Origin of the sequence: Paracidovorax konjaci (genome assembly GCF_900112675.1) — a bacterium.
In the GTDB taxonomy this organism is placed as follows: domain Bacteria; phylum Pseudomonadota; class Gammaproteobacteria; order Burkholderiales; family Burkholderiaceae_C; genus Paracidovorax; species Paracidovorax konjaci.
In genome coordinates this window covers 112,308-169,542 of record NZ_FOMQ01000003.1, presented here as the reverse complement: position 1 = coordinate 169,542, position 57,235 = coordinate 112,308, and the positions used below count along the sequence as shown (strand labels likewise).

49 protein-coding genes, 1 tRNA gene and 1 other RNA gene (2 of these 51 only partly in view) are annotated in these 57,235 nt (G+C 63.3%); 33 read left to right on the top strand and 18 right to left on the bottom strand.

What is annotated here, in order from left to right; translation table 11 throughout:
• The 8 genes from pheT to BM144_RS05240 all read left to right on the top strand — a co-directional run.
• A protein-coding gene (pheT, locus tag BM144_RS05275) for a phenylalanine--tRNA ligase subunit beta (protein WP_092950257.1) crosses the window boundary here: on the top strand, positions 1–1,613 show its 3' portion. 829 nt of this gene lie to the left of the window's left edge; only the last 1,613 of its 2,442 coding nucleotides appear in the window; its start codon lies beyond the left edge, outside the window; the stop codon is at positions 1,611–1,613.
• Complete coding sequence (locus BM144_RS05270; RefSeq protein WP_245783546.1) at positions 1,613–1,984, top strand: integration host factor subunit alpha; 372 nt, start codon at positions 1,613–1,615, stop codon at positions 1,982–1,984. Before pheT ends, BM144_RS05270 begins: the two co-directional genes overlap by 1 nt.
• A gap of 91 nt (positions 1,985–2,075) precedes the next feature.
• Entirely contained in the window at positions 2,076–2,462 is a 387-nt protein-coding gene (locus tag BM144_RS05265; protein WP_092950256.1) for a MerR family transcriptional regulator, read from the top strand.
• Between the two features lie 27 nt (positions 2,463–2,489).
• Positions 2,490–2,566, top strand: a tRNA-Pro gene (locus BM144_RS05260).
• Positions 2,567–2,799: 233 nt separating this feature from the next.
• Positions 2,800–3,963 carry a glutamine-hydrolyzing carbamoyl-phosphate synthase small subunit gene (carA, locus tag BM144_RS05255; protein ID WP_092950255.1) on the top strand — a complete coding sequence of 388 codons (1,164 nt, stop codon included), beginning with the start codon at positions 2,800–2,802 and terminating at the stop codon, positions 3,961–3,963.
• Positions 3,963–7,223 (top strand): carbamoyl-phosphate synthase large subunit, encoded by a 3,261-nt coding sequence (gene carB / locus BM144_RS05250; protein WP_092950254.1) that lies wholly within the window; start codon positions 3,963–3,965, stop codon positions 7,221–7,223. Before carA ends, carB begins: the two co-directional genes overlap by 1 nt.
• A gap of 215 nt (positions 7,224–7,438) precedes the next feature.
• Positions 7,439–7,915, top strand: a complete 477-nt coding sequence (greA, locus tag BM144_RS05245) for a transcription elongation factor GreA (RefSeq protein WP_092950253.1) — start codon at positions 7,439–7,441, stop codon at positions 7,913–7,915.
• A 25-nt stretch (positions 7,916–7,940) separates the two neighbouring features.
• On the top strand, positions 7,941–8,348 hold the full coding sequence (locus BM144_RS05240) for a DUF4149 domain-containing protein (RefSeq protein ID WP_092950252.1): 408 nt from the start codon (positions 7,941–7,943) through the stop codon (positions 8,346–8,348).
• Between the two features lie 37 nt (positions 8,349–8,385).
• On the opposite strand, the gene BM144_RS05235 is transcribed toward BM144_RS05240, so the two are convergent.
• Together BM144_RS05235 and BM144_RS05230 are read right to left on the bottom strand one after the other, a co-directional pair.
• Positions 8,386–9,135 carry a glycosyltransferase gene (locus BM144_RS05235; RefSeq protein WP_092950251.1) on the bottom strand — a complete coding sequence of 250 codons (750 nt, stop codon included), beginning with the start codon at positions 9,133–9,135 and terminating at the stop codon, positions 8,386–8,388.
• A 2-nt stretch (positions 9,136–9,137) separates the two neighbouring features.
• On the bottom strand, positions 9,138–9,611 hold the full coding sequence (locus BM144_RS05230) for a YhbY family RNA-binding protein (protein ID WP_092950250.1): 474 nt from the start codon (positions 9,609–9,611) through the stop codon (positions 9,138–9,140).
• A 20-nt stretch (positions 9,612–9,631) separates the two neighbouring features.
• Between BM144_RS05230 and BM144_RS05225 the strand changes: the two genes are divergently transcribed.
• The 4 genes from BM144_RS05225 (at position 9,632) to glmM (ending at position 14,812) form a co-directional block, all read left to right on the top strand.
• The gene (locus tag BM144_RS05225; protein ID WP_092950249.1) at positions 9,632–10,288 is read left to right on the top strand and encodes an RlmE family RNA methyltransferase; all 657 of its coding nucleotides are present in this window, start codon (positions 9,632–9,634) and stop codon (positions 10,286–10,288) included.
• 199 nt (positions 10,289–10,487) lie between these two features.
• Positions 10,488–12,410, top strand: a complete 1,923-nt coding sequence (gene ftsH / locus BM144_RS05220; RefSeq protein ID WP_092950248.1) for an ATP-dependent zinc metalloprotease FtsH — start codon at positions 10,488–10,490, stop codon at positions 12,408–12,410.
• Positions 12,411–12,593: 183 nt separating this feature from the next.
• Positions 12,594–13,430 (top strand): dihydropteroate synthase, encoded by an 837-nt coding sequence (folP, locus tag BM144_RS05215; protein WP_092950247.1) that lies wholly within the window; start codon positions 12,594–12,596, stop codon positions 13,428–13,430.
• Positions 13,431–13,477: 47 nt separating this feature from the next.
• Positions 13,478–14,812, top strand: a complete 1,335-nt coding sequence (glmM, locus tag BM144_RS05210; RefSeq protein WP_092950246.1) for a phosphoglucosamine mutase — start codon at positions 13,478–13,480, stop codon at positions 14,810–14,812.
• Between the two features lie 24 nt (positions 14,813–14,836).
• On the opposite strand, the gene BM144_RS05205 is transcribed toward glmM, so the two are convergent.
• Entirely contained in the window at positions 14,837–17,083 is a 2,247-nt protein-coding gene (locus tag BM144_RS05205) for a sensor domain-containing protein (protein ID WP_092950245.1), read from the bottom strand.
• A 259-nt stretch (positions 17,084–17,342) separates the two neighbouring features.
• On the opposite strand from BM144_RS05205, the gene BM144_RS05200 reads away from it, so the two are divergent.
• From BM144_RS05200 to BM144_RS05190, 3 genes are all read left to right on the top strand, one after another.
• Positions 17,343–18,191 carry a GNAT family N-acetyltransferase gene (locus tag BM144_RS05200; RefSeq protein WP_092950481.1) on the top strand — a complete coding sequence of 283 codons (849 nt, stop codon included), beginning with the start codon at positions 17,343–17,345 and terminating at the stop codon, positions 18,189–18,191.
• Between the two features lie 111 nt (positions 18,192–18,302).
• Entirely contained in the window at positions 18,303–20,468 is a 2,166-nt protein-coding gene (gene ppk1, locus BM144_RS05195; protein ID WP_092950244.1) for a polyphosphate kinase 1, read from the top strand.
• The gene (locus BM144_RS05190; protein ID WP_092950243.1) at positions 20,465–20,929 is read left to right on the top strand and encodes a SixA phosphatase family protein; all 465 of its coding nucleotides are present in this window, start codon (positions 20,465–20,467) and stop codon (positions 20,927–20,929) included. The genes ppk1 and BM144_RS05190 overlap by 4 nt, the downstream gene beginning before the upstream one ends.
• 30 nt (positions 20,930–20,959) lie before the next feature.
• Here BM144_RS05190 and BM144_RS05185 read toward each other — a convergent pair whose 3' ends face one another.
• Both BM144_RS05185 and BM144_RS05180 read right to left on the bottom strand, forming a co-directional pair.
• On the bottom strand, positions 20,960–21,469 hold the full coding sequence (locus BM144_RS05185; RefSeq protein ID WP_092950242.1) for a hypothetical protein: 510 nt from the start codon (positions 21,467–21,469) through the stop codon (positions 20,960–20,962).
• A 78-nt stretch (positions 21,470–21,547) separates the two neighbouring features.
• Positions 21,548–23,026, bottom strand: a complete 1,479-nt coding sequence (locus BM144_RS05180; protein WP_092950480.1) for a Ppx/GppA phosphatase family protein — start codon at positions 23,024–23,026, stop codon at positions 21,548–21,550.
• A gap of 325 nt (positions 23,027–23,351) precedes the next feature.
• On the opposite strand from BM144_RS05180, the gene pstS reads away from it, so the two are divergent.
• The 7 genes from pstS (at position 23,352) to phoR (ending at position 30,240) form a co-directional block, all read left to right on the top strand.
• A complete protein-coding gene (gene pstS / locus BM144_RS05175; RefSeq protein WP_092950241.1) occupies positions 23,352–24,392 on the top strand; it encodes a phosphate ABC transporter substrate-binding protein PstS in 1,041 nt (346 codons plus the stop codon).
• Between the two features lie 79 nt (positions 24,393–24,471).
• Positions 24,472–25,485 (top strand): phosphate ABC transporter permease PstC, encoded by a 1,014-nt coding sequence (gene pstC / locus BM144_RS05170; protein ID WP_245783560.1) that lies wholly within the window; start codon positions 24,472–24,474, stop codon positions 25,483–25,485.
• Positions 25,482–26,366, top strand: coding sequence for a phosphate ABC transporter permease PstA (gene pstA, locus BM144_RS05165; RefSeq protein ID WP_092950239.1), 885 nt, complete (start codon positions 25,482–25,484; stop codon positions 26,364–26,366). Before pstC ends, pstA begins: the two co-directional genes overlap by 4 nt.
• Before the next feature lie 33 nt (positions 26,367–26,399).
• Entirely contained in the window at positions 26,400–27,182 is a 783-nt protein-coding gene (pstB, locus tag BM144_RS05160; protein WP_092950238.1) for a phosphate ABC transporter ATP-binding protein PstB, read from the top strand.
• Between the two features lie 17 nt (positions 27,183–27,199).
• Complete coding sequence (gene phoU, locus BM144_RS05155) at positions 27,200–27,901, top strand: phosphate signaling complex protein PhoU (RefSeq protein WP_092950237.1); 702 nt, start codon at positions 27,200–27,202, stop codon at positions 27,899–27,901.
• Positions 27,902–27,915: 14 nt separating this feature from the next.
• The gene (gene phoB / locus BM144_RS05150; protein ID WP_092950236.1) at positions 27,916–28,623 is read left to right on the top strand and encodes a phosphate regulon transcriptional regulator PhoB; all 708 of its coding nucleotides are present in this window, start codon (positions 27,916–27,918) and stop codon (positions 28,621–28,623) included.
• Between the two features lie 192 nt (positions 28,624–28,815).
• The gene (phoR, locus tag BM144_RS05145; protein WP_092950235.1) at positions 28,816–30,240 is read left to right on the top strand and encodes a phosphate regulon sensor histidine kinase PhoR; all 1,425 of its coding nucleotides are present in this window, start codon (positions 28,816–28,818) and stop codon (positions 30,238–30,240) included.
• On the opposite strand, the gene BM144_RS05140 is transcribed toward phoR, so the two are convergent.
• From BM144_RS05140 to trxA, 5 genes are all read right to left on the bottom strand, one after another.
• Positions 30,179–31,540 carry an MATE family efflux transporter gene (locus tag BM144_RS05140; protein WP_092950234.1) on the bottom strand — a complete coding sequence of 454 codons (1,362 nt, stop codon included), beginning with the start codon at positions 31,538–31,540 and terminating at the stop codon, positions 30,179–30,181. The genes phoR and BM144_RS05140 overlap by 62 nt on opposite strands.
• A complete protein-coding gene (locus BM144_RS05135) occupies positions 31,540–33,291 on the bottom strand; it encodes a hypothetical protein (protein WP_092950233.1) in 1,752 nt (583 codons plus the stop codon). The genes BM144_RS05140 and BM144_RS05135 overlap by 1 nt, the downstream gene beginning before the upstream one ends.
• 174 nt (positions 33,292–33,465) lie before the next feature.
• The gene (locus BM144_RS05130; RefSeq protein ID WP_092950232.1) at positions 33,466–33,732 is read right to left on the bottom strand and encodes a type B 50S ribosomal protein L31; all 267 of its coding nucleotides are present in this window, start codon (positions 33,730–33,732) and stop codon (positions 33,466–33,468) included.
• A gap of 270 nt (positions 33,733–34,002) precedes the next feature.
• Complete coding sequence (gene rho, locus BM144_RS05125) at positions 34,003–35,265, bottom strand: transcription termination factor Rho (protein WP_092950231.1); 1,263 nt, start codon at positions 35,263–35,265, stop codon at positions 34,003–34,005.
• A gap of 267 nt (positions 35,266–35,532) precedes the next feature.
• A complete protein-coding gene (gene trxA / locus BM144_RS05120; RefSeq protein ID WP_092950230.1) occupies positions 35,533–35,865 on the bottom strand; it encodes a thioredoxin TrxA in 333 nt (110 codons plus the stop codon).
• Positions 35,866–35,980: 115 nt separating this feature from the next.
• On the opposite strand from trxA, the gene BM144_RS05115 reads away from it, so the two are divergent.
• From BM144_RS05115 to BM144_RS05105, 3 genes are read left to right on the top strand one after another with little or no spacing between them, the layout of a single operon-like run.
• On the top strand, positions 35,981–38,608 hold the full coding sequence (locus tag BM144_RS05115) for a PD-(D/E)XK nuclease family protein (protein WP_092950229.1): 2,628 nt from the start codon (positions 35,981–35,983) through the stop codon (positions 38,606–38,608).
• Positions 38,601–42,113 (top strand): UvrD-helicase domain-containing protein, encoded by a 3,513-nt coding sequence (locus BM144_RS05110; protein WP_092950228.1) that lies wholly within the window; start codon positions 38,601–38,603, stop codon positions 42,111–42,113. Before BM144_RS05115 ends, BM144_RS05110 begins: the two co-directional genes overlap by 8 nt.
• 56 nt (positions 42,114–42,169) lie before the next feature.
• Positions 42,170–43,558, top strand: a complete 1,389-nt coding sequence (locus BM144_RS05105; protein WP_092950227.1) for a TIGR03862 family flavoprotein — start codon at positions 42,170–42,172, stop codon at positions 43,556–43,558.
• A gap of 135 nt (positions 43,559–43,693) precedes the next feature.
• Here BM144_RS05105 and ffs read toward each other — a convergent pair.
• Together ffs and BM144_RS05095 are read right to left on the bottom strand one after the other, a co-directional pair.
• Positions 43,694–43,790: signal recognition particle sRNA small type (gene ffs, locus BM144_RS05100), an RNA gene on the bottom strand.
• Positions 43,789–45,408: a methyl-accepting chemotaxis protein gene (locus BM144_RS05095; protein WP_245783544.1), complete on the bottom strand. Its 1,620-nt coding sequence runs from the start codon at positions 45,406–45,408 to the stop codon at positions 43,789–43,791. The genes ffs and BM144_RS05095 overlap by 2 nt, the downstream gene beginning before the upstream one ends.
• A gap of 129 nt (positions 45,409–45,537) precedes the next feature.
• Here BM144_RS05095 and dnaX point away from each other — a divergent pair, with 129 nt between their 5' ends.
• The 6 genes from dnaX (at position 45,538) to BM144_RS05065 (ending at position 50,720) form a co-directional block, all read left to right on the top strand.
• Positions 45,538–47,502, top strand: coding sequence for a DNA polymerase III subunit gamma/tau (dnaX, locus tag BM144_RS05090; RefSeq protein WP_092950225.1), 1,965 nt, complete (start codon positions 45,538–45,540; stop codon positions 47,500–47,502).
• Positions 47,503–47,608: 106 nt separating this feature from the next.
• A complete protein-coding gene (locus tag BM144_RS05085) occupies positions 47,609–47,941 on the top strand; it encodes a YbaB/EbfC family nucleoid-associated protein (protein WP_092950224.1) in 333 nt (110 codons plus the stop codon).
• Positions 47,942–48,034: 93 nt separating this feature from the next.
• On the top strand, positions 48,035–48,634 hold the full coding sequence (recR, locus tag BM144_RS05080; RefSeq protein WP_175525957.1) for a recombination mediator RecR: 600 nt from the start codon (positions 48,035–48,037) through the stop codon (positions 48,632–48,634).
• A gap of 65 nt (positions 48,635–48,699) precedes the next feature.
• Complete coding sequence (locus BM144_RS05075) at positions 48,700–49,104, top strand: MAPEG family protein (RefSeq protein WP_092950222.1); 405 nt, start codon at positions 48,700–48,702, stop codon at positions 49,102–49,104.
• Between the two features lie 181 nt (positions 49,105–49,285).
• On the top strand, positions 49,286–50,347 hold the full coding sequence (locus BM144_RS05070) for an ABC transporter substrate-binding protein (RefSeq protein ID WP_092950221.1): 1,062 nt from the start codon (positions 49,286–49,288) through the stop codon (positions 50,345–50,347).
• A 220-nt stretch (positions 50,348–50,567) separates the two neighbouring features.
• The gene (locus BM144_RS05065) at positions 50,568–50,720 is read left to right on the top strand and encodes a DUF3096 domain-containing protein (protein WP_092950220.1); all 153 of its coding nucleotides are present in this window, start codon (positions 50,568–50,570) and stop codon (positions 50,718–50,720) included.
• 100 nt (positions 50,721–50,820) lie between these two features.
• Here BM144_RS05065 and BM144_RS05060 read toward each other — a convergent pair whose 3' ends face one another.
• Positions 50,821–52,350: a transglycosylase SLT domain-containing protein gene (locus BM144_RS05060; protein WP_092950219.1), complete on the bottom strand. Its 1,530-nt coding sequence runs from the start codon at positions 52,348–52,350 to the stop codon at positions 50,821–50,823.
• A 4-nt stretch (positions 52,351–52,354) separates the two neighbouring features.
• On the bottom strand, positions 52,355–53,137 hold the full coding sequence (gene gloB / locus BM144_RS05055) for a hydroxyacylglutathione hydrolase (RefSeq protein ID WP_175525956.1): 783 nt from the start codon (positions 53,135–53,137) through the stop codon (positions 52,355–52,357).
• Here gloB and BM144_RS05050 point away from each other — a divergent pair.
• Both BM144_RS05050 and rnhA read left to right on the top strand, forming a co-directional pair.
• The gene (locus BM144_RS05050; RefSeq protein WP_245783543.1) at positions 53,136–54,044 is read left to right on the top strand and encodes a class I SAM-dependent methyltransferase; all 909 of its coding nucleotides are present in this window, start codon (positions 53,136–53,138) and stop codon (positions 54,042–54,044) included. The two genes, gloB and BM144_RS05050, sit on opposite strands and share 2 nt — an antisense overlap.
• Positions 54,041–54,490 carry a ribonuclease HI gene (gene rnhA / locus BM144_RS05045; RefSeq protein WP_092950218.1) on the top strand — a complete coding sequence of 150 codons (450 nt, stop codon included), beginning with the start codon at positions 54,041–54,043 and terminating at the stop codon, positions 54,488–54,490. Before BM144_RS05050 ends, rnhA begins: the two co-directional genes overlap by 4 nt.
• 57 nt (positions 54,491–54,547) lie before the next feature.
• Here the strand turns inward: rnhA and BM144_RS05040 are convergent, their stop codons facing one another.
• From BM144_RS05040 to mobA, 4 genes are all read right to left on the bottom strand, one after another.
• Positions 54,548–54,901: a thioredoxin family protein gene (locus BM144_RS05040; RefSeq protein ID WP_092950217.1), complete on the bottom strand. Its 354-nt coding sequence runs from the start codon at positions 54,899–54,901 to the stop codon at positions 54,548–54,550.
• A 67-nt stretch (positions 54,902–54,968) separates the two neighbouring features.
• Positions 54,969–56,321, bottom strand: a complete 1,353-nt coding sequence (moeA, locus tag BM144_RS05035; RefSeq protein ID WP_092950216.1) for a molybdopterin molybdotransferase MoeA — start codon at positions 56,319–56,321, stop codon at positions 54,969–54,971.
• 18 nt (positions 56,322–56,339) lie between these two features.
• Positions 56,340–56,927 carry a GNAT family N-acetyltransferase gene (locus tag BM144_RS05030; protein WP_092950215.1) on the bottom strand — a complete coding sequence of 196 codons (588 nt, stop codon included), beginning with the start codon at positions 56,925–56,927 and terminating at the stop codon, positions 56,340–56,342.
• Positions 56,924–57,235, bottom strand: the end of a protein-coding gene (gene mobA / locus BM144_RS05025) for a molybdenum cofactor guanylyltransferase MobA (RefSeq protein ID WP_092950214.1). Its footprint extends 324 nt past the window's final position; only the last 312 of its 636 coding nucleotides appear in the window; its start codon lies beyond the right edge, outside the window; the stop codon is at positions 56,924–56,926. Before mobA ends, BM144_RS05030 begins: the two co-directional genes overlap by 4 nt.

Genomic DNA, 57,235 nt, shown 5'->3' with positions numbered 1-57,235 from the left:
TCCACGGTTCTTTGGATGTCCGCTGGGGTCGCAAAGGTGAATCGCTCAAACTGCTCAATGGATCGACGGTCGAGTTGGATGAGCGTGTCGGGGTAATCGCGGATGAGCTTCAGGTCGAGTCGCTCGCCGGCATTATGGGGGGCGATGCAACGGCCGTGTCGGACGCTACCCGTGATGTGTACATCGAAGCTGCTTTTTGGTGGCCGAAAGCGGTAGCCGGAAGGTCCCGGCGTTTCAATTTCTCGACCGATGCTGGGCATCGATTTGAGCGCGGAGTAGATCCTCAAGCCACGGTGGAGCACATTGAGCGCATTACGCAGTTGGTGCTGCAGATTTGCGGCACTGAAGCGACGGTGTGCGGCCCTATCAGTGATGTTCAAGTGAATATGCCAGTGCGACAGCCGGTAACCCTTCGGATATCGCGAGCATCCAAGGTCATCGGCATGCCGCTCACTCGGACGCAATGTGCAGAAGCATTGCACAAACTGGGCTTACCGTTGCAAGAGGGCGAAGACATCATTACGGTGATACCTCCCTCATATCGATTCGATATTGCGATCGAAGAAGACCTGATAGAGGAAGTGATTCGCGTAATAGGCTACAGCCAATTGCCAGAAACCCCACCACTGGGTCCAATCACACCAAAGCTTCATGCGGAGGACCGACGCAGCACCTTTGCCGTGCGCAGAGAGCTCGCGGCATTGGGTTATCAGGAGACGATCAATTACAGCTTTGTCGAGGAGCGCTGGGAGCGCGATTTAGGGGCAAATCTGGAACCCATCCGCCTTCTGAATCCTATTGCCAGCCAGATGAGCGTGATGCGCTCTTCATTGCTGGGTTCGCTGTTGCATGTGCTGAAGTTCAACCTTGATCGCAAGGCTTCCCGCGTTCGATTGTTCGAATTGGGAAGAGTTTTCTTGCGTGATGCCAGTGTTTCCGACTCTGACACCAGCGTGGGTGGATTCCATCAGCCAATGCACATTGCAGGACTTGCATACGGAGACCTGGACTCGTTGCAGTGGGGGCGCAAGGATGACAGGGTGGATTTCTTCGATGTGAAGGGTGATGTGGAGGCATTGCTTGCACCACTGGGTGCCGAATTCGAACCTGCCACGCATCCGGCTATGCATCCGGGGCGCTGTGCTCGGGTGATGCTTTCTGGTGGAAGCATTGGATTCGTCGGGGAGTTGCATCCGAAATGGCGCCAACAATGGGAATTGCCGCATGCACCAATACTGTTCGAACTGGAGCTTGATGCCGTGCTGGGGCGCAAAGTGCCTCATTTCACTCCTGTCGATAAGCAGCAAACTGTGGATCGCGACATAGCTATCGTCGTTTCCGAACAGATTAATCACGCTGATGTGATGCGGGTAGTTGAAGAAACGATGCAAACTGGACCGCTGCGATCTACGGTGCTTTTTGATGTATTCCGGGCAAAACGTGGCAAGGATGGTGAAGTCGTGACAGCAGGCCTGGCTCCGCAAGAAAAGAGCTTTGCTCTGCGGCTGACATTGGGAGGCGGCGCTGCCGCGCTGACAGAGATGGAAATTGATGAATGTGTGCAGACTGTCCTTCAGCAACTGGCCCATCGATTGGGAGCGAGACTGCGCTGATGATGCCAATCAATGATAGGAAGGCGGATTTGATGCAGTTGGCGGTAGAAAGTCTTGAGACGCCTGCTTTGACCAAGGCGCAACTCTCCGAATTGCTGTTCGATCAGATCGGGCTTAACAAGCGAGAGTCCAAGGACATGATCGATGCATTTTTCGACTTGATTGCTCAGCGGCTGGTAGATGGCCAGGATGTGAAAATTTCTGGCTTTGGAAATTTCCAAATACGCACCAAGGCACCTCGACCTGGGCGAAATCCTCGCACCGGGGAAGCCATTCCTATCCACGCACGACGTGTTGTCACATTCCACGCGAGTGTCAAATTGAAAGAGCAGATCCAGAGCGGCAGCGTAGTGCCTCATCTCGACACGTAAATGCCACTAGCTTGCTGCAGCACCTGTTTTGCTAGCGCGTTCTGAAGCCCTGAAGTACGCTTCGCGCGTCAATCTTTCCTCGAGCGCTTCCATGGGCACGTCGCTACCTTCCATCCCCGCGAAGAGATATTTCACGATCGGTGAGGTTGCTGAGCTGTGTGGCGTCAAGTCCCACGTGCTGAGGTACTGGGAGCAGGAATTTACCCAGCTGCGGCCGATGAAGCGCCGGGGAAACCGTCGGTACTATCAGCATCATGAAGTGTTGATGATCCGGCGGATCAGAGAGCTACTGTATGAGCAGGGTTTTACGATCAGTGGCGCAAGGAATCGGTTGCAAGAACCCGAAGGGCTGGAAGGTACAGGCCAAGAAGTGAGGGCCGTGCCGGAGGGGGTAGTCAAGGTCATTGACGACGTCGCTGGGCGACGCGGCTTGCGCAGAGATTTATTAGAAATTCGTGCGCTTCTGGCTGAATGGTGATTTTTCGATATACAATCTAAGTCTTGTCGGCGTGTAGCGCAGCCTGGTAGCGCACTTGCATGGGGTGCAAGGGGTCGCGAGTTCGAATCCCGCCACGCCGACCATTATTGAAAGGCCGCAGCCAAAAGCTGCGGCCTTTGTTTTTTGCCGCACGCCTGCTGTGCTGGATGCTCCGTTGAGAGGCTTTTCGGGCTGCCGCAATGTGCGGCTAAGGGTACAATTGGAGGCTTTCCCGCAAAAACGTCGCCCGGCCGCAACCAAAGCAATCCTTCCATAAGCAGCAGCTCTCAGGTTTTCTCGAGGGCTCCGGGCGACCCGTAACCATTCGGAGAACCCAGTGCTTTTGTCTCTCAAGGGAACTTTCCCGCCCGCCATCTTGGCGCTCGCAGACGGCACGGTCTTTATTGGTCACTCGATCGGTGCCGCCGGCACCACGGTAGGTGAAGTGGTGTTCAACACCGCTCTCACTGGCTACCAGGAAATCCTCACAGACCCCAGCTATTGCCAGCAGATCGTTACTCTGACGTATCCGCATATCGGTAACTATGGTGTCAATACCGAGGATGTCGAGGCCGACAAGATCCATGCCGCAGGTCTCATCATCAAGGACTTGCCTCTACTCGCCAGTAATTTCCGGAGCACTGAGACGCTGTCGCAGTATCTGGTGCGTGAGAAAACGGTGGCCATTGCTGACATCGATACCCGCAAGCTGACACGCTTGTTGCGTGATCGGGGAGCACAAAATGGCGCGATCCTGGGGCTCGGTGCTGACGAACAGGTGACGCAGTCACGCATTGATGAAGCCCTGGCTGCAGCAAAACGCGCTCCCAGCATGAAGGGTCTTGATCTCGCCAAGGTCGTGAGTACCCCAGTGCAGTACGCCTGGGATCAGACCGAATGGAAACTTGGAGCCGGCTATGGCCGCCAATCAGCTCCGCGCTTCCATGTCGTAGCGTACGACTACGGGGTGAAAAAGAACATTTTGCGAATGTTGGCTGAGCGTGGATGCAAGCTTACTGTGGTACCTGCGACGACCTCGGCAGCAGAAGTTCTCGCGATGGATCCCGACGGTGTGTTCCTGTCCAACGGACCGGGTGATCCCGCGCCTTGTGATTACGCCATTGAAGCCACGCGCCATATCATCGAGGCCGGCATTCCGCTGTTCGGCATTTGCCTGGGTCACCAGATCATGGCCCTGGCCTGCGGTGCGAAAACTTTCAAGATGAATAACAGCCACCATGGTGCCAATCATCCGGTCAAAGACCTCGATGATGGACGGGTGAGCATCACCAGCCAAAACCATGGTTTTGCGGTTGAAGCGGATTCTCTGCCTAAGCACTTGCGCGCAACCCACATCAGCCTTTTTGATGGCACGCTGCAAGGGCTGGCACACACCGAGAAGCCAGCATTCTGCTTCCAGGGGCATCCTGAGGCATCGCCCGGACCCCACGATATCGCATACCTGTTTGATCGCTTCACCGCGCTGATGGAGAAGAACTAATGCCTAAGCGCACAGATCTCAAATCGATCCTCATCATCGGAGCCGGACCGATCATCATCGGTCAGGCCTGTGAATTCGACTATTCCGGCGTACAGGCCTGCAAGGCCTTGCGCGAAGAGGGATACAAGGTCATTTTGATCAACAGCAATCCTGCAACGATCATGACTGACCCGGCAACCGCCGACGTTACCTACATCGAGCCGATCACATGGCAGATGGTTGAAAAGATCATCGCAAAAGAGCGACCGGATGCCATCCTTCCGACCATGGGGGGACAGACCGCATTGAATTGCGCACTCGATCTTTGGCGCAACGGTGTGTTGCACAAGTACAAAGTCGAGCTGATCGGTGCAACGCCCGAGGCTATCGACAAGGCGGAGGATCGACTCAAGTTCAAGGACGCGATGACCCGTATTGGGCTGGGTTCGGCGCGTTCGGGCATTGCCCATTCCATGGACGAGGCGTGGGGCGTTCAAAAGAGCGTTGGTTTTCCTACCGTCATCCGCCCCAGCTTCACACTGGGTGGCACGGGCGGCGGAATTGCGTACAACCCGGAGGAGTTCGAGACCATCTGCAAACGTGGTCTCGAAGCTTCTCCTACCAACGAACTGCTCATTGAGGAATCTTTGCTCGGCTGGAAAGAGTATGAGATGGAGGTTGTCCGGGATAAAAAGGACAATTGCATCATCGTCTGTTCCATCGAAAACCTGGATCCGATGGGCGTGCACACTGGCGACTCGATCACCGTTGCACCAGCGCAAACGCTCACGGACAAGGAATATCAGATCATGCGCAACGCCAGTTTGGCCGTGCTGCGCGAGATCGGGGTGGATACCGGTGGCTCCAACGTGCAGTTCTCCGTGAATCCAAAAGACGGCCGAATGATCGTCATCGAAATGAACCCGCGCGTGTCTCGCTCTTCGGCGCTGGCATCCAAGGCAACTGGTTTCCCAATTGCCAAGGTGGCAGCCAAGCTCGCGGTTGGCTACACGTTGGATGAATTGCGAAACGACATTACGGGGGGGGCAACTCCTGCGTCTTTTGAGCCTTCCATCGATTACGTGGTCACCAAGATTCCACGTTTCGCCTTCGAAAAATTCCCCGCTGCTGACAGCCGCCTGACCACGCAAATGAAGTCCGTGGGTGAGGTGATGGCCATGGGGCGCACATTCCAGGAGTCTTTCCAGAAAGCGCTGCGGGGTCTGGAGGTGGGCGTCGATGGAATGAATGAGAAGACCCAGGACCGGGAATTGCTCGAAAAGGAACTCGGCGAACCCGGGCCTGAGCGCATCTGGTATGTGGGTGATGCCTTCGCCATGGGGCTTTCGGTAGACGAAGTTCATGACCTCACCAAGATCGACAGATGGTTCTTGGTGCAGATCGAGGAAATCGTGAAGATTGAGTTGGAGCTCGATAAGCTCTACGCCGACAAGGGCCAGGGCGCGCTCGCTGCGCTGGATGCCGCCACATTGCGCGCGCTCAAGAAAAAGGGCTTCTCTGACCGGCGGTTGGCCAAGCTGCTCAAGACGAACGAAAAGGCCGTGCGGGAGGCCCGTCGTGCTTTGAACGTGCGCCCTGTGTACAAGCGTGTGGATACCTGCGCCGCGGAGTTCCCCACAAATACCGCGTACATGTACTCGACCTATGAGGAAGAGTGCGAGGCAGAGCCTTCCTCGAAAAAGAAGATCATGGTCTTGGGGGGGGGCCCTAACCGTATCGGGCAAGGGATCGAATTCGACTACTGCTGCGTACACGCGGCGCTGGCAATGCGCGAGGATGGCTATGAGACCATCATGGTCAACTGCAATCCTGAAACGGTGTCTACCGACTACGACACATCGGATCGTCTGTACTTTGAGCCGCTCACGCTGGAAGACGTGCTGGAGATCGTCGACAAGGAAAAGCCGACAGGTGTCATCGTGCAATACGGCGGGCAGACACCGCTCAAACTGGCGTTGGGCTTGGAGGCCGAGGGTGTGCCGATCATCGGTACGAGCCCTGACATGATCGATGCTGCCGAGGACCGGGAACGTTTCCAAAAGCTGCTGGGCACTTTGGGGCTTCGTCAACCGCCCAATGCCACGGCACGCACCGAGACGGACGCGCTGGAAAAAGCGGGTGCGCTGGGCTACCCGTTGGTCGTCCGACCCAGCTACGTGCTGGGCGGCCGTGCAATGGAAATCGTGCACGAGCAGCGTGATCTGGAGCGTTACATGCGTGAGGCCGTCAAGGTCAGCAACGACTCGCCGGTGCTGCTCGACCGTTTTCTGAGCGATGCCATCGAGTGCGATGTGGACTGCCTGCGTGATCCCGAAGGCGAGGTTTTCATCGGCGGGGTGATGGAGCACATCGAACAAGCCGGGGTCCATTCGGGTGATTCTGCTTGCTCCTTGCCGCCTTACTATCTGTCCAAGGTGACGGTAGACGAGATCAAGCGCCAAACCGCTGCCATGGCTGAAGGACTGAGCGTAGTGGGCTTGATGAACGTGCAGTTCGCGATCCAGGAAGTCGAAGAAAACGGATCCAAGAAGGACGTCATCTACGTTCTTGAAGTGAATCCGCGAGCATCACGCACCGTGCCCTTCGTGTCCAAGGCGACGGGCATTCAACTGGCCAAAGTGGCTGCGCGCTGCATGGCCGGTCAGTCGCTGGCTTCCCAGGGAATCACCCATGAGGTGACTCCGCCCTATTTCAGCGTCAAGGAAGCCGTCTTCCCCTTCGTGAAATTCCCTGGCGTAGACACCATCCTCGGGCCGGAGATGAAGTCCACAGGAGAAGTCATGGGTGTAGGCAAAACCTTTGGCGAAGCTTTCGTCAAAAGCCAGCTTGGCGCCGGCACCAGGCTGCCAACCTCTGGCAAGGTGTTTCTCACGGTGAAGAATAGCGACAAGCCCCGTGCTGTCGCAATTGCTCGCGAGTTGGTCGCGAAAGGGTTTGAATTGGTAGCCACCAAGGGAACCGCTGCTGCAATCGCTGAAGCTGGCGTGCCGGTGCAGGTGGTCAACAAGGTGACGGAAGGACGTCCCCACATCGTCGACATGATCAAGAACGATGAGATCGTCATGGTGATAAATACGGTGGAAGAGCGCCGTAATGCGATCGCCGATTCGCGTGCCATTCGAACGAGTTCGTTGCTGGCCCGGGTGACAACCTTCACTACGATCTTCGGCGCAGAGGCTGCTGTAGAAGGAATGAAGCACTTGCAGAACTTGGATGTCTATTCGGTGCAGGAACTGCATGCGCAACTGGCTTCTGTGTGATGCGCATCTTCTTGCAGCAGTTTGACCGTCTACCCCTTGAAGGCAGTGATGGACGACTCTGAAAAAACGGCATAATTTGGCGTTGACATGAACGAAACCGCCGCGCGGCAACGCGCGGCGGTTTGCTTTTGGGGCGCTTGCAGGGACTTTCTGAGGAACTCGGCGCTGTAGGCCGTGCATATGCACGGTATGAGTTGAACGTGGAGACTGATTCGATGGCCACCATTCCCATTACCAAACGCGGGGCGGAGAAGCTCAAGGAGGAACTGCACCGCCTCAAGACCGTTGAGCGTCCTTCTGTCATCAATGCCATCGCCGAAGCACGGGCGCAGGGCGACCTGAGTGAAAACGCCGAATACGAGGCTGCCAAAGACCGCCAGGGATTCATAGAAGGACGGATCCAGGAAGTCGAGGGCAAACTCTCTGCGGCGCAGGTCATCGATCCCTCGCAGCTGGATGCGGATGGCAAGGTGGTTTTTGGGGCCACGGTGGATGTGGAAGACGAGGATTCCGGCGATCTCGTGACCTATCAGATCGTGGGCGAAGACGAGGCGGATCTCAAGCTGGGGCTGATCAATGTGTCCAGCCCGATTGCCCGCGCGCTCATCGGAAAAGAAGAGGGCGATACTGCCGAGGTGCAGGCGCCCGGTGGGCTGCGGCGCTATGAAGTGGTGGGAGTGCGTTACTTGTGACTGAGCAAGCGTATTTGAGGCCGTGATGCGTTACCGTTTGGCGCTGTTGGCCGCAGCTCTGTGGTGGGGTAGCCTGACCGCGATCGGATTCATGGCTGTGCCAATGCTGTTTGCGCATCTGCAGACGCCCGTGATGGCTGGAAACATGGCTGCGCGCCTGTTCGAGGCGCAGACCTTCGTGTCTGCTGGATGCGCTCTGCTTCTGCTGGTGCTCTCTTCGAGAAAAGACCACGTAGAGGTCGCTTGGGCGAAGGCATCCATGCTCTACATCATCGGAGGCCTGCTGCTTGCCCTGCTGGTGCAGTACGGAGTGGCGCCGAGGATCGTAGCGCGCATGAATCTGCAGCTTTGGCACAGCGTCGGAACGGCCATGTACGCCTTGCAATGGATCTGTGCCTTGGTGGTTCTGCTGCGGGTTGCTCCCGCTCGATAGGACAGCTCCGCTGCTCCTGCCGAGCGGGGGAATCCATTCATTCCCGCCAGTGTTCTGCCACCCACAGCGTGGGCTCAATATGGCGAAATCGCCTGTTGCGCTTTCCCGCAAGGGCATCGGGAGGATTGCACTCTCCGTGAAAGATCACGATCCTGGCTTCTTGCGGAATCGACGGGCTCCGCCAATAGTTGCGAGGCCATGGTGGGATGCTGTGGTATTTGAAACTGGGGCACCACGGCTTGGGCCAGTAGCTTAGTTTTCCCTGCCCATGCAGGAAGTCCGACAAGTAAGCCTGCTCGTTTCGAAATTTCGAGCGTATGGCTTCGAAGTTGTCACGGAAATAAGCCAGCACATCCGGATGCCTGCCAATTTCGAACCGGTAAACCGATGAGTTGCCGGTGATTCTCCATGGCCTTTTGTAGTCATGGATGATGACGAACTCGCCTGGGTGCGTGAAAAATTCGTCGAGTCCACCGACTACGACAACATCTACGTCGAGGAACAGTGCGGGGCCCTGCAATCCATACAGGTCTCCGCTGAAAGTGGCCAGCTTCGTCCATCCCCGTTCCGGAATCCCCGGTGGCAAGTCGAGGGGCGGTATCGGAAAACACTCCACCTCTTCGCGGATACCCTGAGGATCATCCGTGAGGCAGATGAAGCGAAATGCCCCCTGCAAATGGCGTCGCACCATTGCGTAGAGCCGGTTCACATATTCGGGCCCGTATTTGCTTCCCCACTTCATGCAGATGACATGGCGCTGCGACGGAACTGAGACTCCGGCGCTCATGGTCAATCTGCTTGTCTTTTCTTGATGGACTTCTGCTTGGGCTTCGCCCGCTTGATCTGGCCGCTCGAAGTGAGCCGCTGGTTGCCCAGGACACGCAATTGCTTCACTTCAGGACGTTGCCCACCCCGTTTGCTGAACTTCAGCACTTTCACATCTCGAGGACCTGGCATCCGGTCCTCGTCAACCGTTTTCGCCTTGGGAGGTTGCGGCCGCCACAGAACGATCAGCTTGCCGATATGCTGAATGGGCGCTGCGTTCAATTGCTCGGAGAGCTGTTGGTAGATCTGCTCGCGTGCGGCGCGGTCATCGTTGAAGATGCGAACTTTGATGAGGCCGTGGGCCACCAGGGCGGCATCCACTTCTTTCTGAACGGCAGCGGTGAGGCCGTCTCCGCCGATCATTACCACGGGATCCAGGTGGTGGGCGCTGGCGCGGTATTCCCTGCGCTCTGCAGGAGTCAATTGAATTTGGGGCATGGCCGTATTATCGAGGCAGGATGAAAGTCAACACAAAAAGCAAGAAGGTGAACAAGGCATGGCTCCATGACCATGTGAACGACACCTACGTCAAGCTGGCGCAGAAAGAGGGCTATCGAGCTCGCGCTGCATACAAGCTCAAGGAAATAGACGATAGCCTCGGCCTCATCAAGCCTGGGCATGTGGTGGTGGATCTGGGGTCCGCACCCGGCGCCTGGAGCCAATACCTGAGACGGCGCATGGCGCCGGAGGGTGCTGCGGCAGGCAAGCTCAACGGCACGATCATCGCGCTGGACATTCTGCCGATGGAAGCCATCGACGGCGTCACTTTTCTGCAGGGAGACTTTCGCGAGGACGATGTGCTCGAGCGTCTGCAGCAGGCCGTACAGGGGCGACCGGTCGATGTGGTGGTTTCGGACATGGCGCCGAATCTGTCCGGGGTCGAGTCAGTGGACAGCGTAAGGATTGCGCACCTGATCGAACTCGCAGTGGACTTTGCCCAGGAGCATCTGAAACCCGAGGGGGCATTGGTGGTGAAGTTGTTTCACGGGAGTGGATACACCCAGTTGGTGCAGCTCTTCAAGGAATGCTTTCACACGGTGAAGCCTTTCAAGCCCAAGGCCTCGAGGGATAAATCCTCGGAGACATTCCTCGTCGGCATGGGGCTCAGAAAGTAAGAAAACCCATCCTCGGTCTGAATGCCCGTCCGTTTTTCGTGGCTCGGATACCCCGGCTATGGTGACCATAGGCGCGGTTGGGGTAAGTGACGGCCTTGCTCACCTTGAAAGGCCTAAAATGCGCCCTCAAATGCGCTGGGACATGCCATTCATGGGCCTGTGACCCTGCCGTTCTATCCCTCGATTCTGGAGCTCCGCTTTGAACAATCAATGGTTTTCGAAAATTGCCGTATGGCTGGTGATCGCCATGGTGCTGTTTACGGTGTTCAAGCAATTTGACACCCGCGCAGGCGCAGGCGCCGGCACCATCGGATATTCGGAGTTCCTGGAAGAAGTGCGCAGCAACCGGATCAAGAGCGCGACCATTCAGGAAGGGCAGGGCGGCACGGAAATCGTAGCCACCACCTCCGACGACCGCAAGCTCCGGACGACTGCCACCTACCTGGACCGAGGCCTGGTGGGAGACCTTATCAACAACAACGTCAAGTTCGATGTGAAGCCACGCGAGGAAGGCTCCCTGCTCATGACGTTGTTGGTCAGCTGGGGCCCGATGCTTCTGCTGATCGGTGTGTGGGTTTATTTCATGCGGCAGATGCAGGGCGGCGGCAAGGGTGGTGCGTTCAGCTTCGGCAAGAGCAAGGCGCGGATGCTCGATGAGAACAACAACACCGTCACCTTCGCCGACGTAGCGGGATGCGACGAGGCCAAGGAAGAAGTCAAGGAAGTGGTGGACTTCCTGAAGGACCCCCAGAAATTCCAGAAGCTCGGCGGACGCATTCCCCGCGGCCTTCTGCTGGTCGGCCCCCCGGGAACGGGCAAGACCCTTTTGGCCAAATCCATCGCGGGCGAAGCCAAGGTTCCTTTCTTCAGCATCTCCGGTTCGGACTTCGTTGAAATGTTCGTGGGCGTGGGTGCTGCCCGTGTTCGCGACATGTTCGAGAACGCCAAGAAAAACGCCCCCTGCATCATCTTCATCGATGAAATCGATGCCGTGGGCCGCCAGCGCGGAGCGGGATTGGGCGGGGGCAATGACGAGCGTGAACAGACCCTGAACCAGATGCTGGTCGAGATGGACGGTTTTGAAACCAACCTGGGTGTGATCGTGGTGGCGGCGACCAACCGGCCCGACATCCTTGACGCTGCTTTGCTGCGCCCCGGCCGTTTCGACCGGCAGGTCTATGTCACGCTGCCGGACATCCGTGGCCGCGAGCAGATCCTCAATGTGCACATGCGCAAGGTTCCGGTGGGGCAGGATGTGAATCCTGGCGTGATCGCCCGCGGCACGCCCGGCATGTCGGGCGCCGATCTGGCGAACCTCTGCAACGAAGCGGCCCTGATGGCTGCACGCCGCAATGCGCGAACGGTCGAGATGCAGGACTTCGAGAAGGCCAAGGACAAGATCATCATGGGCCCCGAGCGCAAGAGCATGGTGATGCCTGAAGAAGAGCGCCGCAACACTGCCTACCATGAAGCGGGACACGCGCTGATCGGCAAGTTGCTGCCCAAGTGCGACCCGGTGCACAAGGTCACCATCATTCCTCGTGGCCGTGCCCTGGGGGTGACCATGAGCCTGCCGGAAAAGGACCGCTACAGCTACGACCGGGAATACATGCTCAATCAGATCAGCATGCTGTTCGGTGGACGCATTGCTGAAGAAGTCTTCATGAATCAGATGACCACGGGCGCGAGCAACGACTTCGAGCGCGCGACATCGATCGCCCGCGATATGGTCACCCGCTACGGCATGACCGAGGCGTTGGGTCCCATGGTGTATGCCGAAAACGAAGGAGAGGTTTTCCTCGGGCGTTCGGTCACCAAGACCAACAACATGAGCGAGCAGACGATGGAGAAGGTCGATGGCGAGGTCCGTCGCATCATTGATGAGCAATATGCGCAGGCCCGTCAACTGATCGAAGACAACCAGGACAAGATGCACGCCATGGCGAACGCATTGCTGGAATGGGAAACCATCGACACCGAGCAGCTGGATGACATCATGGCCGGCAAGCCTCCACGCCCTCCCAAGGATTGGACTCCCCGCACCCCATCGTCTGGCGGGGACAACTCGGGCGGTGGAACGCCAGCCCCGGTGACCAGCGATCCTGCGCCGACCGCGGCATAAGTTGCAGAGCAGACTTGGCAGATCTGCAGTGGGCCTCTTCAGCCGGTGCTGGGGAGGCTTCCGCAAGAATCCACTCGAACGGGGCATTGGCCCCGTTTTCGCTTTTCAGCCGGTACATCAACCGGTATTACGCCAAGCCCATCCATCGCGGCAAGCCGCCGCCGCTGCAGAGGTTGAATTTCCATGTATTGGCAGACTTCAAGATTTCGAATCGATCTGACACGTCCTCGCGTCATGGGCATCCTGAACGCGACACCCGATTCGTTTTCCGATGGGGGGCGCCATGCTTCATCGAGCGCGGCGTTGCGCCATGGTGAGGAGCTTTTGCGGCAGGGTGCCCATATTCTGGACATCGGGGGTGAGTCCACCCGGCCCGGAAGCCCTGCGGTCTCTCTGGACGAGGAACTGGCGCGGGTTCTGCCGGTCGTGAGAGAGGCGGTGCGCTGGGGGGTGCCGATCTCGGTGGATACCTACAAGCCGGCAGTGATGGAGGCGGTGCTTGAACTGGGAGCCGATGTCATCAACGACATTTGGGCGCTTCGGCAACCAGGAGCGATCGATGCCGTGGTTCGCCATGGACAATGCGGGGTTTGCCTGATGCACATGCACCGCGATCCCCAGACCATGCAGATCACCCCCATGTGTGGAGACGTGGTGGGGCAGGTGCTATCATTTTTAGAGCAAACTTTGCAATGTTTACGGCGGCATGGAGTCGAAAAGTCCCGAATTGTGCTGGACAGTGGGATTGGATTCGGAAAGACCGTGGAACAGAATTTCGCGCTGCTGGCCCAGCAGCGTTTGCTGGCTGCGAATGGTTACCCCTGGCTGGCGGGTTGGTCGCGCAAGTCATCACTGGGCGCAGTGACGCAAGCCGCGGTGGATGAGCGGATGGTGCCCAGCGTGGCGGCAGCGTTGCTTTCGGTGGAGCGGGGGGCCCGGATCGTTCGCGTGCACGATGTGCGGGAAACCGTCGCTGCATTGCAGGTCTGGGAAGCGGCACAGGTACCATCGGCACCTTGATCGAAGGGCAACGCGGGCTCTTCGGACGGGCCAACAGGAGAACAACAATGGCAAGGAAATATTTCGGGACGGATGGCATTCGAGGGACCGTGGGGCAGGCGCCGATCACTCCCGACTTCGTGTTGCGGCTCGCGCACGCCGTTGGGCGGGTGCTGCGGCGCACCGAGGAGCGACCCACCGTATTGATTGGCAAGGACACGCGCATTTCAGGCTACATGCTGGAAAGCGCCCTGGAGTCGGGGTTCAACTCTGCAGGCGTCGATGTCGTGCTGCTGGGGCCTCTGCCCACGCCGGGCGTTGCCTACCTGACCCGCGCCCAGCGGGCCAGCCTGGGCGTGGTGATCAGCGCGAGCCACAATGCATACCCCGACAACGGGATCAAATTCTTCAGTGCGCAGGGCACCAAGCTGCCGGACGAATGGGAGTTGGCTGTCGAAGCCGCCCTGGATGAAGCGCCTGCCTGGGCCGACTCTGCGTCCCTGGGCAAAGCCCGGCGGCTGGAAGATGCGGCCGGGCGGTATATCGAATTCTGCAAAAGCACTTTTCCTCAGGACCTCACCCTCAAAGGCGTCAAGATCGTGGTGGATGCGGCCCACGGAGCGGCCTATCACATTGCACCCAAGGTCTTCCATGAGTTGGGCGCAGAAGTGCTGGCGATCGGGTGCTCTCCGGATGGACTCAATATCAACCACCAGGTCGGGGCGACCCATCCCGATGCCCTTGTCCGGGCCGTGCGTGCCAACAGGGCCGATTTCGGCGTGGCTCTCGACGGCGATGCCGACCGTCTGCAGATGGTGGACGCTGCCGGCAGGCTCTACAACGGAGACGAACTGCTGTACCTCATGGCCGCCGACCGGCTCTCGCGGGGCGAACAACTCCCTGGCGTGGTGGGCACGCTGATGACCAACATGGCGGTGGAGTTGGCACTCAAGGCCGATGGCGTGGAACTGGTGCGGGCCAAGGTCGGCGACCGCTATGTGCTCGAAGAACTGGCCCGCCGCCGTTGGCTCCTGGGCGGCGAAGGGTCCGGTCATCTGTTGGCGCTGGACCGGCATACGACGGGAGACGGACTGGTGAGTGCGCTGCAGATTCTGCAGGCATGCGTGCGCAGTGGACGCGGCCTCGCTAAGATGCTGGAGAAGCTCCGGCTTTTTCCCCAGGTCTTGGTCAACGTTCGATTGGCGCCGGGCCAGGACTGGAAGGCCAATCCGGTGCTCGACCAGACCTTGCGTTCCGTGGAATCCGAACTGGGTGGAGAAGGGCGTGTTCTGGTTCGTGCCAGCGGTACCGAGCCGCTGTTGCGTGTGATGGTGGAAACCAGCGATGCAGACCGGGCCAGCCATTTCGCGCAGCAACTGGCGGATGCCGCACGCGCGGGCTGAAAGCGGCCTGCGGGAGGCAGAACATCATCCGGGCTGGCGAGCGAGCCGGATCTCGCGGTTCAGGATCAGTGCGGTAATGTCTTTGGAAGGCAGGGGCCTGCTGAAATAGTAGCCCTGCGCCTCATCGCATCCTTGCTCCTGCAGGTATTCCAGTTGTTCAGCGGTTTCCACGCCTTCTGCGGTGGTGCGGATGCCGAGGGCCTGCGCCATGCGGATGATCGCGCTGACGATGGCCCGGTCGTTGCTGTCGGCCCCCAGATCGCGCACGAAAGACTGATCGATCTTCAGTTTGTAGATCTGGAACCTCTTCAGCTGGCTCAATGACGAGTAGCCGGTGCCGAAGTCGTCCATGGACATGCGGACGCCGCGGGCATGGAGTTGATCCATGGTGGCAATGGCCGATCGCGGATCGTCCACGGCCACACCTTCGGTCAATTCGAGTTCGAGCCGGTTGGGACGTAGCTGGGTGTCGTCGAGGATCCGGCTGACGAGTTCGGGCAGTTGAGGCTGCCGGAACTGCAGGGCCGACAGATTGACGGCCATGGAAAGCCAATCCAGGCCCATTCCATGCCACGCCTGCAATTGCGCCAGTGCCGTGCGCATGACCCATTCTCCGATCTGCAGTATCTGGCCGCTGTCTTCGGCGATGGGGATGAATTCTGCGGGAGAGATGGTGCCCAGCTCGGGATGCTCCCACCGCAGCAAGGCTTCCACGCTGCGCACCTCTCCGGTGGCGATGGTGATCTGGGGTTGGTAGTGCAGGTGGAGCTGGTTGCGCTCCAAAGCGCGGCGCAAAGCGTTTTCCAGCAACAGCGCGCGTGCAGACTGTGCCTGCATCTCCGGCGTGAAAAATCGATAGGTGTTGCGGCCGTCCAGCTTGGCGCGGTACATCGCCACGTCTGCCGACTGGGTCAGGGTATCGAAATCGGTCCCATCGCTCGGGAAGAGGGCAATGCCCATGGATGGCGCCATGGTGAGTTCATGGTGGCCGATCTGGTATGGATGGCGTGACGCTTCCTGGAGCTTTGTGGCGACGCGGGTGGCACCGTGTGCGTTGGCGCCGGGCAGGAGAAGAATGAATTCATCGCCTCCGAGGCGAGAGACCGTATCGCGGTCGCGCACGACGGCGCGCAGTCGTTTCGCAATCTCGACCAGCAAGGCATCTCCGACCCTGTGGCCGAGAGAGTCGTTGACATGCTTGAAGTGGTCGAGGTCGAGGAAAACGACGGCCAGCGGTGTATTGTTCTCCTGGGCTATGCGGATCGCGTGCTGGGCCCGTTCCGCCAGCAGAGTGCGGTTGGGGAGCCCGGTCAACGGGTCGTAATGGGCCAGCCAGTAGATCCGTTCCTGGTCGTGCTTGCGGTCATTGATCTCGCGGTGGAGGCTCTCGACGGTTTCGCTGAGCTGGCGGGTTCGCTCCTTGACCTGGTGCTCGAGTTCCGCGTGCATGCGGGCCAGTTCGGACTGCGCCTTCCTCTGCGCGCTCACGTCCATGGCGATGCAGACGGAGCCTTGCTCCGGATACATCGGGTCCAGTGCGCGGCGGCGGACTTCGCATACGACCGGCCGGCCATCCTTGGCACGCAGCACCATTTCGCCGGTGAATCCGGGAGACCTCTCCGGGTCCAGGCGGGAGCGCCGTTCGGCTTCCTCCCACTCGTCGTCATTGAAATGCCATTGCCGGGGGGACCCTTCGGCCAATTCACCCGGCAGGTAGCCCAGCATGTGCTCGAAATGCCGATTGCACCGCGTGAGCCGGCGGTTGCGAATGAAGGCGATGCCGACCATCGCGTGGTCGAACAGCGCCTGCTTTTCGCGGATCGCTGCGTGCAGGCGGACCTCGGCGTGCCGTTGTTCATCGATGTCGTCGATGATCCAGATGGACCCTTCGGACGTGTCGTCCGCATTGATGAGCCGGCCCGTCAGGCTCCCCCAGAACAGCCGGCCATTCTTCCTGCGCATCTGGCATTCGCAGCGATAGGCCAAGCCTTTGGAAAGGGTGGGGTAGGCGTTCCTGCCCAATTCGCGAAATGCCCCTGGGCTGGGGTAGAGGCTTTGGCTGCTTTGTCCGATGGCCTCCGAAGTGGATGCATATCCGAATATCTCGGCATATCGCGGATTGCAGCGAACCACCTGCCGCTGGCGGATGAAAACGATGCCTACGCCGGCACTGTCCAGCAGCGTCTGTTGCTCGCGAAGGAGTCGCTCCACAGCAGTCCCCGTGGGTGTTCCTGGCACTGGCGATTGCCGTACGTCGATCGTGGAGGGCATGTAGAAAGCTGGGCGGGCGTCTGCGGCCGGCGAGGGCAACAAAGTGTAGCAGCCGGCCGCTTCCCGGAGGGCAGGGCAATCCACGAGATGAAGGGGCGGCTCTGCAGCCCGACCTGCTTGCGCACCGGGCAGCCATCTGCAGGTGTCATGAACGCGCCATCGTGACGACATGGAGATGTCACCAGGGACTGCGACATTGCATCGGCGGCACCGGCGACGGCTGCCGGTCGATGACTCAACGGTCCAATGGGAGTACTTCGTGAGCGACCTTCCTGTTCCTACCATGCCCCTCTCTCCCGATGCGTTTTTTCGGGGGTCTCTTCATCGCCCCGGTGCGCTGGATATTGCGGTGGCGCCACCATGCAAGGGTTCGCCTCCTCGCATCGAAGTGTCCTGGGCACGCGAAGCCGCTGAAGTGCGGGAAGCCCAGCGACTGAGGTTCCTCGTTTTCGCCGGCGAGATGGGCGCGCGTTTGAGCACGGAAGTCGAGGGGCACGATGTAGATGCTTTCGATGACTATTGCGAGCATCTTCTGGTCCGCGATGCCGATACCGGTGCCGTCATCGGAACCTATCGCGTTCTGACACCTGCCCAGGCATTGCGCGCTGGCGGGCTGTACAGCGATACGGAGTTCGACCTCTCCCGGCTCGACCATCTGCGCGGCCGCATGGTTGAATTGGGGCGCAGTTGCGTGCACCCCGAGCATCGCCACGGCGGCGTCATCATGACCTTGTGGGGCGCGCTGGCTGACTTCATGGTCCGGAATCGGCTGGACACCATGATTGGCTGCGCGAGCATTCCCATGCTGCACAACGGCCTGATGGGCGGGGATGCTGCAGCCAGTATCTGGCGCCAATTGAAATCGACGCATCTCGCCGCCCCGGAATATGAAGTGAGCCCACGTCTGCCGTTGCCCGTGGACCAGTTGGATGGCTCCCTGGTGGTAGAGCCGCCTGCGCTGATCAAAGGCTATCTGCGCCTGGGAGCCCGGGTGCTGGGCGCTCCGGCCTGGGATCCGGATTTCAACACGGCCGATCTGCCCATGCTCATGCGTATCGAGGATCTTCCGCTCCGCTATCGAAAGCACTTTCTCGGGCAATCTGCCTAGAGCGCAAGAATGACAACCCGGCATTCTTGTGTGACAGCACCGGTGGCATGTCATGAAAATGTCATGGTTGAGCCCAATACTGAAACGCAATCCAGTACCCTTCCTTTGCCCATGCCTTCCTTGCCTTCATTCTCTGCAGAGCCTGTGCTGCCTGCAGATGCCCAGGATGTTCTGACATCCCCCGCTCCATCGGCTGAAGGCTCAGATACGACATTTCTCAATCGGGACCACAGCATCCTGGCGTTCAACGAACGCGTGTTCGATTGGGCTGCCCGCACCGATGTGCCGCTCCTGGAGCGCCTGCGCTACCTGTGCATCGTGTCATCCAACCTCGATGAGTTTTTCGAAGTGCGTGCTGCGCCGCACATCACGGCAGCGCAGAGCGGCGAAACGAAAGGGCCCTATACCGTGGCCTCCTTCGACGCGTTGTCCGCCAAGGCGCACGATCTGGTTGCGCGCCAATACGCCCTCTACAACGAATCCCTGATGCCGGCTTTTGCCGAGCAGGGCATCCATATCGTGTCCCATGGGGAGCGTTCCACCGAACAGCGCCACTGGGTACGTGACTACTACGAGCGCGAGGTGCGGCCGCTGCTGGTACCGGTGGGCCTGGATCCGGCCCACCCCTTTCCCCAGGTCGCAAACAAATCGCTGAATTTCATCGTGCGCCTCAAGGGCAATGACGCCTTCGGCCGTGAAAACGAAATTGCCATCGTCAAGGTTCCGCGCGTCCTGCCGAGATTCGTGCGCCTTCCCGTCAAGGTCGCCCCTCACGGTGCCCAGTTCGTCAGTCTGTCCAGCATTGTGCGGGCACACCTGAGCGAGCTGTTCCCGGGAAGGGATGTGACCGAGTTCTCTCAGTTCCGCGTCACGCGGCATTCCGATCTGGCGGTCGACGAGGACGATGTTCGCAACTTGAGAACTGCCCTGCGGCAAGGGCTGCAGCATCGCCATTACGGCCAGGCCGTGCGTCTGGAGGTCTCGGCCAGTTGCTCCCGATTCCTTTCGGACTTCCTGCAGTCGCAATTTGCGCTGCCTGCCGCTGCGCTGTTCCGCGTTCATGGTCCTGTGAATCTCGTCAGGCTCACGCAGCTGGTGGACCTGGTCAACGAGCCTGCACTGCTGTTTCCCCCTTGGCGCTCGACCTGGCCGAGGCAGGTGCTTCCCGGTGCACCGCTGCTGGAGCAGATTCGCCGCCACGACATCCTGGTACACCAGCCGTTCGAGAGTTTTGATTCCGTCATCCAGTTCCTGCGGGAGGCGGTGAACGATCCCCAGGTGCTGGCCATCAAGCAGACCATCTACCGCACCGGTGCCGACTCCGAGATGATGGAGTTGCTGCGCGAGGCTGTGCGGCGGGGTAAGGAAGTGATGGCCGTCGTCGAGCTCAAGGCCCGGTTCGACGAAGAAGCCAATATCAACTGGGCGGAAGCGCTGGAGTCCATCGGTGCGCAGGTGGTCTACGGCGTCGTCGGTCTCAAGACCCATGCCAAGATGCTGCTGGTCACGCGCCGCGAAGGGCAGCGTCTGCGCCGATACGGGCATCTCTCCACCGGCAATTACAACCCGCGCACCGCGCGCCTCTACACGGACCTCAGCTATTTCACGGCCGACTCGGATGTGACGGCGGACATGGATGCCGTGTTCAATCACTTGGCGAGCCAGAACAAGCTGCCCAAGCTCAAACGTCTGGTGATGGCACCATTCCATCTGCATAAGCAATTGCAGGACATGATCGAAGCCGTGGGCGAGGCCGCAGCGCGCGGCGAGGATGCACGCATCGTCGCCAAGATGAATTCTTTGACGGATGAGGCGCTGATGAATGCGCTCATCACGGCCGGGCGAAAAGGTGCGCGCATCGATCTCATCGTGCGGGGCGCATGCATGTTGCCCGCACTCCGCAAGGGTGCGACGGACAACATCCGGGTCCGGTCCATCATCGGCAGGTTTCTGGAGCACACCCGTGTGTTCTATTTCCGCGCGGGTGAGAAGGAAGACCTGTTGCTCTCCAGCGCCGACTGGATGAACCGCAACATGCTGCGGCGGGTGGAGTTGGCCTGGCCGGTGGATGACCCGGTCCTTCGGCAACGCATCATCGACGAATGTCTCGTGGCATATCTTCACGATGACAGGGATGCCTGGACCCTGCAGCCGGACGGAGCGTATGCACGTGCCCCACATCCCGTGTCCGGGCAAGGCGCTCAGCAGGCGCTCATGCGGCGCTACGGCCCCGTAGGTGCAGCCCACACCGCGGTCTCCGCTGCGGTGAGTGCATGATGGATTTGATTCTGTGGCGCCATGCCGAGGCAGAAGAGGCCCAGGAAGGCGTGGAGGATCTGCAGCGGCCCCTGACCCCGCGGGGCGAGAAGCAGGCTGCACGCATGGCGGCCTGGCTAGACCGCCAGTTGCCCGAAGGGTTGCGCGTGGTGGTCAGCCCTGCGGTCCGTACAGAGGCGACGGCGAAGGCGTTGGGGCGCAAGTACAAGCTGCGCGCCGAACTGCTGCCGGGCGGAACGGCGGCAGACCTGATGGAACTGGCGCAATGGCCGCACGGCCGGGGGGCCGTGTTGGTGGTGGGGCACCAGCCCACACTGGGCCAGACCGCAGCCGAGTTGCTCGGCCTGCGGGCGCCGGAATGCGCGATCCGCAAAGGATCGGTCTGGTGGCTGAGAAGGCGTGCACGCGCTGAATCGACTGAAACGATCCTGCTGGCAGTGCAGTCACCAGATTTCCTTTAGCCAAGCACCTCAGTGCCTGAAGGGACGGTGTCAGTCCTTCTTGGTGGTACGTGCCTTGGATACCTTGGCCGGTTTGCTCTCTGCTGCTTCGGCGGGCTCTGCCTTGGGGCGGCCTGTTTTGATGGAGGGAATGGCCTGCATGGCCTTGGTCAGTGCACTGTCGGAAAGGCCTGCGAGCAACACCAGGCCCGCGCGCAGCAATTCGCTTTTCTTGGCCGGCGTCCCTTGCTGGGTCAGTCGTTGTTTCAAGACTTCGATGGCGGCGTATTCCTCTTTCGGAATCGTGAAACTGTCCCTTACCAGCTTGGCCTTCTTGGGCTTCACTTCCTGCGGCAACGCAGGGGTTTTTGTGGGCTTGGTGGCAGCAGCCTTGGAAGCTCTTGCAGGCTTGGTGCCGGCCTTCTTGCCATCCGCAGGGGCCGGGCTGGCAGCGGTGCGCACCGCCTTGGGCTTGGAGCGCTTGGCTGCTGCAGGCGCCGCGGACGCTTCGGTCGCGGGAGAGGCGGGGGCAGAGGTCGAAGAGGAAAGACTGTCGGTCATATGGGCCATCATGGTTGAAACGGTATAAATAGTTTATACCGTTAATGATGAGCTGACAGCCCCTCCTGCGGTGATCGTTCAGGGCAGGTCGGCGCTGAATTCCCAAGGCGTTCGTTGCCATGCGGCACTTTCTTCGCGCAAAAGGTGCGCCGACTGCGGATAGGCTGTCGCCCAGCCTGCAGGAGCCTTGGCGGTGAACCGGTTGCCCTGGCGGGAAAGACCCACTCCTTCCATGTCCGGATCGCGGCGGGCGTGGCACAGCGCGACGGCCATGCGCAGGCAGGCCAACCGGAGCGCGGTGTCCGGGTTTTCCAGGCCGGCTTCCAGCTTGCGCACCTTGCCGCGGTGTCCGCGGACCAGCATGCCCAGGTGGTGCAGTTCCGGCACGGAGAAGCCGGCCGCATCCGTATGGTCAAGGATGTAGGCTCCATGGTGGTGGTAGTCGTCATGGGAGACGAGGCAACCGATTTCGTGCAGTTGGGCCGCCCAGGTCAGTTCCTTTTCTCCGGGCTCGCTGGTGCCGTGGCGGACTTGTGCGTGGAGCTGCGCAGCAGTGGTTGCCACACGTTCGGCATGGCCTGCATCGACCCGGAATCGCTCCATGAGACCGAGCACGGTCGTCGAGCGCAGATCGTTCTCGTGCAGTTCGCGATCCAGCAGGTCATAGAGCACGCCCTGGCGCAGTGCGCCCTGCGCGATGTGCATCTGCTGGATTTCCAGTAAGTCGAACACTGCCCGCAACACGCTGATGCCGCCACCGATGACGGCCCTGCGGTCTTCCTTGAGGCCTTCCAGGCGCACCTTGTCTGCAGAACGTGCCCGCAGCAGTTGCTCTTGCAGCCAATCCAGGCCTGCGCGCGTTATGAGCCCCGCCGGTCCACCTGCGGCGGCAAGAACGTCACCGACGGCACCTGCCGTACCGGAGGATCCATAGGCGATGTCCCAGGCCTGGGGGCGGTAGACATTCAGGGCCTCGTCCAGAACCGCTTTCGCAGCAATTTCCGCGGAACGAAAGGATTCCAGAGAAAAAACGCCGTCCGCGAAATATCGGCTGGACCACGCGACGCTGCCGACCCTGAAGGAAGCCACCGCGTCCGCAGAAAACCCATGCCCCAATATCAATTCGGTGGACCGCCCCCCGATATCCACCACCAGACGGCGCTCGTCCGATTGCGGAAGGAGGTGAGCGACACCCTGGTAGATGAGGCGCGCCTCTTCTGGGCCGGACACCACATCGATCGCGTGTCCCAGTATGGTGCTGCCGCGCTGGAGGAACACGTCACGATTTCTCGCCTCCCTCAGCGTCTGGGTCGCGACGGCTCGTACCCTCTCGGCGGGAAAACCTTTGAGACGCTCGGCAAAGCGAGCAAGACAGTCCCAGCCGCGCTGCATCGCGTCGGGGGTCAGGTTGCGCTCATCGTCCAGTCCGTTGCCCTGTCGGACGGTTTCCTTGAGGTATTCGACCCTTCGGATGAGACCGTGTTCGAAACGTCCGATCTCAAGGCGAAAACTGTTGGATCCGAGATCCACCGCGGCAAGCAATGTTCCGTCGTGCATGTTGTCGCGCGCTGCGCGCTGGTTTTTCAGGCGGCGCAGCATAGCACCTCGGTCACTGGTGCCGGCCCGCCAGTGGCTTGCAGGAAAACGTCCCTGCGGGCAGCCGGGAACCGAACCACCGGTTGCTGCAAGAACACTGCAAGGCACGGTGTCTTTGTTGTCCAGCGTAAGGCAAAAACGTGACGATTGCGTGACAGGCGATGGTGTTGCCGGAGCCGTTCTTCCTGGGGAAGGCGGACCATGACATGGGCTGTAAATGTCACAGTCATGTCATAAAGCGCTCCTACAGTCGCCCTCACTGATTTCTCAACCAAGAGGTTCCTTCATGAAACTGTCTGTGATTCGGATTCTGGTGTCGGGTGTGGTTTCGGCCGGCGCGTTTTCTGGCGCCTGGGCCCAGCAAGAGGCCACTGGCGCGGGTGCCAGTTTCCCCGCTCCCCTGTATTCCAAGTGGGCGGCCGATTACAACAAGGCAACCGGGGTCAAGATCAACTATCAGTCTGTCGGGTCGGGTGCAGGCTTGCGCCAGATCGAAGCAAAAACCGTGGATTTCGGCGCCTCCGATGCTCCGTTGAAGGATGACGAGCTTTCCAAGAAAGGCCTGGTCCAGTTCCCCACCGTGATCGGTGGCGTGGTGCCTGTGGTCAACATCAAGGGCATCGCTGCAGGCCAGATCAAGCTGAGCGGCCAGGTCCTCGGCGACATCTACCTCGGCAAGGTGACGAACTGGGCGGATCCCGCCATCAAGGCGCTGAACCCCGGCGTCAATCTGCCCGATGCCGTGATTGCACCGGTGCGCCGCGCGGACGGCTCGGGCACGAGCTTCATCTTCACCAACTACCTTTCCAAGGTGAACGCCGAGTGGAAGTCCAAAGTAGGCGAAGGCACGGCTGTCAATTGGCCCACCGGCGCGGGCGGCAAGGGCAATGAGGGGGTCGCCGCTTTCGTGGGCCGCCTGCCGAACTCCATCGGTTATGTGGAGTATGCGTATGTCAAGCAGAACAAGCTGACCTATGTGCAGCTTCAAAATGCGGACGGGGCATTCGTATCGCCGGATGACGACGCCTTCAAGGCCGCTGCCGCAGGTGCCGACTGGGCCAAGAGCTTCTATCAGATCCTGACCAATCAGGCCGGCAAGAACGCATGGCCGATCACCGGCGCCACGTTCATCCTGATGCACAAATCCCAGGACAAGCCGGTGCAGGCTGCCACCTCGCTCAAGTTCTTCGAATGGGCCTACAAGTCCGGCGACAAGACCGCCACGGACCTGGACTACGTGCCCATGCCCGATGCCGTGAAGTCGGTGATCATGAAGTCCTGGGACGAGATCAAGGACACTTCCGGTAAGGCGGTTTCGCTGAAGTAAGTTCGTACGGCCGGCCCCGCGGCTGTGCGGGACCGGCCGAAACTTCGACCAAGGAAGGCTGCACGCCGTGTCCAGTACCATGCCCGCTCGTCCTGCCCCGCCGCTGCAACGCGGCTCCGGCATTCCTAGAACCACGCCCCCCACCCGCGCGCCATTGCTCTCCGGAGCCGTGGCCGACCGCATTTTCGCGGGGCTTGCCCGTACGGCCGCCTTGCTGACACTGGCGCTGCTGCTGGGCATCCTGGCCTCCCTGGTCATCGGGGCATGGCCGTCCATCGAGAAGTACGGCGTGGCATTCCTCGGCCGCAGCGTCTGGGACCCTGTCCAGAACGACTACGGCGGCCTCGTGATGATCTATGGCACGCTGGCCACGTCGATCATCGCGTTGCTGATCGCAGTGCCTGTGAGCTTCGGCATCGCGTTGTTTCTCACGGAACTGTCCCCTGCCTGGCTGAAGCGGCCTCTCGGGACGGCCATCGAACTGCTCGCGGCCGTGCCTTCGATCGTGTACGGCATGTGGGGTCTGATGGTGTTCGGCCCGATCCTGGCCAAGTGGGTGCAGCAGCCGCTGCAATCCATGCTGTCGGGCGTACCCTACCTGGGGGCGCTCGTGTCGGGGCCACCCGTCGGGATCGGTCTGCTCTCGGCAGGCATCATCCTGGCCATCATGATCATTCCGTTCATCGCTGCGGTGATGCGCGATGTGTTTGAGGTCACACCACCGCTGCTCAAGGAGTCGGCTTACGGCTTGGGTTCCACCACCTGGGAAGTGGTCTGGAAGGTGGTCCTGCCTTATACGAAGACCGGTGTCCTGGGGGGTGTGATGCTCGGCCTGGGGCGTGCGCTCGGCGAGACCATGGCGGTCACCTTCGTCATCGGCAACATGAACCAGCTCAATTCCCTGTCGGTGTTCGAGGCGGCCAACAGCATCACTTCGGCACTGGCCAACGAGTTCGCGGAAGCCGGGGAAGGCCTCCATCAGGCTTCCCTCATCTACCTGGGCCTCGTGCTGTTCTTCATTACCTTCGTCGTGCTGGCACTCTCCAAGGTGCTGCTGTCCCGACTGCAGAAAAACGAAGGAGCCCGCTCGTGAGCACGTCCCAACACCTCATTTCGGCAGCCGAGCTGGCCCGGGTGCGCCAGGCGCGCTATGCCGGCCGCAAGCGCGTCAACACCATCGCTCTCAGCCTGTCTCTGGCCGCCATGGCGTTCGGCGTCTTCTGGCTGGTCTGGATCCTCTGGGAAACCGTCCGTCTGGGCGTGGGTGGATTGAGCGTGGCGCTCTTCACCCAGATGACCCCGCCGCCCAACGAGGTGGGCGGCATCTCGAACGCCATTTTCGGTTCGTTCGTGATGGTGATGATGGCCACCTTCGTGGGCACCCCCATCGGCATCATGGCCGGGGTGTACCTTGCGGAGTACGACCAGCGCGGCTGGCTCGCGTCGGCCACGCGCTTCGTGAACGACATCCTGCTGTCCGCGCCGAGCATCGTGATCGGCCTGTTCGTGTATGCCGTGGTGGTGGCGCGCTTCAAGAGCTTTTCCGGATACGCCGGCATTCTGGCGCTGGCGCTCATCGTGATCCCGGTGGTGATCCGCACGACCGAGAACATGCTCACGCTGGTTCCTGCCAGCCTGCGGGAAGCGGCCTATGCATTGGGAACGCCCAAGTGGAAGGTCATCATGCTGGTCACGCTGCGCGCTGCGCGTGCCGGGGTGATCACGGGGGTGCTGCTGGCTGTGGCGCGCATCGCCGGGGAAACGGCTCCGCTGCTCTTCACTGCGCTGAACAACCAGTTCTGGAATGCCGACCTGTCCAAGCCCATGGCCAGCCTGCCGGTCACCATTTTCAAGTTCGCGATGAGTCCTTATGAAAACTGGCAGCAATTGGCCTGGGCCGGTGTCTTCCTCATCACGATTGCCGTACTGGGACTGAATATCCTGGCCCGCGTGCTGACGCGCCAGAAGTCCTGAGACAACACTTCGACATAGATTGGTCCATTACCCATGTCCACGAAAACCGCCGACACCGCAGGCCCCGCGAAAATCACGGTCCGCGACCTGAATTTCTATTACGGCAAGTTCCACGCCCTCAAGGGCATCAACCTCGACATCCCCGAGAAGAAGGTCACGGCGTTCATCGGTCCGTCGGGCTGCGGAAAGTCCACGCTGCTGCGCACGTTCAACCGCATGTTCGAGCTCTACCCCGAGCAGCGCGCCGAAGGCCAGATCATGCTGGACGGCGAGAACCTGCTGACCAGCAAGCAGGACGTGGCGCTGATCCGCGCCAAGGTGGGCATGGTGTTCCAGAAGCCCACCCCGTTTCCGATGTCGATCTACGACAACATCGCCTTCGGTGTGAAGCTTTTCGAGAGCCTCAACGCGACCGACATGGACGATCGCGTCGAGTGGGCGCTGCGCAAGGCGGCACTGTGGAACGAAGTCAAGGACAAGCTGCACCAGAGCGGCTCGGGTCTCTCGGGCGGGCAGCAGCAGCGCCTGTGCATCGCACGCGGCATCGCCATCAAACCCGAGGTGCTGCTGCTGGACGAGCCGTGCTCCGCGCTGGACCCGATTTCCACGGCCAAGGTCGAGGAACTCATCGCCGAGCTCAAGAACGACTACACCGTGGTCATCGTCACGCACAACATGCAGCAGGCGGCGCGTTGCAGCGACTACACGGCCTACATGTACCTGGGCGACCTGATGGAGTTCGGAGAGACTGAACAGATGTTCTTCAAGCCCCAGCGCAAAGAGACCGAAGACTACATTACCGGCCGTTTCGGCTGAACGGACGAGGAGCCTGCATGCCCGACAAACATCTTTCTTCCCAGTTCGACAGCGAACTGAACAGCATCTCGGCCCGTGTGATGGAGCTGGGCGGGCTGGTCGAATCCCAGATCCGCCAGGCCGTGTATGCACTCTCCCAGTTCAGCGTGGAAGCGGCCGATCAGGTCGCCGCCACGGAACACCGCGTCAATGCGATGGAGGTCGAGATCGACCAGGAGCTGTCTTCCATCATCGCCCGCCGTCAGCCGACGGCGCGCGACCTGCGCCTGCTCATCGCGTTCTCGAAGGCGACCGCCAACCTGGAACGCATGGGCGACGAAGCCAACAAGATGGCGCGCATGGTCAAGTCCATCATCGAGAGCGGCGCCTCGCGCTCGTTGCCCACGAGCGACCTGCGCGTGGCGGCGGAGCTGGCTTCCGGGTTGCTCCGCAAGGCCCTCGATGCGTTCGCCAGGCTCGATACCAAAGCGGCCGTGGCGATCCTGAAGGAGGACGACCTGATCGACCGCGAGTTCGACGGCTTCGTGCGCAAACTCATCACCTACATGATGGAAGACCCCCGCACGATCTCCTCCAGCCTGGACCTGCTGTTCCTGGCCAAGGCCATCGAGCGCATCGGCGACCACTCCAAAAACGTGGCCGAACTCATCATCTACCTCGTCAAGGGCAAGGACGTACGCCACACCACCCTTGAACAGATCGAGTCGGCCGTGCTCTGAAAGGCCTTCCCCCCATGAAGAGACTTCCCCGCGTTCTCATCGTCGAAGACGAATCCGCGATCGCCGAGTTGATCGCGGTCAATCTACGGCACAACGGTTTTCAGCCGATCTGGTCGGAGGACGGCGAGTCTGCGCAACGCGAACTCGATGCAGTCCTGCCCGACGTCATCCTGCTCGATTGGATGCTGCCTGGGCAGAGCGGCCTGCAACTGGCGCGCAAATGGCGCGCCGATGCCCGCACGAAGCCGATCCCGATCCTCATGCTGACCGCGCGTGGCGATGAGCCGGACAAGGTGGCCGGGCTCGACGCAGGCGCCGACGACTACATCACCAAGCCGTTCTCCACGCAGGAACTGCTCGCGCGCATTCGCGCCGTTTTGCGTCGCCGTACGCCCGAGCAGGCGACCGACACGGTGTCGGTGTCCGATTTGTCCCTCGATGCCGGAACCTACCGCGTGACCTATCAGGGCCAGCAGCTCAAGGTCGGTCCCACCGAATTCAAATTGCTGCACCACCTCATGAAGCATCCCGAGCGCGTCCACAGCCGCGCGCAGTTGCTCGACAAGGTGTGGGGCGACCATGTCTTCATCGAAGAGCGCACGGTGGACGTGCATGTCAAACGGTTGCGCGAGGCGCTGGGCGTAGCGGGGGCCATGGTCGAGACCGTGCGTGGCGCCGGCTACCGGCTCACCGCCCAGCCCGCGGCACTCATGCGGGCCTGAGTTCTTTTCGTGGGACGCCAGTGCAGGGAAGGGCGCCCCAGGCTTATGCCGCTGGGTATCCTGGAATGTGGCCGCTCCTGCGTTCGTGCTCCGGCCTGTGCCGGGCGCTCGTTTTCTGAAAGAAGAGGCCGGAATGATTGCAGGTGCGCGGACGCATCCTGCCAAATCCTGACCGTGTCTCCACCGTAATCCATGGCTTGGCGTTTCTTTTTCTTCCTGTCTTTCCAGGCTGTGGGCCTGGGCCTTGGGTGGTGGTGGGCCGGTCCTTGGGGCGCCATGCTGGCAGCGGTCGGCGCATCGTGGGCCTGGTTCCTGTGGGATCTCTGGCGCGGGGCCCGCGTCGTGCGCTGGCTGCGGCATGGCGACCTGGCCAAGGCACCGTCGCTCAACGGGCTGTGGGGCGAGGTGGCAGACCGCGCGCGGCGCCTGCTGCGCCAGAGCCAGTCGGACATCGAGGCCAGCGATGCGCGCCTGCAGGAAATCCTTGCGGCCCTGCAGGCCACGCCCAATGGCGTGGTGCTGCTCGATGCCGAAGGACACATCGAATGGTGCAATCAGATCGCTGCCTCGCAATTCGGGCTGGACGCTGTGCGTGACCTGGGCCAATCGATCGGCAATCTGCTGCGGGACCCTGAATTCAGCGCGTATTACGCAGCGCAGAATTTCTCCGGAGACGTCGTCCTGCAGGGGCGCGAGAGCACGCCATCGCGCCCTGTGCGCATCTCGGTGCATCTGCATCCGTACGGAGACGGCCGCACGCTGCTGCTGTCCAGGGATGTCACGGCGCTGGAGCAGGCGGAAGCCATGCGCCGCGATTTCGTCGCCAACGTGTCCCACGAGATCCGCACGCCGCTGACCGTGCTGATGGGATTCGTCGAGACGCTGCAGACGCTGCCTTTGTCCGCCGAGGAGCGTTCCCGATACCTCGGCATGATGTCCCAGCAGGCTGCGCGGATGCAGAGCGTCGTGCAGGATCTGTTGACGCTGTCGCGCCTGGAGGGAAGCCCGCCTCCCGGCCTGACCGAATGGACGCCCGTGGAGTCGCTGCTGCGCCGTTGCGAAGACGAGGCGCGCGGGCTTTCGGCGCTGCTCACGCGCAGCCAGACATCCGGCCACACGCTGGAGTTCCCTGCAGTGGAGGAACTGCGCAGGGCAGGGCAGTTGGCCGGCGTTCACGTGGAACTGCAGAGTGCGCTTTCCAACCTGATCGGCAATGCCGTGCGCTACACCCCTGCGGGGGGCTCCATCAGAGTCGAGTGGGTCGCGCTGGAGGACGGCGGGGCCCGTTTCTCGGTGCGCGACACCGGCCCGGGCATCGAGGCGGTGCATATTCCTCGGCTGACCGAGCGCTTCTATCGCGTAGACCGCAGCCGTTCGCGCGAAACCGGCGGAACGGGCTTGGGCCTGGCGATCGTCAAGCACGTCGTCCAGCGCCACTCGGCTGTACTGGCCATCTCCAGTACCGTGGGCAAGGGCTCGGTTTTCTCGGTCACCTTCCCGGCCCACCGGGTTCAGCGGAGCCCGCATGTGCACGGCGCAGCGCTTGCGGTGTCGGTCAAGGCGCCGGTGCCAGCCGGTCCTGCGCCTTCTTCAGCGCAACCGTCAACATCACCGTGAAGACCGCGGCGGTCAACACCAGGGCTGCCGCCCCGCCGATCCAGAAGGCTGCCGGAGACTCCATGGGCGGCTGGTTGCCCAGGCCCCGGTATGCGAGCGCGTAGCCCGCCGGAAGCCCGATCCCCCACAGCAGCAAGCCGTAGGTGACGAGCGGTGCGATCGTGACGCGGTAGCACCTCAATACGAAGGCGCAGAACGTCTGGAGCGCGTCGGCGACGTGGTACGGGGCCACCCAGGCCAGCAGGCCGTAGGCGAGCGGCACGACTTCCGCGGAAGTCGTGTACAGAGACACCAAAGGGCTGCGTGCTATCAAAAGAATAGCTGAAAACCCAATGGATACGGCGGCACCAAGCTTGAAACCCATCCAGGCGACCCTGCGTGCCCGCTCTTCGTCCGTCTTGCCGCGCCAATAGCTCACACGCGCGCTGGTGGCGATGGCCAGCGACAGGGGGACCATGTAGAGCACGGCCGTGAGGTTGGAGGCGATCTGGTGTGCTGCCGCGGCCACGGCGCCTTGCCGCGCGATGAACAGCGCCATCAGCGTGAAGGACGTCACCTCCACCATCACCGCGAGCCCCGCCGGAACGCCCAGGCGTGCGAAGCGCGCGATCTGCGGCAGGTCCGGCCGTTCCAGGCGCCGCCACAAGCCGAGCGGCCGGTACAGGGGCGACGAGCGGACCAGCCACAGCCCGATGCCCAGCAGGACGTAGTTCACCGCCAAGGTCGCCCAGGCGCATCCCACGGCCCCCTGCGCAGGAAGGCCGGCGATCCCGAAGGTGAACCCGATGGACAGCGGCACTTTGAGCAGCAGGGAGCCGAGTTGCAGCCATGTCACGAGCTGGGGACGCCCCAGCGCCTGGTTGAGCGTCGTGTAGAGGCGGAAGGCCAATGCCGGGGGGAGCGCAGCCGCCAGCACGCTCAGGTAGCGCTCGACTTCCGAGCGCAATTCGGGCGGGACATCGGTCCACCGCAAAATCGCTCCCGGCGACAGCAGCACCGCCATGCCCAGGATGCTTGCGAACGCGCACAGGTAGAGGGCCTGCCGGACCGTGCGCCCGATTTCAGTGGTGTGGCCGGCGCCGCGTTGTTCCGCCCAGACCGGAAGGAGTGCCTGCAAAACCCCCATGAGCGCGACATAGACGCTCACATAAATAGCCGAGCCGATCGAGAGCGCTGCCAACGACGACGGGGCGTGGCGGCCCGCCACGATGGTGTCGGTCACGCCGAACGCCATCACCGCCAACTGGCCCGCCAGTACGGTGACTGCGTGCCGGACGACGTGCGCGCGTTCGGAAGGCATCAAGGCTTGGCGGTGCCGGCAGGCGTACGGTGCATCACCAAAAGCTGGTCGTTCTTGTCGGTGGGGCGGGGCAGGATGGCGACTTGCCGCCAACCTTCGGCGCTTGCGGCCAACTGCAGGACCGAGGGCTGCGCAGCCAGGTCCGCCACCAGCCATTCGCAGGCGCTGGCCTGCACCTGGTCTGGCCGCGAAACCGTGTGCAGCGTCCAGCCGCCGTGGTATTGCAGCCCGGCCAACTGGGCCCGGCTCAATCCATGGACCAGCAGGCATCCCGGCGCGGGTCCGAGAACGCGCGAGAGGTTCTCGACCTGCGGACGGTAGCTGCGCCCATAGTCCAGCAGCGGCAGCCACAGCGTCATGAGCAGAAGCCAACCGAGGGCCGCTCCGCTGGCTGGCAGGACCAGGCTCTTCCATATTTCATTGCGGTTGCGGGACGCCCTCCACCAGACGAGGGCGCACCACGCGGCGGTGGCAGCGAGGGCCAGGGTGAATGCGACGGTAGAGAACTGCGGTGTGAATCCAGGCGCCAGCCGCGCGACATTGGAAGCCGGCTTTGCCGGTACGCCGGTCTGCAGTGAGATCCAGATTACCCAGATGGTGATGGCCGAAGCACTGAAGAACAGCAGGGTGAACCAATCGATCAGCGAAGCGATGGCCCGCCGCAGGGTGGGGAGTGCGAAAGCTGCCAGGGTGGCAAGCGCGGGCAGGCCGAGCAGCAGCGCACGGTCGGCAGGCTGGGTCGTCAGAGTCGCTGCCAGGGTGACGAGAACGAACCACAGGGGCACGAGCAGATGGCGATGCAGGGTCTTGCTGACGATCTGCCGCCGCCAGCGCCAGAGCGTCCAGAGCGCCAGCGGCCATGCCGGCCAGGCGAACCAGATGAGAAGGCGCACGAGGCTCTGCCATTCCTTGGCTTCGCCTTCCGAGGCCAGGCGCCAGCGCCAGAGGTCCAGCGCAACCGCCAAGCCGGCGGCCAGCACCGTAAGGCCGGCCAGCACCAGCGCCCATATCCAGCCGGGGTGTTGGGGAGCCTGGGGGGATTCGAAGCGGTCGGGCTCGCAGGCCGTGCAGGCCACCAGCAAGGCGCTGCCGCCACCGAGCAGCACGGCGATCGTCGGGGCACCGCTCAGTACCAGGCCGAAAAGCCCGAAAGCTGCTGCCAGGACGGAAGCGATACGCCGGTGCGGCAGGCTGGCCGCCGCAAAAAACACCAGGGCCGTACACGCCAACTGGGTGAGGTAGCTCGTGATTTCGTGGGACAGCTGTGCGAGCCCGAGGCAGGCGAGCAGTGCCAGCAGCGCTCCGTCCGCCATGGCACGCGCGTAATCGGAGGGCAATGCTTCGCCGCCGAAAGCGAAAGCGACGGGTTGAGCCCCTGGACTGCGCGCGAGGTGGTACATCCCCCACCAGGTGGCTGCGAGCGTGATGGCCAGCAGCGCAATGAAGGGCAACCGGGCTGCCGTCTCCACAGAAATCCACGGCGGCGCAGCCAGAACGGCCAGCGCGCCCAGCCAATACGGCAGCAATCCATCGGTGTCCGGAGCCATGCCTGCCAGGGAGGGTGACATCCAGGCGGTGGTGCCGCGGGCCAGCTCAATCATGTAGCCGAAGGCGGTGACGTCCGCGTTCTTCCACGGCGCGCGTGCCACGAATCCAGGGACGACATAGGCGATGCACAGCAATAGCAACGCCCAGCGCGGCAATGGCCGCACGGCGCCCTGGGTCACGATGGCGGGGTTCGGAGGATTCACGCGTTCAGTGCCGAAAAAATCGACTGAGAATAAAGCGAAAACGCAGGCGGTAATGATCGGGTGGGTAGGCCCACAAGAAAGAAAGGCAGCGCGGTGGAACCGGGCTGCCTTTCTGGAGTGGACGGTGCGGGAGCGGGGCCCACGAACCGTCCATGGTCCGGCGAGGAAAGTGGATTACTTCGCTGCCGTTGCCGTCGTCTTGCCGAAGCGGTTGCGGAAGCGCTCGACGCGGCCGCCCATGTTGTCCACCGACTTCTGCGTGCCGGTGTAGAAGGGATGCGATTCGCTGGAGGTGTCCAGCTTGAAGAGCGGCAGTTCGCGGCCGTCGTCGGTCTTGCCGGTTTCCTTGGTGTTCACGCAGGAACGGGTGACGAACTTGAAGCCGTTGGACAGATCCACGAAGAGAACTTCGCGGTAGTTGGGGTGAATGCCTTCTTTCATGGCATGGTCCTTTCTATGGGCTGCTGCGGGAGCCACGCCGCACCCATTGCGACGCACTTTCCGCGGAAAAAGCCCACCATTATCGCACATCCCCTGAGCGAGCCGAGTTGTGGAGGCGAGGCGGTGGCACTTGCACTTTGTTCCGGCCTGTTTCCTGGCACCTGGGATTGCAGGCCCCGCACGGGGGGCGCAGGCAACAAAAAAGCCCCATTGCATTGCCGCGCTGGGGCTTCTTGGGGGGGCCATCGAGGTGGCCGCTGGGGAGGGGGCTTATCCGCCCCGGCGCATCATGTCGAAGAAGTCGACGTTGGTCTTGGTGGCCTTCATGTTCTTGATCATCAGCTCCATGCTTTCGATCTCGTCCATGTTGTAGAGGAACTGCCGCAGGATGCGGGTCTTCTGCAAGATCTCTGGAGGGAGCAGCAATTCTTCGCGGCGCGTGCCGCTTTTGTTGAGTTCGATGGCCGGGAACACGCGCTTTTCATAGAGGCGGCGGTTCAGGTGGATTTCGCTGTTGCCGGTGCCCTTGAACTCTTCGAAGATCACTTCGTCCATGCGGCTACCCGTGTCCACCAGCGCTGTGGCGATGATGGTGAGCGAACCGCCTTCTTCGACTTTGCGGGCAGCGCCGAAGAATCGCTTGGGGCGCTGCAGCGCGTTGGAATCCACGCCGCCGGAGAGTACCTTGCCTGAAGACGGAACGACGTTGTTGTAGGCGCGGGCAAGGCGCGTGATCGAATCGAGCAGGATCACCACATCCTTCTTCAGTTCAACCAGGCGCTTGGCGCGTTCGATCACCATTTCCGCCACGTGCACATGGCGCGCAGCGGGTTCATCGAAGGTGGAAGCAATGATCTCTCCCTTGACGGTGCGCTGCATCTCGGTGACTTCCTCGGGACGTTCGTCCACGAGCAGCACCATCAGATGCACATCAGGGTTGTTGGCCGTGATGGCGTGCGCAATGTGCTGCATCATCATCGTCTTGCCGCTCTTCGGCGGCGCAACGATCAGCGCGCGCTGTCCGCGGCCGATGGGAGCGATGATGTCGATGATGCGGCCGGTGATGTTCTCTTCGCCCTTCATGTCGCGTTCAAGCTTCATCTGTTCCTTGGGGAACAGGGGGGTCAGGTTTTCGAACATGACCTTGTGCTTGTTCTGCTCCGGAGGGCCTCCGTTCACGGCGTCCAGCTTGGTCAGCGCGAAATACCGCTCGCCGTCCTTGGGCGTGCGCACTTCCCCTTCGATCATGTCGCCGGTGTGAAGATTGAAGCGACGCACCTGGCTGGGCGAGATGTAGATGTCGTCGGTGCTCGCGGTGTAGCTCGTATCCGGGCTGCGCAGGAAACCGAATCCGTCCGGAAGGATCTCGAGCACACCATCGGCAAAAACCTGCTCACCGGCTTTGGCGCGCTTCTTGATGATGGCGAACATCAGCTCCTGCTTGCGCATGCGACCGGTGTTCTCGATCTCCAGCTCTTCGGCCTGCTTGAGCACTTCGGACACATGCAGTGCCTTGAGTTCGTTTAAATGCATGGGGGTGACTCCGGAACGGAGTGAATATGAATTCAGGGGGAGACCGCGTGCCGCGTGGGCTGCCCGAGGCGTGCCTTGGCGGGTCTTGAGGATCTGCGACCGGCCGCCGATGCTGGGCTGGCCCGGTGATCAGCGCGGATTATGACAGGAAAAGTGCCCGCTCATCAGGGCTTCGCGAGTGTCTCTCGATGGAGGCACGGAGAGGTAAACAAACGGTGCCAGAAGCTCGCGGAGGCTTCGGCACCGATGAGAAATAAAGATAAGCGGTCAGGCGAGTTGCTGGTCGATGAAGGCCGTCAATTGGGCCTTGCTCATCGCGCCGACCTTGGTGGCCGCCAATTGTCCATTCTTGAACAGCATCAGCGTCGGGATACCGCGGATTCCAAATTTGGCTGGCACTTCGCGGTTTTCGTCCACGTTCATCTTGGCCACTGTGAGTTTGCCCTGGTAGGCGCCTGCCACTTCATCCAGGATGGGGGCAATCATCTTGCACGGGCCGCACCATTCGGCCCAGTAATCCACCAGCACCGTACTGCCGGGTTGGAGCACGTCGGATTCGAAGCTGGCATCGGAGATATGTTTGATCAGTTCGCTGGCCATGGCGCTTTCCTTGTGGATGCGAAGAAAGTGAAGTGTTGTGGGGTGCGGATAAAGTCGTGGGATTGTGACAGAAAGACATTTCCCGCTTGGCGCCGTGGGCGGCGACTCCACTGCTATGACAGTCATAGCGAATTCCGATGCGCTGGACGCGGTATGGGAGTCGTCCATTCAACGTATTCATGGCCTGGTCCAGGGGCTGCGCATACCCGCTGGCATGCTGGTCGTGCTGGTCCCCTATGCCCAACTCATGGGCGAAGCCCAGCGGCGATGGGCGCGTGCCTTTCCAGACGGACTCTCTCCACGCTTCGAAACCACGCGCAATTGGGCTGCTCGCATGGCCCCTTTCGTGCCGGAAGGAGATGACCTGGCGCTGGACGCTGCACGGGATACGCTCACGGCGCGTTCACTGCTCGACCGCGCGGGCCTGGGCGATCAGCGGGAGGTGCTGGCAGGTCCTTTGCTGGAGGCTGCCTGCCAACTGGCGCCGGTGGTGGCCTCCGTTCCGCCTCCAGATCGTGCGTCGTGGGTCGCGGACGCACGCGAATTTCTCCTTCCTGCAGGGGATGGCGCCGTGTTGCGTTATGAGGCGGCCGTCGCGCGCATCGCGCTGGAATGGGTGGCTACAACGCGGCATGCCACAGATGTGCTTTTCAGCGCGCACGTGCGGGCCATGACTCCTGCATTGGTGATCCTCGACGGATTTCAACCAGACCCGCTGGCGCATGCCCTGTGCGCGCAGTGGCCTGCGGACCATGCCTGTGTCTTGCCGCTGTGGCGCGAACAGGGGCCGGGAGTGACCGAGGCGGTGCGGTCGCCTGAGATCGCATTCCACACAGCCGCAGACTCGGAAGACGAAGCGCAGCGCGCCACTGCCTGCGTTTTGCGGCACATCAATCAAGGCCAGGTGCCCGTCGCGCTGGCGGCGATCGACCGTGCCCTAACGCGCCGCATCAGTGCCCTGCTGGTAGGGCAGGGCGTGACGGTGCATGACGAAAACGGGTGGACGCTGTCGACGACACGGGCCGGCGCCCATGTCATGGTGGCGCTGCGAGCATGTGAGTGGCATGCCTCGGGCGACGAAATGCTCGACTGGCTGAAGCATGCGCCGGCCGCAGATCCTGAGACCCTCAGGCTGCTGGAGCGTTGGCTGCGCAGCTCGGGCAACGGAGGATGGCTTGCGGCCGTGCTGGCTGCAAGCGAGGAGAACGCGGCTGTACCGGATTCTTCCGAGACCGACAAAACAGGCAGTGGTGCGACCTTCTGGCATGCGCTGGTTCGCCAGGCCGAAGGCTGGAGGGAGTCCATGCAGGCGGGCCGCGATCTTTCGGGATGGTTGGTGGCTTTGCGGTCCTTGCTGCAGTCCACGCAACAGTGGGATCGTCTGCAGTTGGATGATGCAGGCCTGCGCATCGTGGCTGAACTGCGGCTGGATGCCGTGCACCAGCAGGAATGGGAAGGATTGGATCGTTCGGGTCGCCCGCTCACGCTCACGGAGTTTGCGCAGTGGGTGGACGAGGTGCTCGAGGCGGGCCGGTTCCGCCCGGATCTGGACGGCGAGGGGGCTCCCCAGATCGTGGTCGTGCCACTGCAGCAGATGCTGGCGAGGCCTTTCGCGGCGCTGGTTGCAGCCGGCTGTGACGAAAAGCGATTGCAGGCAGCGCCGGAGCCTTCAGGGGCGTGGACAAATGCCCAACGTGTGGGCCTTGGCTTGCCGGTGCGCGAGGCGCTGGAGAGAGCGCAGCGCGCCGCATGGGCGCATGCCCTTTCCGTGCCGAAAGCCGATGTGCTCTGGCGTATGGGAGACGATGGTGGCGAGCCGCTGCTGGCCAGTCCCTTGGTGCTCGGGCTGCAAGCGGCAGGTGTCGGCTCGGACGCTTCCGATCCGCGGGAGGTGCGTGAGGTGCCGGTGGAGCCGGTACGGATGCCGCGCCCTGCGGGTGACGCATTGCCTTTGATGCGGCTTTCGTCATCGGCGTATTCAGACCTCCGCCACTGTCCCTACCGGTTTTTTGCTCTGCGCCTCTTGGGACTGCAGGAGTCGGACGAACTGGGCACCGATGTGGATAAGCGCGACTTCGGGAATTGGCTCCACGCAGTGCTGCAGCATTTCCACGAAACGTTGGGCAACATGCCGGTGGACAACGTGGACGGCCGGCGGGTGCTGCTCGATGCGGCAGCACAGGCCGCTACGCGTGCCTACCGCCTCTCGCCAGCGGAATTCCTGCCGTTTTCCGCGGGTTGGCCGGCACTGCGTGAAGGTTACTTGCATTGGTTGACGGAGCATGAAGCCCGGGGGGGGCGTTTTTTGGACGCCGAGAGGCGCTGCGTGCAACCGTTGGGTCCTGTGCAGCTCATCGGTACGCTGGACCGCGTGGATGCGGTGCCATCGGACGTGCCTGGAGAACCGCCAGCGAGGGTGGTCATCGACTACAAGACCGAGAACGAGGCCGTCACGCGGCGGCGCATTTCAGCTGGAACGGAGGACTCGCAACTGGCCTTTTATGCTGCGCTGCTCGGTGACGACACCCTGCGGGCGATGTATGTCAACGTGGGTGAGCGCGGCGAGACTCGCAGCTTCGAGCAGCCGGACATCGTGTCGCTGCGCGATCAGCTTGTCGAAGGCATCCTGCACGACTTCGAGCGCATCGCACAGGGCGCGGAGATGCCCGCGCTCGGCGAAGGGGCCGTGTGCGACTACTGTGCCGCACGGGGGCTGTGCCGAAAGGACTTCTGGCATGAATGAGCCGCTGCATGCCCCATCAGCCGCCTATGAACACAATGGCCGCTCGGTCAGCCGCGAAGCGTTCTACGCCATCGCCTGCGACCCGGATCGCAGTGTGGCCGTGGAGGCTTGCGCAGGGGCGGGTAAGACCTGGATGCTGGTGTCACGGATCCTGCGCGCTTTGCTGAATGGCAGCGAGCCTCACGAGATCCTCGCGATCACCTTCACCAAGAAAGCCGCAGGCGAGATGCGGCAACGGTTGCAGGAGTGGCTCGGAGATTTTTCCCGCCGACCGTTGCAGGCCTTGAGAAAAGAGCTCGCGGCACGAGGCATTGCGGACGCTTCGGATGCGGAGTGCGCACGCTTGCAGGGACTGTTTCTCCATCTGCTCGGTGCCGGCCGCCCCGTGCAGATACGCACTTTCCACAGCTGGTTCGCTGCCCTGCTGGGAACGGCCCCCATCGCGGTGCTGCAGTCGCGCGGCCTGCCCGTGCATTACGAGCTGCTCCAAGACGATGCCGAGGCCGTCCGCCAGGTCTGGCCGCTCTTCTTGCGGAAGGTCATCGCGGAGGAGGGCCTGCATGCGGACTACACGCTATCGGTAGCGCGGCACGGCCGTTCCCAGACGCGTAAAGCGTTGGAATCGGCATTGGCCAAGCGTGTGGAGTTCGAACTGGCGGAAGCCGGCGGCGTGGTGGATGCCTCCGTGCCCCCATTCCAGGTGCGGTGGCCGGAGCTGTCTGCACTGGAGCATCCCGCACAGGCATTGGCCGGCGAAGCTTGCCGTGCACGCTGGCTCGGTTGGGCTGCCGCGTTGGGAGCGGAGTCCAACAAGACCCCTCAGAAAGCCGCGGCCGCTGTCGTCGCTGCGTTCTTCGATACGGAGGATCTCGAAGCACGGTTGGACGCATTGCGACGTGCCCTGTTCGTTGGGAAGGAGGATCGGCTCACCCGGAATCTGGAGAAATTCGCAGCCGCACAGGAGGCCGAGCGGGAGTTGCAGCCACTGTGCCTGGCGCGGCAGCAGCATGAAGCATGGCTGCACCAGCAGCGAATGGCGCGGCTCACCCGGGCGCTGGTCGCTGCTTTTGCCGCACTCAAGCGCGAACGGGGCTGGGTGGACATGAACGATGTCGAACGCACTGCGCTCGTGATGCTCTCCGATCCGGTGCTCAGCGGCTGGGTGCAGGAGCGCCTGGATGCGCGCGTGCGCCATCTGCTCATCGATGAGTTCCAGGACACGAATCCGTTGCAGTGGCAAGCCCTGCATGCCTGGCTGGCGGGCTACGTCGGCAGCGGTGGAGGGGCCCGGCCCCCCAGCGTATTCATCGTGGGCGATCCCAAGCAGAGCATTTACCGCTTCCGCCGTGCCGAGCCGCAGGTGTTTCGCGCGGCGCAGGCTTTCGTGCGGCAGGGTCTGATGGGTGATCTCCTGGCCTGCGATCACACGCGCCGCAATGCCGTGGATGTGATCGCCGCAGTGAATACCGTCATGGGGACGGCGCAGGCACAGGGCGAGTACGCAGGATTTCGCAACCATACGACGGAATCGGGTGACGCCGGAGGCCTGGTGCGCCTGCCACCTGTCTTCGACGAAGACAATGGCGAAGCGCCGGCTTCGCAACCCCTTCCCGACCCGATGGCATGGCGCGACAGCCTGGAGCAGCCGCGCCACGAAGCGGAAGAAACCCTGCGCATGCGCGAATGCCAACAGGCCGCCCGCTGGGTCGCGGAGCGAATGGCGAGCGGCACACCGCCGCGCGAAATCATGGTGCTTGCGCGCAAGCGGGACCGCCTGACGGCGATGCAGGACGCTCTGCGGGACTTGCACATTCCTTGCGTTCAGCCGGAGAAATCCGAACTGTGCGAAGCACCGGAGGTCCAGGACGTCGTGGCCTTGCTGGATGCATTGCTGTCTCCCGGTCATGACCTGTCGATGGCGCGGGCACTGCGTTCGCCGCTGTTTGGCCTGGAAGACAGCTTGCTGGTGCGCATTGCTGCAGCCCGTCGACAGGCCGCGCAAAACGCCACCAATGACCACGAGAGCCGGTTGCCGAGTTGGTTTGATCTGCTATCGAAAGATGGGCTGTTGGACGAAGAAATCCCGCAGCTGTCGGCCGATTTGAATCTGTACCGTGGATGGGTGGAGCAATGGCCGCCGCACGATGCCCTTCACGCGATCTATCAGCACCGGGATGTCCTCGCACGGTACGCTGCAGCTGCGCCTGCACCGTTGCGTCCCGGCATGCTGGCGAATCTCCGCGCGTTGCTGTCGGCAGCACTGCAGCAGGACGGCGGCCGCTACCTCACTCCCTACGCTTTCGTGCGGGCCTTGAAGCGTCCCGGCCATGGCGCTCCAGGTCGGGTCGATGTGCAGGCTGTGCGGTTGCTGACCATTCATGGCGCGAAAGGCCTGGAGGCGGATGCGGTGCTGCTGCTGGACACCGACAGCCGCGGGCAAAAAGCCGAAACCATGGGGGTGCTGGTGGATTGGCCAGGCGAAAGCCCGGAGCCGCGGCGTTTCATTTTCCTGGCGAGCGAATCGTCACCGCCTCCGAGTGCCGTGGATACGCTGGCCGCAGAGCAGGCGGAACGCTTGCGGGAGGAACTCAATACCCTCTACGTGGCGATGACCCGTGCACGCCACTGCCTGGCGCTGTCCTGTGTGCGTTTCACCCAGTCGGCACCGGGCAGTTGGTGGAACCGGGTGGCTCCTCTGGCTTCTGATGCGGACGGCCCCGGGCCTGCAACTCCTGCAGGCATGGAAAGCGCTCCGGGCACCGCGCAGCTTCCCGAATTGCCGGGATGGGGGGCGACACCCGTGTTGCCGGACGCTCACCTGACGGTTGCGGATGCGTCCAGGCCCTTGTCGAACCAGGGGGCGGAGGCATCTCCAGCGAAGACACGCAACGCCTCCAGTCTGGTCGCGCGCCAGGGTGAGGCCATGCACCAGTTGCTGGAACAGGCTGGCTTTTCCGAGAACGCTGCGGTGTCGCAGGGTTTGCATTGGTCATCCGCGCGCCTCCTGCAGCTCGCGAGGGATTTCGAGCTGCCGGCAGAACAAGCCGAACGTGCCGCCGCGATGGCCGGCCACATTCTCGAAGGCGAGGGCGCCTGGGCATGGGACCGTTCCCGCATCGATCTCGCAATGGACGAAGCCCCCATCGTCCATATGGGGCAAACCTTGCGCATCGACCGTTTGGTGCGGTGCCGTGCCCACCCTGGCCATGCGCCCGAATGGTGGGTGCTCGACTACAAGAGCGCCGCCGATCCCGAGCGCCAGCCGGAACTGGTTGCGCAATTGCGCCGCTATCGGACGGCCATGCTGGCCCAGGTCCAGGGGAGCCCGGTTCGCGCCGCTTTCCTGACAGGCGATGGGCGCATGGTCGAGGTGGACTCCGCCCGAGAAAATACCGATGCCGGATTGGTGCCGCCTGCCGAGCCCTTACCATCGCCCACCCCGGCTCCACCAGCCCCGGCGCCGATTCCTGCAGACGGGCCCGCGCAAGGCTCGCTCTTCGACTGAGCTGCGCACCGTGGTGTGCCCCCGCCAGATTCCACCTGCCAACCGATTGCATCGATATGTCTTTTTCCGCTCCGGCGCCTGCCGCCGCCTATCCGCACTGTGATGTTGCCGTGATCGGCGGCGGACCGGCAGGCCTGATGGCTGCCGAGACCCTGGCGGGCCGTGGCCTGGCAGTGCATGTGTTCGATGCCATGCCGTCCGTGGGGCGCAAGTTCCTGCTGGCAGGCAAAGGCGGTCTCAATTTGACCCACTCCGAACCCTTCGGACCTTTCGTCGAGCGATTTGGCGCGCGGGCATCCGTGCTGAAGCCGTTGTTGGAGAAGTTCGGTCCCGAGGCGTTGCAGGAGTGGGCGCGTGGCCTGGGTGTAGAAACTTTCGTGGGTACATCGGGCCGGGTTTTCCCGTCGGATATGAAAGCAGCCCCGCTACTGCGGGCCTGGCTGCACCGTCTGCGCGGGATGGGCGTGCAATTCCACATGCGCCACCGCTGGCAGGGGCCGGCTGACGGCATCGAAGGCGCTGGCGGCGGCCGGAGCGGGCACGTGCTGCGCTTTGCCGCACCTTCCGGAGTGGTGGATGTCAAAGCGGGCGCCGTTGTGCTGGCGATGGGCGGAGCCAGCTGGCAGCGCCTGGGCTCCGATGGGGCATGGGTTCCCTGGCTGGCGGGGCGCGGGGTACAGGTGGCGCCACTGCTGCCTGCCAATTGCGGATTCGACGTGCTGGGTCCTGGCGCTCCGGCTGACGAGACGCGCAGGGAGTTTCTGGACGCGCTCATCGGGCGGGAAAGCACGGCTCCCGTGGGCTGGACGCCGCACTTCAAGGAGCGATTCGCCGGTCAGCCATTCAAGTCGGTGGCGCTGCATTTCACGGACAGCCAGGGCCGAGCCTTCCATCGCCGAGGCGAATTCGTGGCCACTGCTTCAGGCATCGAGGGCAGCCTGGTCTATGCGGTTTCGGCGCTTCTGCGCGACGAGATTGCGGCCCATGGACACGCCACTTTCATGCTCGATCTGTTGCCGGACCATACCCCCGAGCGGGTGGAGAAAGAGGTGCGCCACCCCCGTGGCTCCCGCAGCCTGAGCAGCCATCTCAAGAGCCGCCTGGGCCTGGAAGGCATCAAGGCGGCTCTCCTCTACGAGCAACTGGGCAAGGATGGTCTGCAGGACAGCCGGGCGCTGGCGCATGCGATCAAGGCGCTGCCGGTCACCGTGGTGTCTGCGCGCCCTCTGGACGAGGCCATCAGCACGGCCGGTGGTGTCGCGTTCGAAGCGCTGGATGCCACGTTGATGCTGGCGGCCTGGCCGGGCGTGTTCTGCGCGGGCGAGATGCTGGACTGGGAAGCGCCCACCGGCGGATACCTGCTTTCTGCATGCATGGCGACCGGCTTTGCGGCAGGGCAGGGTGTGCTGAAGTGGCTGGAAGAGGTGCAGCCCATGCGGGTGTGACCGGCATGCACTTCGGCGCGGCCGGCAGGGCCACGCCGGAGGGGTGAGAGTCTGTGGAATCGGGGAGGCGAAATATCCATTTCGCTCCATGCTGCCTGCGCGCGTGGCGGATGCCACGGGCCTGCGAAAGAAGAAGTTGACGAGCCTTACCCCCGGCACTGGCTCCACGGTTAGGGCTGCTTGGTTCCCCACCTGACCCGGTTGGCCGCTTCCCCATGCGGGGAGGCCCGTCAGCGGCGATTGTACCCAATGCCTGGAGGGTCCCCGGCCAAATTCCCGGGTACGGCTCCGGTGATCTTGAACACGTCCACCAACTGCTCGAGTTTGGCCGCCTGTGCCGTGAGGGATTGGGCCGCCGCCGCCGCTTCCTCCACCAGGGCAGCGTTCTGCTGAGTGGCCTGGTCCATGTGGGTCACGGCCACATTGATCTGGTCGATGCCCGAGGACTGTTCATGGTTGGCCGTGGCGATGTCCTGGATGAGGCCTGCAACCTGCCGGACGCTGTCCACCACCTCGGCCATCGTGCTGCCGGCCTGGTCCACGAGCCGGGAGCCTTCTCCCACCTGCTGGACCGACGTATCGATCAACTGCTTGATCTCCTTGGCGGCAGCGGCCGAGCGGTGGGCAAGGCCGCGCACTTCCGCCGCGACGACAGCGAAACCCCGGCCCTGCTCGCCCGCGCGGGCGGCTTCCACGGCGGCGTTGAGCGCCAGGATGTTCGTCTGGAAGGCGATGGAATCGATCACGCCGATGATGTCGACGATCCGGCGCGACGATGCGTTCACATCGCCCATGGTGGTCACGACCTGGCTCACCACCGCGCCGCCGCGCTGGGCCACTTCCGAGGCCGTGCGTGCCAGCCCCGCGGCATGGCGGGCATGCTCCGCATTCTGTCGCACGGTGCTGGTGAGTTGCTCCATGGACGCCGCGGTCTGCTGGAGCGAACTGGCCTGTTGCTCGGTGCGCGCGGACAGGTCATGGTTGCCCGCAGCGATCTCTGCGGATGCGTTGGCGATGGACTGGGTGCTGGTGCGGACTTCGCCCACGATGTGGGCGATGCTCTGGCGCATGCGCTCCATGCCATGCAGCAGGCTGGAGCGGTCGGCCGGCTTCAGTGGAATGTGCATGGAAAGATCGCCCGCGGCCATGCGGCTGCTGATGTCGGTGGCTTCTCCGGGCTCCCCGCCCAGGTCTCGAAGCAGTCCGCGTGCCAGCAGCAGGCCCACGCCCAGCAACGCCACTGCCAGTGCGAGCGCAGCCAGTCCGAACTTCAAGATGCGTGCATTGACGGTGGATGCCACCGTGTCCACGTACACGCCCGAACCCACGACCCAGTTCCACGGGGCGAATCCCTTGACGTAGGAAACTTTGAGCACCGGGTCCGTGCTTCCTGGCTTGGGCCACATGTAGAGAACGAAATCCGCGCCCTGGCGCTTGACCGCATCGACGAAGGCCACGAAAAGGCGCAGACCGGTAGGGTCCTTGTTCTCCGAGAGATTCTTGCCCTCCAGTTCGGGCCGGATCGGGTGCATCACCATGACGGGTTGCATGTCGTTGATCCAGAAATATTCATTGCCGCTGTAGCGCATCGAGCGCAGGCTGTCCTGGGCCATCTGGCGTGCCTGGGCGTCGGTGAGCTTGCCCTGCGTGGAGAGCGCGTGGTAATGCGCGACAAGGCTGTGGGCGGCTTCCACGTTCTGGCGGACGCTGTTCTTGCGCTCCTCCATGATCAAATCCTTCTCGGAAGCGAGAAGGATGACCGTGATGAGTGCGATGCCGAGCAGGGCGCAGCCGATGAGAAGGCCCAGGCGCCGGGAGATGCCCATAGAAGGCCGGTGTGCGGTGGTCATGGACGAGTCCTACGGAGGTCTTTGCCGATCCGCGGCGGCCCGTGGAGGTACGTGGCGCCGGAGGGCTCTTGCATGCTAAGGGAACGGATGAGCACCGTCAGGGCGTTCGCCCCCCGTAGAATCCCGCAGATGTCCTATCTCGTGCTCGCCCGCAAGTACCGTCCACGCAATTTCTCCGAAATGGTGGGACAGGAGCACGTGGTACAGGCGCTCTCGAATGCCCTCACCCAGCAGCGTTTGCACCACGCCTACCTTTTCACGGGAACCCGCGGCGTGGGGAAGACCACCGTGTCGCGCATCCTGGCCAAGTCGCTCAACTGCCAGGGCCCGGACGGGCAGGGCAACATCACTGCAACCCCCTGCGGGGTCTGCCAGGCCTGCACCGACATCGATGCCGGCCGCTTCGTGGATTACACCGAGCTGGATGCCGCGTCCAACCGCGGCGTGGACGAGGTCCAGGGGCTGCTGGAGCAGGCCGTATACAAGCCGGTGCAGGGCCGCTTCAAGGTCTTCATGATCGATGAAGTGCACATGCTCACGAACACCGCATTCAACGCGATGCTCAAGACGCTCGAAGAGCCGCCCGAATACCTGAAATTCGTGCTGGCCACGACCGATCCGCAAAAGGTGCCCGTCACGGTGCTTTCGCGCTGTCTGCAGTTCAATCTGCGGCCGATGGCGCCGGAGACGGTGCTCGACCACCTCACGAAGGTGCTGGTCCAGGAGAACGTGCCTGCCGAACCCCAGGCGCTTCGCCTGTTGTCGCGCGCTGCCCGGGGATCCATGCGCGACGCGCTGTCGCTGACCGACCAGGCCATCGCCTTCGGCAGCGGCCAGTTGCAGGAGGCCGGCGTACGCCAGATGCTGGGCAGCGTGGACCGGTCCTACGTGTTCCGCCTCATCGAAGCGCTGGCCCGGGGCGACGGCCGCACGGTGGTCGAGACTTCCGAGGCATTGCGCGTCAACGGGCTCTCCGCTGCCTCCACGCTCGAAGAGATGAGCGCCGTGCTCCAGCGCATGGCGGTGCTCCAGGCGGTACCGCAGATGGCCGAAGCGGTGGGCGCGTCCGATCCGGAGGCCGCGGAAACGGCGCGCCTGGCGACGGCGATGCCGGCGGACGAAACCCAATTGCTCTACAGCATCTGCCTGCACGGCCGCGCGGAACTCGGGCTGGCGCCCGACGAATACGCCGCCCTGACCATGGCGCTGCTGCGGTTGCTGGCATTCAAGCCGTCAGCGGAAGGCGGTGTGTCTTCGGCGGAAAAAAAAACACTTCCATCGCCCCTTGAGCGGTCTACCCGCGATCCGGTAGCGGCGCCACCCGCGCAAATGCCCGCTACCGCGGCCGCCGAACCGGCTGCGGAAGCCTCCCGGCAGGCCCAGGACGATGCCCCTCCCTGGCCAGAAGAGGATCAACCGGTGGTGCAGGAGCCGGCGCGCTCGGCAGTGCCGCCTCCATCGGCGCCGGAGGCTTTGGCGCCTGCTGCCCATCCCGCCGGCAGTCCGGTCCGGGGCTCCGATGCCGTGGTTCGCCTGCCTGTCAGAACACCGGAGACATCGAAGCCAAATCGCCCCGATGCCGTCGAAAACATTGAAAAGATTGCTCCTGAATTTGTAGCAATTCCGGTGCGGGTGGCCCCCGAGCCTGGCGTGCGGCTGCAACCAGTGGCGCCGACGGGGCCCATGCCCGCATCGGCGCGCTACACGCCAACCGAAGAGGGTGACGTGTGGCATGCCACGGTCATGCAGCTGGTTGCGGCAGAGGCCATCGGCGCGCTGGTGCGCGAGCTGGCCCTGCAGTCGCAGCTGGTGGCGCGCGATGCCGATCACTGGCTGCTGCGCGTAGAGCGCGAGTCGCTGAACCAGCCGGTGGCGCGTGAGCGGCTCCGCGCTGCCCTGGAGGCGGCAGGCTTCGCCCGGCAGATCAGCGTGGAACTCGGGGTGGTGATCGACAGCCCGGCACGGCGCAACGCCCACGCGGCCGCGGAGCGCCAGCGCCGCGCCCAGGAGATCGTGGAAAACGACCCCTATGTGCAATCGCTGGTGCGTGACTTCGGCGCGAGAATCGTGCCCGGCAGCATCAAGCCAGCATGATCCCGGATGCCGCAAAGCGCGGCCGGCGCAGCCCGGCCCCCGCCCGCTGACCCATTTCTGCTTTCGCTTTTGTCTTCGACCCCTCAGAAAGAAAAGGAAACCGTACATGTTCAACAAAGGACAACTCGCCGGCCTCATGAAGCAGGCGCAGGCCATGCAGGACAACCTGAAAAAGGCCCAGGACGAACTGGCCAACATCGAGGTGGAAGGCGAATCCGGCGCGGGTCTCGTCAAGGTGCTGATGACCTGCAAGCACGACGTGAAGCGGGTGACGATCGACCCCAGCCTGCTGGCGGACGACAAGGACATGCTCGAGGATCTCGTTGCGGCCGCTTTCAACGCGGCCGTTCGCAAGGCCGAGGAAACCTCCCAGGAAAAGATGGGCAAGATCACCTCCGGCATGCCGGGCCTGCCGCCCGGCATGAAGTTCCCTTTCTGACCTTGGCCCCGGGCCCCGCTCGCACACCTGCCGGGCCTGATGGCGGGGCCTGGCATCCCACCCCTGTGTTTTCCCTCCTTCGGGCTTTCCGCCATGGCTTCCGCCTCTGACATGCATTCCCTCGACAGCCTGGTTCAGGCGCTGCGCCGGTTGCCGGGCGTGGGCGTGAAGTCGGCCCAGCGCATGGCGTTCCATCTGCTGCAGCACGACCGCGAGGGCGCCCAATTGCTCTCCCGCGCGCTGCATGAGGCGGCCTCGTCGGTGCGGCACTGCGTGCGCTGCCACACGTTCACCGAAGGCGAGGTGTGCGCGACCTGCCTGGATCCTTCGCGCGACGCATCGCGCCTGGCGGTGGTGGAAACGCCGGCCGATCAGGCGGCGCTGGAGCGGACGGGGGCCTTCAGGGGGCTGTATTTCGTGCTCATGGGCCGGCTGTCGCCACTGGATGGCGTGGGCCCGAAGGACATCGGCTTCGGAAAACTGCTGGAGCGCGCCTGCGACGGCGTGGTCCAGGAAGTGATTCTCGCCACCAATTTCACGGCCGAGGGCGAGGCGACCGCGCATGCCCTTGGCGAAGTCCTCAAGGCACGCGGGGTGCACGTCACACGCCTGGCGCGGGGCGTGCCTGTGGGCAGCGAACTGGAGTACGTGGACCTCGGCACCATCGCCCACGCGCTCGTCGACCGGCGTTAGCCAGCTATACAATTGATAGCTTGAAAAGCCCGGCACGCGGGCTCCAGGCATATGAAAGCTGTGACATGAATTCCCTGCACATCGTGCGTTTCACCGTGGCGTATTGGTGCGTTTTCGCGATGGTGCTCATGCCGATCGCGTGTGCTTTCGTGGCCAAGCGCGGCAGCTTCCAGGGCAAGGACAACCATGACCCGAGGGGGTGGGCCGCGAAGCAGGGGGACTGGCGCGCACGCGCCCTCGCGGCACAGGCCAATACCTTCGAGAGCCTGCCTTTCTTCATCGGGGCAGTGATCGTGGCGCACCAGTTGGGTGCCGGCCAGACCCTGCTCGACCTGCTGGCCCTGGCCTTCGTGATGCTGCGGGGCTTCTACGTGCTGATGTACGTTTCGGACATGCCCACGGTGCGCAGCGCGGTGTGGCTGGCCGGTTTCGCGGTGAACACCGCCATTTTCTTTCTCGGGTACCGGTAGCAGCGCCTGTGCCTGCGTGTGCAGGCCCTGCCCACCCATTTCTTTTCGAACCCCTGCCATCTGGAACGGCGCCTCCCCGGGCGCCGTATTTTTTACGGCTACAGGGATTGTCCCCGGTGCCCGTGTGGGGCTTTTTGAGGCAGGATTGCTGCACTGCAGCATTCGTTGCATCCTTTCTTCCATGAGACCGCCTTCCGTCGATCGTCGCCGCTTTGCCGCGATGGCCATGTCCCTTCCGCTCGGGGGGCTGGCTTGCGGCACGGCAAGCGCCATTGCTCCGCCCTTCACCGCATCGGGGAATGGGCGGGTGCGCGTGGCGGTCGGAGGCATGGGCTTGCTCTACCACCTCCCTCTCACCGTCGCGCAGGAGCTGGGGTTCTTCCGTGCGGAAGGGCTGGAGGTGTCGGTGCAGGATTACGCTGGCGGTGCACTGGCCCTGCAGGCGGTCCAGCAGGGTTCGGCCGACGTGTGCTCCGGTGCCTACGACCACACGCTGCGCATGCAGTTGCAGGGGCAGACCTACATCGCATTGATGCTGCAGGGCCGTGCGCCCCAACTGGCTTTCGCGGCATCGGCCCGGTCGTGGCCGGTGCGCAGCGTGCAGAGTTTCAAAGGCCTGCGCGTCGGGGTGACCGCGCCCGGTTCGTCCACCCATCTGGTGGCGCAGATGGTGCTCTCGCAGAACGGGGCGTCGCTGGAGGGCATCTCCTTCGTCGGTGTCGGTGCGTCGGGTGCTGGCGCTTTGGCCGCGCTGCGCCAGGGGCACGTCCATGCGCTGTGCCATGCCGATCCGGTCGTGAGTGTGCTGGAGCAGCGCGGCGAGGTCCGCCTGCTGTGCGATACGCGCACGCTGAAAGGCACCCAAGACCTGTTCGGGGGCACGATGCCGGCTGCGAGCCTGTATGCGCCCCGGACCTTCGTACAGCAGCAGCCCGCTGCCTCGCAGGCCCTGGTCCATGCGATGGTCCATGCGCTCAAGTGGTTGCAGACGGCGAGTGCGGCCGATCTCATGCGTGTGGTGCCCCAGGACTACCTGCTCGGCGACCGAGGGACCTATCTGGCTGCTTTCCACAAGGTGCGCGACACCTTCTCGCCCGACGGCCTGATGCCCGACGACGGGCCCGCCACGGCCCTGCGTACACTGGCCCGGCTGCGGCCGGAGTTGGCCGCGTCCAAGGTGGAACTCGGGCGCACCTATACCAACGAGTACGCACGCAAGGCCAAGGCGAAGTTCAACGCCTGACGCGCCAACCCCGATGCGGTAGCTCCGAGTCAGCAGGACAGCCGGTACGGCAGTCCCTCGCCCGGGCACTTCGGCACAAGTGGCGCCATGGTCCGACAGGGCTTGCCCAGGGCGGGGCGGTAGAGTCCGTGCCACTGCGCGTCAAGGCTCCCGCGCAGCGGAGCTGCAGCGAGTGCAGTTCGGTAGCTACTCAGCCATCCACCCACCAAGGACGTTTTCCATGACGCTGAACCTCAGCATCGGCCCGCTCGTGGCCCTGATCGCAGGCATTCTCATTCTGGTCATGCCGCGACTGCTCAACATCATCGTGGCGCTCTACCTGATCGTGATCGGCCTGCTCGGTCTGTTCGGCATGCATTCGCTGCGGCTCTGACCGCGGAGGGAGAAAGGCGGCGCTGCCGTTGCTGCGCCTTTCTCCCGGCCCGGCGGTGCAATGGCAGTGCGAAGGCACCGCCGTGCCGCTTCCCTGGTCTTCAGCGCTTCTTCACGCGCGACGGTGTGCCGCCCTTGCGCGAAGGCGCGGGCGCTGCCGCCTTCTTCGCATTGCTCCTGGCGGGAGCGGCTTGCTTGCTGCTGCGTCCAGAGGTCGAAGGGCCTGCCGCCATGCGCACCGGCAGGTACACCACCACCTGCTCTCCCACCTTGAAGGACGCCGTGGCCTTCACGTCGTTCCAGGTGGCCACGTCGGCCGTGGTCACCTTGTAGCGGCGAGCGATGGTCGACACGGACTCGCGCTTGCCCGCTTTCACCATGGTGCGGCGCGTCACGGTTTCGGGCGTGAACGCCACCTGGCCGTTGTCGGCCACCTGTCCGGGCACGTCCGCCTGCGTGGCGGTGTTGCGGGGCACCATGAGTGCCGAACCCGCCTTGATGAGCATGCGGGGCGGGATCTTGTTCACACTGCGCAGGTCGGCCTCGCTCATGCCCACACGCTGCGCGGCTGCCGACACGCTCATGGTCGTCGGCACGCTCCATACCGTCCAGCTCGCATACTGGCCTTCCGTGTAGGCTTCCAGGTTCTTGCGGAACACCTGGGCGTTGTCCCAGGGCAGCAGGATCTGCGGCATGCCGGCCGCGAGGATGATGGGCTTGTGCAGCGAGGGATTGAGCGCGCGGAAGTCTTCCTCACGCACGCCGGCGAGGCTGGCCACCAGGGACACATCGATGTCGCGCGTGATGTCCACCGTCTGGAAATAGGGGTGGTTTTCGATCAGCGGCAGTTCGGTGTTGAACCGCTCGGGGTTGGCAACGATGTTCTTGACGGCCTGCAGCTTGGGCACGTACATGCGCGTTTCCGCCGGCATGTTCAGGTCGGTGTAGCTCGTTCCCAGCCCCTGTTTCTGGTTGCGGGCAATCGCCCGGCTCACATTGCCTTCGCCCCAGTTGTAAGCCGCCAGTGCGAGGTGCCAGTCGCCGAACATGCCGTAGAGCCTCTGCAGGTAGTCGAGCGCGGCCCGCGTGGAGGCGAGCACGTCGCGGCGATCGTCGCGGAAAGCGTTCTGCTTGAGCTGGTAGTCGCTGCCGGTGGCGGGCATGAACTGCCACATCCCCACCGCCTTGGCGCTGGAAACCGCCATGGGGTTGAAGGCGCTTTCGATATAGGGAAGCAGGGCCAGCTCGGTCGGCATGCCGCGCAGCTCCAGCTCCTCGACGATATGGAACAGGTACTTGCTGGAACGCTCGGTCATGCGCTGCATATAGTCGGGCCGGCTGGCGTACCAGAGTTCGCGGTCGCGCACGAGGTCCTGATCCAGGTCGGGCATGGAGAAGCCGCGCCGCATGCGGTCCCACAGATCGGCCGGCGCAGCCAGCGAGGCCACGCTGAAGTGGCTGGCGTCCACTGCCGTGATTGGCCGCAAGGGCCCGGCCGGGAAAAGCGGCGGGGTGCTGGTGGCGGTGCCGGTCGTCGGAGAGGCGGGTGCGTCCTTGGTCGCAGTGCCGGGAGCGGCGCAACCGGTGAGCCAGAGGACGCTTGCAAGGCCCAGGATGTGCAGGAGTTTCATGGGGTCAGAAGGGTCGGAATTCGTTTTTCCATTGCCGCAAGGCGGCCAGCACGGAGGCAGGCTCGGCGGTGTCGACATGGGCATCGAAAGCCTGCGCTGCACGGGCCACGGCGGGCTCGCGGGTGCGCAGGAAGGGGTTGACGTCGCGCTCCGTGCCGATGCGCGAAGGCAGGGTGGGCTGGCCTTCGGACCGGCGCGTCTCGCATTCCCGGCTGTACTGGAGCAGCGCGGGATTGACGGGTTCCACGGCCCTGGCGAAAGCAAGGTTCGAAAGTGTGTATTCATGGGCGCAGCACACGCGGGTTTCCGGAGGCAGGGCGCCCAGCCGGTCCAGGGAGTGCTGCATCTGCTCCGGAGTGCCTTCGAAAAGCCGGCCGCACCCTCCGGAAAACAGGGTATCGCCACAGAAAAGAAGAGGGCCCCCCGGTGCATCCGCCCCGTAGTAGGCGATGTGGCCTGCCGTATGGCCAGGAACGTCGATCACGACCATGCGCAGGCCCAGCACTTCGACCACATCGCCGTCCGAGAGCCGCTGCACCGGTTCCGGAAGGGTTTCTCGCGCCGGCCCGAGGACGGCGGCACCGGTGGCGCTGCGCAGTTCTGCCACGCCGCCGACATGATCGCCGTGGTGGTGGGTGACTAGAATCGCCTGCAACGCCAGGCCCTGGTGCTGCAGAGCCTGCAGCACCGGGCCGGCCTCCCCCGGATCGACCACGATGGCGGAACGCCCGTCGTGCAGCATCCAGATGTAGTTGTCGGTGAAAGCGGGCAGCGGCAGCAAGTTCATGAGCGACGAAATTATAGGTTTGCACCATTGGTTCGACTCACCGCCCGGCCGTTACCTGCTGGCGTGGGAGCAGGAGCGTTACGACGAGATGGTGGCCGATGTGTTCGGTTACCACGCGCTTCAGCTCGGAATGCCGGGCCTGTCCGGATTGAGGGCCAACCGTATGCCGCACCGCTGGCTGGCCCTGGGGGCCGCGGAGGCGCTGCTCTGGCCGCCGATGGCAGGCGGCGTCGAAGCACCGTTCGCGGGACCGGGAGCCGCATGGGGCGGTGCGCGCCAGGACGCCGTCCGCACGGCGCTGCTGGCCGATCCTGTTGCGCTGCCGTTTCCCGAAAACAGCCTGGACCTCGTGCTGCTGCCCCATGCACTGGAGCTCAGCGCCGATCCGCACGCGGCGCTTCGCGAAGTGCACCGCGTGCTCATGCCCGAGGGACGGCTAGTGGTGAGCGGCCTCAATCCTGCCAGCCTCTGGGGGCTGCGCCAGCGCCGGACCCGCCTCTACCAGCGGCTGGGCGCGGGCGGCAAGCTCTATCTGCCCGATGTGGGCGAGTTCATCGGGCATTGGCGGCTGCGCGATTGGCTGCGGCTGCTGAATTTCGAGATCGAGACCATCAGCTTCGGTGCTTACCGTCCGGCGGTGCGCAGCACACGCTGGCTGCAGCGCTATGAATGGCTGGACGCGGTGGGCGCGCGCTGGTGGCCGATACTCGGGGCCGCCTACATGGTGGTGGCCGTCAAGCGCGTGCATGGCATGCGCCTGCTGGAGCCCTCCTGGCGAACGGGCACGGCGCCCCAGGGCCGGGCGGCCCCTGTATCCGTGGCACAGCGCAATGGCCTGAAGGGCAGGGTTGGCGGCCACGGGAACCCGATGAACCATCGAACGACAACGGAAGCGAGCGAGTTTTGAATCAGGTAGTGATCTACACCGACGGGGCATGCAAGGGCAACCCTGGCCCGGGCGGATGGGGGGCGATATTGCGCTCGGGAGCGTTGGAGAAGGAATTGTTCGGAGGCGAGCTGGGCACCACCAACAACCGCATGGAGCTGCTTGCGGTGATCGAAGCCCTCGCCGCGCTCAAACGACCCTGCGCGGTGACGCTCTACCTCGACAGCCAATACGTGCGCAAAGGCATCACCGAGTGGATCCAGGGCTGGAAGAAGAAGGGCTGGCGCACGGCGGCCGGTCAGCCCGTGAAGAACGTGGAGCTGTGGAAGCGGCTCGATGAACTGGTGGCCCAGAGCGGCCATGTGATCGACTGGCGCTGGGTGAAGGGACACGCAGGCGACCCGGGCAACGAGCGGGCGGATGCACTCGCCAACAAAGGGGTGGACAAGGTGCTAGGCCGCGGCTGAAGCGCCGGCAGGGCGCACCTTGCTCATCTGGCTGCCGCACAGCCGATGCACATGCGATCAGGCCGGTCCGATGCTGATGGCTGGCGCGTGGACGATGGCGTGCATGCCGGACTGCACCGCCGCGAGATCCTGCGGCCGTACCTGCCGATCGATTTCCTTGCCATCGCGCAGGAACACGAGCGTGGGCCAGAGCTTCACGCCGAAGCTGCGGCCCAGAGGGCGGCCCGGCCCGTCCTCCACCTTGATGTGCTGTACGTTGCCATGCTCTTTCAGCGCGGCTTCGATGAGCGGCTGGGCGCGCTGGCAGAAGCCGCACCAGGGCGTACCGAATTCCAGGACCGCAGGGCCCTGAAGGCGGTCGATCTCCTCCCGCGTGGGGGAGGTGGCGAGGTGCTGTGCGGTATAGGGCATGGCGGGGCTTTCGGTCGAAGGTGGGAAAGATGGCCTGAGCCTAAGCCGCGCGTGGCCGGCCACGGTGTCAGAGCATGCCGTCAAACAGCAGCACGTCCACGGTTTCGCCCGAGGCCACGGGGCCACGGTCGTGCGGCAACACGATGAGCCCATGCGCCTGCACCATCGAACTCAGCAATGCCGATCCCTGGGGGCCGGTGGTGCGCACGCGCAGGCTGCCGTCCCCCTCCTGGAAAACGATGCCGCGCTGGTACTCGGTCCGCCCGGGGCGCTTGTTCAGCGGCTCGGCCGCCAGGGCGCGCAGCGCAGGCGGCGCAGTCCGGGTGCTGCCCATCATGCGCCACAGCGCCGGGCGCACGAACACCAGAAAGGCCACCATGGCGGCCACCGGGTTGCCTGGCAAGGCGAACAGGACGGTACCGGTGCCGTCCTGCAGGCCAGTGCGGCCCGGGTCTTCCGTGCGAGGTATGCGGCCTGCCGCCATGGGCCGGCCCGGGCGCATGGCGATGCGCCAGAAGTCCACGCTGCCCAGGCGGTCCAGCAATGTGCGGGTATGGTCGGCCACGCCTGCGCTGACCCCGCCACTGGTCACGATGGCATCCGCGTGCGACGCGGCTGCGCGCAGGGTCGCTTCCAGGGCCTGGGGCTGGTCCGGCACGGCGCCGAGATCGACGGGCTCCACCCCCATTCGCACCAACAGGCCGAACAAGGTGTAGCGGTTGCTGTCGTACACGGCTCCTTCGCGCCAGGGCGTGCCGAGGCTCAGGATTTCATCGCCCGTCGAGAAGAACGCGACGCGCAACCGGCGGAAAACCGGAACCGAGGCCAACCCCAGGCTGGCGATCAGGCCCAGCGCGGCCGGGGTGATCGAGGCACCGCGCTGGAGGGCGGGACGGCCGCGCGCCAGGTCTTCCCCTGCGCGCCGCCGGTGGTCGCCGCGCCGCACTGCGCCGGGCGGGACCTCGGCGATTTCCGCGCCGTTGGCGCCGCTTCGGCCAATGGCCGCTTCCTGCGGGACCACGGTGTCCAGCCCTTCGGGCATCGCGGCACCGGTCATGATGCGGACGCACTGGCCCGGTTCCAGGGGGCTGGACCAACGGTGCCCGGCCGGCACGGTGCCCACCACCTGCAGCGAGAGTGTCTGCCCCAGTACCAAGGCCGAGCCATCGAAGGCGAAACCATCCATGGCGGAGTTGTCGTGGGGCGGCACGTCCATGGGGGAGACGATGTCCCGCGCCAGCACGCGGTCGAGCGCGGCGAAGATGCCGACTTCCTCCACATCGCCGACCGGCGTGGACGTAAGGTTGGAGAGCAGGGCATGCACCGCTTCCACCGGCAGGTCGGAAGCGGTCCGGCCACCAGCGAGTGCCGCCGATGGTGCTGGCCCGGAAAAAGGCGACTCAGCGGTGGGGGAGGTCATTGCGCTTTGCTCCGCAGTTCAGGGGGACGCCGGTGCATCGGCCTGCGCGGCGGAATGCAGCGGACGGGCCATGTGGAGTTTGTCGTAAGCGGTGCCAGCCACCACGATGGCACGCGGCAACAGGCCCCAGGCCCGGAAGCCCTCGCTCTCGTAGAGCCGGACGCTGTGCCCGTTCATCGCCGTCACCGTGAGCAGCAGTTGGTCGAGGCCCTCCACCTGCTCTGCAATGCGCAGGCACTCGCGCAGCAACTTCCGGCCGATGCCGCAGCGCTGCGCGGCGGTGGAAACCATCATCCCCACCACATGGGCGCAATGGCGCTGCTGCAAGCGCTCTTCGCGCTCGCAACCGATGCTGCCCAGCAGTTCTTCCGTGGCGGTATCGAAAGCTCCGAGAAAGAAAGTGCCGGACGGCGGAGGACCGAAGCGCCCGGCATACGACTCGGCGGTGCGTCGCACCGCGCTGGCGTGGTCGGACGTGAAGGCCTCCGGTGCATCGTGCAGTGCGGCATCCCGCAAGGCTTTGTAGGCGTGCACATGCATGGCGTCCAGCACGGCGATGCGCAGAAAGCGTGGGCCTGCACGGAACTCGATCGGCTCGGCGGTCATGGTGCCAGGGTCTCCAGCAGGCGCAATTCGGCCAGTGTGTTGGCGTTGCGGAATGCCTGCGGATCGTCGCCCGGCTGGTCGAATGCGGCCGTGGCGAACGGGTGGCGCGCGATCCAGTCCATGACCCTGCGGCCTCCGTCGGCCAGGTATTCGCGGAGGTCTTCCCGCAGCGCCACGCTCAGCAGGCAGGCCACGGGATGGAACCGCAGGGCCGGGTCGGCTCCGCCCGAAGTTTCCGGTGCGGCCGCAATGGCAATGGCCGCTCGCGCCTGTGTGGCGGCCTCCGCCAGCCGCTGTGCCAGATCGGG

Bases quoted from the DNA above. Each gene is read 5' to 3' on its own strand.
- BM144_RS05130 (WP_092950232.1), bottom strand. From the start codon at position 33,732: ATGAAAGAAGGCATTCACCCCAACTACCGCGAAGTTCTCTTCGTGGAT.
- BM144_RS05065 (WP_092950220.1), top strand. From the start codon at position 50,568: ATGACGCTGAACCTCAGCATCGGCCCGCTCGTGGCCCTGATCGCAGGC.
- BM144_RS05050 (WP_245783543.1), top strand. From the start codon at position 53,136: ATGAGCGACGAAATTATAGGTTTGCACCATTGGTTCGACTCACCGCCC.
- BM144_RS05205 (WP_092950245.1), bottom strand. From the start codon at position 17,083: ATGCCCTCCACGATCGACGTACGGCAATCGCCAGTGCCAGGAACACCC.
- moeA (WP_092950216.1), bottom strand. From the start codon at position 56,321: ATGACCTCCCCCACCGCTGAGTCGCCTTTTTCCGGGCCAGCACCATCG.
- BM144_RS05060 (WP_092950219.1), bottom strand. From the start codon at position 52,350: ATGAAACTCCTGCACATCCTGGGCCTTGCAAGCGTCCTCTGGCTCACC.
- BM144_RS05030 (WP_092950215.1), bottom strand. From the start codon at position 56,927: ATGACCGCCGAGCCGATCGAGTTCCGTGCAGGCCCACGCTTTCTGCGC.
- recR (WP_175525957.1), top strand. From the start codon at position 48,035: ATGGCTTCCGCCTCTGACATGCATTCCCTCGACAGCCTGGTTCAGGCG.
- BM144_RS05185 (WP_092950242.1), bottom strand. From the start codon at position 21,469: ATGACCGACAGTCTTTCCTCTTCGACCTCTGCCCCCGCCTCTCCCGCG.
- phoU (WP_092950237.1), top strand. From the start codon at position 27,200: ATGCCCGACAAACATCTTTCTTCCCAGTTCGACAGCGAACTGAACAGC.
- BM144_RS05270 (WP_245783546.1), top strand. From the start codon at position 1,613: ATGATGCCAATCAATGATAGGAAGGCGGATTTGATGCAGTTGGCGGTA.
- folP (WP_092950247.1), top strand. From the start codon at position 12,594: ATGTATTGGCAGACTTCAAGATTTCGAATCGATCTGACACGTCCTCGC.
- BM144_RS05230 (WP_092950250.1), bottom strand. From the start codon at position 9,611: ATGCCCCAAATTCAATTGACTCCTGCAGAGCGCAGGGAATACCGCGCC.
- phoR (WP_092950235.1), top strand. From the start codon at position 28,816: ATGGCTTGGCGTTTCTTTTTCTTCCTGTCTTTCCAGGCTGTGGGCCTG.
- BM144_RS05040 (WP_092950217.1), bottom strand. From the start codon at position 54,901: ATGCCCTATACCGCACAGCACCTCGCCACCTCCCCCACGCGGGAGGAG.
- gloB (WP_175525956.1), bottom strand. From the start codon at position 53,137: ATGAACTTGCTGCCGCTGCCCGCTTTCACCGACAACTACATCTGGATG.
- BM144_RS05180 (WP_092950480.1), bottom strand. From the start codon at position 23,026: ATGCACGACGGAACATTGCTTGCCGCGGTGGATCTCGGATCCAACAGT.
- BM144_RS05225 (WP_092950249.1), top strand. From the start codon at position 9,632: ATGAAAGTCAACACAAAAAGCAAGAAGGTGAACAAGGCATGGCTCCAT.
- BM144_RS05095 (WP_245783544.1), bottom strand. From the start codon at position 45,408: ATGACCACCGCACACCGGCCTTCTATGGGCATCTCCCGGCGCCTGGGC.
- pstS (WP_092950241.1), top strand. From the start codon at position 23,352: ATGAAACTGTCTGTGATTCGGATTCTGGTGTCGGGTGTGGTTTCGGCC.
- rho (WP_092950231.1), bottom strand. From the start codon at position 35,265: ATGCATTTAAACGAACTCAAGGCACTGCATGTGTCCGAAGTGCTCAAG.
- BM144_RS05140 (WP_092950234.1), bottom strand. From the start codon at position 31,540: ATGCCTTCCGAACGCGCGCACGTCGTCCGGCACGCAGTCACCGTACTG.
- BM144_RS05105 (WP_092950227.1), top strand. From the start codon at position 42,170: ATGTCTTTTTCCGCTCCGGCGCCTGCCGCCGCCTATCCGCACTGTGAT.
- trxA (WP_092950230.1), bottom strand. From the start codon at position 35,865: ATGGCCAGCGAACTGATCAAACATATCTCCGATGCCAGCTTCGAATCC.
- dnaX (WP_092950225.1), top strand. From the start codon at position 45,538: ATGTCCTATCTCGTGCTCGCCCGCAAGTACCGTCCACGCAATTTCTCC.
- BM144_RS05190 (WP_092950243.1), top strand. From the start codon at position 20,465: ATGATGGATTTGATTCTGTGGCGCCATGCCGAGGCAGAAGAGGCCCAG.
- BM144_RS05235 (WP_092950251.1), bottom strand. From the start codon at position 9,135: ATGAGCGCCGGAGTCTCAGTTCCGTCGCAGCGCCATGTCATCTGCATG.
- BM144_RS05110 (WP_092950228.1), top strand. From the start codon at position 38,601: ATGAATGAGCCGCTGCATGCCCCATCAGCCGCCTATGAACACAATGGC.
- greA (WP_092950253.1), top strand. From the start codon at position 7,439: ATGGCCACCATTCCCATTACCAAACGCGGGGCGGAGAAGCTCAAGGAG.
- BM144_RS05265 (WP_092950256.1), top strand. From the start codon at position 2,076: ATGGGCACGTCGCTACCTTCCATCCCCGCGAAGAGATATTTCACGATC.
- BM144_RS05070 (WP_092950221.1), top strand. From the start codon at position 49,286: ATGAGACCGCCTTCCGTCGATCGTCGCCGCTTTGCCGCGATGGCCATG.
- glmM (WP_092950246.1), top strand. From the start codon at position 13,478: ATGGCAAGGAAATATTTCGGGACGGATGGCATTCGAGGGACCGTGGGG.
- BM144_RS05115 (WP_092950229.1), top strand. From the start codon at position 35,981: ATGACAGTCATAGCGAATTCCGATGCGCTGGACGCGGTATGGGAGTCG.
- BM144_RS05075 (WP_092950222.1), top strand. From the start codon at position 48,700: ATGAATTCCCTGCACATCGTGCGTTTCACCGTGGCGTATTGGTGCGTT.
- BM144_RS05240 (WP_092950252.1), top strand. From the start codon at position 7,941: ATGCGTTACCGTTTGGCGCTGTTGGCCGCAGCTCTGTGGTGGGGTAGC.
- phoB (WP_092950236.1), top strand. From the start codon at position 27,916: ATGAAGAGACTTCCCCGCGTTCTCATCGTCGAAGACGAATCCGCGATC.
- pstC (WP_245783560.1), top strand. From the start codon at position 24,472: ATGCCCGCTCGTCCTGCCCCGCCGCTGCAACGCGGCTCCGGCATTCCT.
- carB (WP_092950254.1), top strand. From the start codon at position 3,963: ATGCCTAAGCGCACAGATCTCAAATCGATCCTCATCATCGGAGCCGGA.
- ppk1 (WP_092950244.1), top strand. From the start codon at position 18,303: ATGCCTTCCTTGCCTTCATTCTCTGCAGAGCCTGTGCTGCCTGCAGAT.
- BM144_RS05085 (WP_092950224.1), top strand. From the start codon at position 47,609: ATGTTCAACAAAGGACAACTCGCCGGCCTCATGAAGCAGGCGCAGGCC.
- pstB (WP_092950238.1), top strand. From the start codon at position 26,400: ATGTCCACGAAAACCGCCGACACCGCAGGCCCCGCGAAAATCACGGTC.